The 55,670-nt window shown below is 62.3% G+C and carries 55 protein-coding genes (2 of these 55 only partly in view); 26 read left to right on the top strand and 29 right to left on the bottom strand.

From position 1 onward, the window contains the following. Positions 1-88: the 5' end (the start) of a sarcosine oxidase subunit beta family protein gene (locus FHX11_RS21330; RefSeq protein ID WP_184360333.1), read on the bottom strand. 1,166 nt of this gene lie to the left of the window's left edge; only the first 88 of its 1,254 coding nucleotides appear in the window; its start codon is at positions 86-88; its stop codon lies beyond the left edge, outside the window. Between the two features lie 327 nt (positions 89-415). Here FHX11_RS21330 and cysQ point away from each other — a divergent pair, with 327 nt between their 5' ends. From cysQ to FHX11_RS21310, 4 genes are all read left to right on the top strand, one after another. Then, positions 416-1,210 carry a 3'(2'),5'-bisphosphate nucleotidase CysQ gene (cysQ, locus tag FHX11_RS21325; protein WP_184360329.1) on the top strand — a complete coding sequence of 265 codons (795 nt, stop codon included), beginning with the start codon at positions 416-418 and terminating at the stop codon, positions 1,208-1,210. A 333-nt stretch (positions 1,211-1,543) separates the two neighbouring features. Next, on the top strand, positions 1,544-1,819 hold the full coding sequence (locus tag FHX11_RS21320) for a DUF1153 domain-containing protein (RefSeq protein WP_004107124.1): 276 nt from the start codon (positions 1,544-1,546) through the stop codon (positions 1,817-1,819). A 70-nt stretch (positions 1,820-1,889) separates the two neighbouring features. Further along, a complete protein-coding gene (locus tag FHX11_RS21315) occupies positions 1,890-2,126 on the top strand; it encodes a hypothetical protein (RefSeq protein WP_184360326.1) in 237 nt (78 codons plus the stop codon). Positions 2,127-2,141: 15 nt separating this feature from the next. Beyond that, a complete protein-coding gene (locus FHX11_RS21310) occupies positions 2,142-2,423 on the top strand; it encodes a GNAT family N-acetyltransferase (RefSeq protein ID WP_184360323.1) in 282 nt (93 codons plus the stop codon). A 167-nt stretch (positions 2,424-2,590) separates the two neighbouring features. Here FHX11_RS21310 and FHX11_RS21305 read toward each other — a convergent pair whose 3' ends face one another. Beyond that, on the bottom strand, positions 2,591-2,947 hold the full coding sequence (locus FHX11_RS21305; RefSeq protein WP_184360320.1) for a flagellar export protein FliJ: 357 nt from the start codon (positions 2,945-2,947) through the stop codon (positions 2,591-2,593). A 440-nt stretch (positions 2,948-3,387) separates the two neighbouring features. On the opposite strand from FHX11_RS21305, the gene ctrA reads away from it, so the two are divergent. Further along, positions 3,388-4,089, top strand: a complete 702-nt coding sequence (ctrA, locus tag FHX11_RS21300; RefSeq protein ID WP_069611718.1) for a cell cycle two-component system response regulator CtrA — start codon at positions 3,388-3,390, stop codon at positions 4,087-4,089. Positions 4,090-4,227: 138 nt separating this feature from the next. On the opposite strand, the gene FHX11_RS21295 is transcribed toward ctrA, so the two are convergent. Next, positions 4,228-4,590 carry a response regulator gene (locus FHX11_RS21295; protein WP_184360317.1) on the bottom strand — a complete coding sequence of 121 codons (363 nt, stop codon included), beginning with the start codon at positions 4,588-4,590 and terminating at the stop codon, positions 4,228-4,230. A gap of 207 nt (positions 4,591-4,797) precedes the next feature. Next, on the bottom strand, positions 4,798-5,445 hold the full coding sequence (locus FHX11_RS21290) for a histidine phosphotransferase family protein (RefSeq protein WP_184360314.1): 648 nt from the start codon (positions 5,443-5,445) through the stop codon (positions 4,798-4,800). A gap of 305 nt (positions 5,446-5,750) precedes the next feature. On the opposite strand from FHX11_RS21290, the gene FHX11_RS21285 reads away from it, so the two are divergent. Both FHX11_RS21285 and FHX11_RS21280 read left to right on the top strand, forming a co-directional pair. After that, a complete protein-coding gene (locus FHX11_RS21285; RefSeq protein ID WP_184360311.1) occupies positions 5,751-6,365 on the top strand; it encodes an EipA family protein in 615 nt (204 codons plus the stop codon). A gap of 185 nt (positions 6,366-6,550) precedes the next feature. Then, a complete protein-coding gene (locus tag FHX11_RS21280) occupies positions 6,551-7,714 on the top strand; it encodes a hypothetical protein (RefSeq protein WP_184360308.1) in 1,164 nt (387 codons plus the stop codon). A 33-nt stretch (positions 7,715-7,747) separates the two neighbouring features. Here the strand turns inward: FHX11_RS21280 and FHX11_RS21275 are convergent, their stop codons facing one another. Together FHX11_RS21275 and FHX11_RS21270 are read right to left on the bottom strand one after the other, a co-directional pair. Next, the gene (locus FHX11_RS21275) at positions 7,748-8,581 is read right to left on the bottom strand and encodes an RNA methyltransferase (RefSeq protein ID WP_184360305.1); all 834 of its coding nucleotides are present in this window, start codon (positions 8,579-8,581) and stop codon (positions 7,748-7,750) included. Between the two features lie 10 nt (positions 8,582-8,591). Next, positions 8,592-8,969 (bottom strand): hypothetical protein, encoded by a 378-nt coding sequence (locus tag FHX11_RS21270; RefSeq protein ID WP_184360302.1) that lies wholly within the window; start codon positions 8,967-8,969, stop codon positions 8,592-8,594. 49 nt (positions 8,970-9,018) lie between these two features. On the opposite strand from FHX11_RS21270, the gene FHX11_RS21265 reads away from it, so the two are divergent. Both FHX11_RS21265 and rpoH read left to right on the top strand, forming a co-directional pair. After that, entirely contained in the window at positions 9,019-10,044 is a 1,026-nt protein-coding gene (locus tag FHX11_RS21265; RefSeq protein ID WP_184360299.1) for an RluA family pseudouridine synthase, read from the top strand. A gap of 365 nt (positions 10,045-10,409) precedes the next feature. Further along, a complete protein-coding gene (gene rpoH / locus FHX11_RS21260) occupies positions 10,410-11,318 on the top strand; it encodes an RNA polymerase sigma factor RpoH (protein WP_184360297.1) in 909 nt (302 codons plus the stop codon). Positions 11,319-11,393: 75 nt separating this feature from the next. Here the strand turns inward: rpoH and FHX11_RS21255 are convergent, their stop codons facing one another. The 4 genes from FHX11_RS21255 to FHX11_RS21240 form a co-directional block, all read right to left on the bottom strand. Next, a complete protein-coding gene (locus tag FHX11_RS21255; protein WP_184360294.1) occupies positions 11,394-13,682 on the bottom strand; it encodes a hypothetical protein in 2,289 nt (762 codons plus the stop codon). Between the two features lie 61 nt (positions 13,683-13,743). Further along, complete coding sequence (locus tag FHX11_RS21250) at positions 13,744-15,039, bottom strand: adenylosuccinate synthase (RefSeq protein WP_184360291.1); 1,296 nt, start codon at positions 15,037-15,039, stop codon at positions 13,744-13,746. A 215-nt stretch (positions 15,040-15,254) separates the two neighbouring features. Continuing rightward, positions 15,255-16,106, bottom strand: coding sequence for a GNAT family N-acetyltransferase (locus FHX11_RS21245; RefSeq protein ID WP_184360288.1), 852 nt, complete (start codon positions 16,104-16,106; stop codon positions 15,255-15,257). A 219-nt stretch (positions 16,107-16,325) separates the two neighbouring features. Next, positions 16,326-17,624 carry an amidohydrolase family protein gene (locus FHX11_RS21240; protein WP_184360285.1) on the bottom strand — a complete coding sequence of 433 codons (1,299 nt, stop codon included), beginning with the start codon at positions 17,622-17,624 and terminating at the stop codon, positions 16,326-16,328. 254 nt (positions 17,625-17,878) lie between these two features. On the opposite strand from FHX11_RS21240, the gene FHX11_RS21235 reads away from it, so the two are divergent. Both FHX11_RS21235 and FHX11_RS21230 read left to right on the top strand, forming a co-directional pair. Further along, a complete protein-coding gene (locus tag FHX11_RS21235) occupies positions 17,879-19,201 on the top strand; it encodes a UDP-glucose/GDP-mannose dehydrogenase family protein (RefSeq protein ID WP_184360283.1) in 1,323 nt (440 codons plus the stop codon). Positions 19,202-19,215: 14 nt separating this feature from the next. Next, on the top strand, positions 19,216-20,220 hold the full coding sequence (locus FHX11_RS21230) for an NAD-dependent epimerase (RefSeq protein WP_184360280.1): 1,005 nt from the start codon (positions 19,216-19,218) through the stop codon (positions 20,218-20,220). A 15-nt stretch (positions 20,221-20,235) separates the two neighbouring features. Here the strand turns inward: FHX11_RS21230 and FHX11_RS21225 are convergent, their stop codons facing one another. Next, positions 20,236-20,694: an Lrp/AsnC family transcriptional regulator gene (locus FHX11_RS21225; protein ID WP_184360277.1), complete on the bottom strand. Its 459-nt coding sequence runs from the start codon at positions 20,692-20,694 to the stop codon at positions 20,236-20,238. A gap of 252 nt (positions 20,695-20,946) precedes the next feature. Here FHX11_RS21225 and FHX11_RS21220 point away from each other — a divergent pair, with 252 nt between their 5' ends. The 3 genes from FHX11_RS21220 to FHX11_RS21210 are packed head-to-tail and all read left to right on the top strand — an operon-like array spanning position 20,947 to position 22,676. Then, positions 20,947-21,585, top strand: a complete 639-nt coding sequence (locus FHX11_RS21220) for an AzlC family ABC transporter permease (protein WP_184360698.1) — start codon at positions 20,947-20,949, stop codon at positions 21,583-21,585. Further along, a complete protein-coding gene (locus FHX11_RS21215) occupies positions 21,578-21,877 on the top strand; it encodes an AzlD family protein (protein ID WP_184360274.1) in 300 nt (99 codons plus the stop codon). The genes FHX11_RS21220 and FHX11_RS21215 overlap by 8 nt, the downstream gene beginning before the upstream one ends. A 25-nt stretch (positions 21,878-21,902) precedes the next feature. Further along, a complete protein-coding gene (locus tag FHX11_RS21210) occupies positions 21,903-22,676 on the top strand; it encodes an alpha/beta hydrolase (protein WP_184360271.1) in 774 nt (257 codons plus the stop codon). Positions 22,677-22,725: 49 nt separating this feature from the next. On the opposite strand, the gene FHX11_RS21205 is transcribed toward FHX11_RS21210, so the two are convergent. Next, positions 22,726-23,346 (bottom strand): flavin reductase, encoded by a 621-nt coding sequence (locus FHX11_RS21205; protein WP_348649726.1) that lies wholly within the window; start codon positions 23,344-23,346, stop codon positions 22,726-22,728. A gap of 256 nt (positions 23,347-23,602) precedes the next feature. Between FHX11_RS21205 and FHX11_RS21200 the strand changes: the two genes are divergently transcribed. Next, positions 23,603-24,400, top strand: a complete 798-nt coding sequence (locus FHX11_RS21200) for a creatininase family protein (RefSeq protein ID WP_184360268.1) — start codon at positions 23,603-23,605, stop codon at positions 24,398-24,400. Here the strand turns inward: FHX11_RS21200 and FHX11_RS21195 are convergent. Continuing rightward, entirely contained in the window at positions 24,388-25,356 is a 969-nt protein-coding gene (locus FHX11_RS21195; RefSeq protein WP_184360265.1) for a LysR substrate-binding domain-containing protein, read from the bottom strand. The two genes, FHX11_RS21200 and FHX11_RS21195, sit on opposite strands and share 13 nt — an antisense overlap. A gap of 184 nt (positions 25,357-25,540) precedes the next feature. Between FHX11_RS21195 and FHX11_RS21190 the strand changes: the two genes are divergently transcribed. The 6 genes from FHX11_RS21190 to FHX11_RS21165 all read left to right on the top strand — a co-directional run bounded on the left by FHX11_RS21190 (position 25,541) and on the right by FHX11_RS21165 (position 31,696). Then, positions 25,541-26,557: an ABC transporter substrate-binding protein gene (locus tag FHX11_RS21190; RefSeq protein ID WP_184360262.1), complete on the top strand. Its 1,017-nt coding sequence runs from the start codon at positions 25,541-25,543 to the stop codon at positions 26,555-26,557. Between the two features lie 146 nt (positions 26,558-26,703). Further along, on the top strand, positions 26,704-27,528 hold the full coding sequence (locus tag FHX11_RS21185) for an ABC transporter ATP-binding protein (RefSeq protein WP_184360259.1): 825 nt from the start codon (positions 26,704-26,706) through the stop codon (positions 27,526-27,528). A gap of 50 nt (positions 27,529-27,578) precedes the next feature. After that, positions 27,579-28,394, top strand: coding sequence for an ABC transporter permease (locus FHX11_RS21180; protein WP_184360692.1), 816 nt, complete (start codon positions 27,579-27,581; stop codon positions 28,392-28,394). Then, positions 28,394-29,707, top strand: coding sequence for a cytosine deaminase (locus tag FHX11_RS21175; protein ID WP_184360256.1), 1,314 nt, complete (start codon positions 28,394-28,396; stop codon positions 29,705-29,707). The genes FHX11_RS21180 and FHX11_RS21175 overlap by 1 nt, the downstream gene beginning before the upstream one ends. A 1-nt stretch (position 29,708) precedes the next feature. Further along, the gene (locus FHX11_RS21170; protein ID WP_184360253.1) at positions 29,709-31,118 is read left to right on the top strand and encodes an FAD-binding oxidoreductase; all 1,410 of its coding nucleotides are present in this window, start codon (positions 29,709-29,711) and stop codon (positions 31,116-31,118) included. Continuing rightward, a complete protein-coding gene (locus tag FHX11_RS21165; protein ID WP_184360249.1) occupies positions 31,115-31,696 on the top strand; it encodes an NAD(P)H-dependent oxidoreductase in 582 nt (193 codons plus the stop codon). The genes FHX11_RS21170 and FHX11_RS21165 overlap by 4 nt, the downstream gene beginning before the upstream one ends. Before the next feature lie 46 nt (positions 31,697-31,742). Here FHX11_RS21165 and FHX11_RS21160 read toward each other — a convergent pair whose 3' ends face one another. The 3 genes from FHX11_RS21160 to FHX11_RS21150 all read right to left on the bottom strand — a co-directional run bounded on the left by FHX11_RS21160 (position 31,743) and on the right by FHX11_RS21150 (position 33,611). Next, on the bottom strand, positions 31,743-32,225 hold the full coding sequence (locus tag FHX11_RS21160; RefSeq protein ID WP_184360246.1) for a VOC family protein: 483 nt from the start codon (positions 32,223-32,225) through the stop codon (positions 31,743-31,745). Between the two features lie 20 nt (positions 32,226-32,245). Beyond that, positions 32,246-32,635 (bottom strand): RidA family protein, encoded by a 390-nt coding sequence (locus FHX11_RS21155; protein ID WP_184360243.1) that lies wholly within the window; start codon positions 32,633-32,635, stop codon positions 32,246-32,248. 61 nt (positions 32,636-32,696) lie between these two features. After that, positions 32,697-33,611, bottom strand: coding sequence for a DMT family transporter (locus FHX11_RS21150; RefSeq protein ID WP_210292535.1), 915 nt, complete (start codon positions 33,609-33,611; stop codon positions 32,697-32,699). Between FHX11_RS21150 and FHX11_RS21145 the strand changes: the two genes are divergently transcribed. After that, positions 33,610-34,236, top strand: a complete 627-nt coding sequence (locus FHX11_RS21145; RefSeq protein WP_246781098.1) for a hypothetical protein — start codon at positions 33,610-33,612, stop codon at positions 34,234-34,236. The genes FHX11_RS21150 and FHX11_RS21145 overlap by 2 nt on opposite strands. Positions 34,237-34,286: 50 nt before the next feature. On the opposite strand, the gene FHX11_RS21140 is transcribed toward FHX11_RS21145, so the two are convergent. The 3 genes from FHX11_RS21140 to ung all read right to left on the bottom strand — a co-directional run bounded on the left by FHX11_RS21140 (position 34,287) and on the right by ung (position 36,690). After that, positions 34,287-34,898 carry an alpha/beta hydrolase gene (locus FHX11_RS21140; protein WP_184360686.1) on the bottom strand — a complete coding sequence of 204 codons (612 nt, stop codon included), beginning with the start codon at positions 34,896-34,898 and terminating at the stop codon, positions 34,287-34,289. A gap of 14 nt (positions 34,899-34,912) precedes the next feature. Next, a complete protein-coding gene (locus FHX11_RS21135) occupies positions 34,913-35,845 on the bottom strand; it encodes a VOC family protein (protein WP_184360240.1) in 933 nt (310 codons plus the stop codon). Between the two features lie 143 nt (positions 35,846-35,988). Continuing rightward, on the bottom strand, positions 35,989-36,690 hold the full coding sequence (gene ung / locus FHX11_RS21130; RefSeq protein ID WP_184360238.1) for a uracil-DNA glycosylase: 702 nt from the start codon (positions 36,688-36,690) through the stop codon (positions 35,989-35,991). Positions 36,691-36,983: 293 nt separating this feature from the next. Between ung and FHX11_RS21125 the strand changes: the two genes are divergently transcribed. After that, entirely contained in the window at positions 36,984-37,412 is a 429-nt protein-coding gene (locus tag FHX11_RS21125) for a hypothetical protein (RefSeq protein WP_184360235.1), read from the top strand. Positions 37,413-37,525: 113 nt separating this feature from the next. On the opposite strand, the gene FHX11_RS21120 is transcribed toward FHX11_RS21125, so the two are convergent. Next, positions 37,526-39,976, bottom strand: coding sequence for an FAD-dependent oxidoreductase (locus FHX11_RS21120; protein WP_184360232.1), 2,451 nt, complete (start codon positions 39,974-39,976; stop codon positions 37,526-37,528). Positions 39,977-39,982: 6 nt separating this feature from the next. Then, complete coding sequence (locus FHX11_RS21115; protein ID WP_184360229.1) at positions 39,983-40,861, bottom strand: choline/ethanolamine kinase family protein; 879 nt, start codon at positions 40,859-40,861, stop codon at positions 39,983-39,985. 267 nt (positions 40,862-41,128) lie between these two features. On the opposite strand from FHX11_RS21115, the gene FHX11_RS21110 reads away from it, so the two are divergent. Continuing rightward, complete coding sequence (locus tag FHX11_RS21110; protein WP_184360226.1) at positions 41,129-41,938, top strand: DeoR/GlpR family DNA-binding transcription regulator; 810 nt, start codon at positions 41,129-41,131, stop codon at positions 41,936-41,938. 103 nt (positions 41,939-42,041) lie between these two features. Here the strand turns inward: FHX11_RS21110 and FHX11_RS21105 are convergent, their stop codons facing one another. Then, positions 42,042-42,923, bottom strand: a complete 882-nt coding sequence (locus FHX11_RS21105) for a LysR substrate-binding domain-containing protein (protein WP_184360223.1) — start codon at positions 42,921-42,923, stop codon at positions 42,042-42,044. A 116-nt stretch (positions 42,924-43,039) separates the two neighbouring features. On the opposite strand from FHX11_RS21105, the gene FHX11_RS21100 reads away from it, so the two are divergent. Beyond that, on the top strand, positions 43,040-44,050 hold the full coding sequence (locus FHX11_RS21100) for a YeiH family protein (protein WP_184360221.1): 1,011 nt from the start codon (positions 43,040-43,042) through the stop codon (positions 44,048-44,050). Here the strand turns inward: FHX11_RS21100 and FHX11_RS21095 are convergent. From FHX11_RS21095 to FHX11_RS21065, 7 genes are all read right to left on the bottom strand, one after another. Continuing rightward, the gene (locus FHX11_RS21095) at positions 44,013-45,851 is read right to left on the bottom strand and encodes a GGDEF domain-containing phosphodiesterase (protein WP_184360218.1); all 1,839 of its coding nucleotides are present in this window, start codon (positions 45,849-45,851) and stop codon (positions 44,013-44,015) included. The genes FHX11_RS21100 and FHX11_RS21095 overlap by 38 nt on opposite strands. A gap of 140 nt (positions 45,852-45,991) precedes the next feature. Further along, a complete protein-coding gene (locus FHX11_RS21090; protein ID WP_184360215.1) occupies positions 45,992-47,776 on the bottom strand; it encodes an IlvD/Edd family dehydratase in 1,785 nt (594 codons plus the stop codon). A 7-nt stretch (positions 47,777-47,783) separates the two neighbouring features. Further along, complete coding sequence (locus tag FHX11_RS21085; RefSeq protein ID WP_184360212.1) at positions 47,784-48,668, bottom strand: NAD(P)-dependent oxidoreductase; 885 nt, start codon at positions 48,666-48,668, stop codon at positions 47,784-47,786. Next, positions 48,665-49,651, bottom strand: coding sequence for a D-erythronate dehydrogenase (gene denD / locus FHX11_RS21080; RefSeq protein ID WP_184360209.1), 987 nt, complete (start codon positions 49,649-49,651; stop codon positions 48,665-48,667). The genes FHX11_RS21085 and denD overlap by 4 nt, the downstream gene beginning before the upstream one ends. A gap of 248 nt (positions 49,652-49,899) precedes the next feature. Continuing rightward, the gene (locus tag FHX11_RS21075) at positions 49,900-53,097 is read right to left on the bottom strand and encodes an efflux RND transporter permease subunit (RefSeq protein WP_184360206.1); all 3,198 of its coding nucleotides are present in this window, start codon (positions 53,095-53,097) and stop codon (positions 49,900-49,902) included. Between the two features lie 129 nt (positions 53,098-53,226). After that, entirely contained in the window at positions 53,227-54,417 is a 1,191-nt protein-coding gene (locus FHX11_RS21070) for an efflux RND transporter periplasmic adaptor subunit (protein ID WP_184360203.1), read from the bottom strand. A 171-nt stretch (positions 54,418-54,588) separates the two neighbouring features. Then, positions 54,589-55,401 carry an alpha/beta hydrolase gene (locus FHX11_RS21065; protein WP_184360200.1) on the bottom strand — a complete coding sequence of 271 codons (813 nt, stop codon included), beginning with the start codon at positions 55,399-55,401 and terminating at the stop codon, positions 54,589-54,591. A gap of 233 nt (positions 55,402-55,634) precedes the next feature. Here FHX11_RS21065 and FHX11_RS21060 point away from each other — a divergent pair, with 233 nt between their 5' ends. Then, positions 55,635-55,670, top strand: partial view of a LysR family transcriptional regulator gene (locus tag FHX11_RS21060; protein WP_184360198.1) — the 5' end (the start) only. The gene runs 876 nt beyond the window's last position; only the first 36 of its 912 coding nucleotides appear in the window; it begins with the start codon at positions 55,635-55,637; its stop codon lies beyond the right edge, outside the window.

The raw sequence follows: 55,670 nt of genomic DNA, 5'->3' as shown, positions 1-55,670 counted from the left end.
GCTTCGGCTCAGGGGTCCGCCATACAGGTTGCCAATGACGGTTTCCTGAAAGCGCCTGCTTCAGAACCTGATAAGCCGAATAACGCATCTATTGATCCCGATCTCTACCCGGCCGCACATTCGCACATGCAATAAAAACGACAAGTCCCGAAAGGATGGAAAATCCGCCGCAAGGGACCAACGTCTTCCCGAACGCCCGTGACGGCGGGCTCGGCTGTATCCAAAAGAACACGCATCCGCCCGGACATGGCCGCGGCCGGCATCCGAACGCAACAGGCCGTTGCGAAGTCACGATACAATAGCTAGGCGATGAAAACGTGATCGGCATGGCGTCTACACTTCATGGTGAAGGCGTCCTAGATATTGTATTCCTAGAATTGAAACGCAGACGAGCTGCGGAAAGACGAAGAGGCAGATGCTCGCGACATTCGAAAAAGCGGCCCTCGAGGCAGGTAAGGCCATATTGGAGGTCTACCGTGCGGGCTGCGCTGTCGCCTTGAAGCAGGACAAAAGCCCTGTCACCGTCGCCGATGAACGCGCCGAACATATCATCCTCGAGCATCTGGCCCACGACTTTCCAGATATTCCCGCCGTCGCCGAGGAATCCGTGGCGGCTGGCCGGATCCCGGACATTCGCGGCCGCGCCTTCTTCCTCGTCGATCCCCTTGACGGCACGCGGGAATTCATCGACCACCGCGACGAATTCACCGTCAACATCGCCTACATCAAGAACGGCACCCCGGTCGCCGGCATCGTTTTCGCTCCCGCGCTCGGCATCGCCTTCACCGGCGAGGCCGGCAAGGCATGGAAGCTCACCATCTCCGAGACCTTCGCCGTCACCAAGCGCACGGCCATTGCCGTACGGGCGCGGCCGGACAGGCTGCTGGCGCTCGCCAGCCGCTGCAACAGCAGCCCGCGCACGGACAGCTTCCTGGCGGAAAACGCCGTTTCCGCCTGCACCTCGATCGGCTCTTCCCTGAAATTCTGCCTGCTCGCCGAAGGCAAGGCCGACGTCTATCCGCGCTTTACCCGCACGATGGAGTGGGACACGGCGGCCGGCGATGCCGTCCTGCGCGCCGCCGGCGGCTCGACCGTCACCCTCGACGGCCGCCCCCTCGCCTATGGCAAGACCGACCAGAGCGACGATTGCGATTTCGCCAACCCCAATTTCATCTGCTGGGGCGGCAAGGAAAATCTGGTCGACGCCTGAAACAGCTCCAGGAAAAATGCGAAGCGGTTTTCCGCCCGGAATCGCGCAAAAACAAAAGGTTAGAGCGTTTCAGCGCCTCCACGAAGCACAGGAACGCTCTGGTTTTCGATCCGTAATCGTAAGTTTTTACTGACGAAAAATAGTGGGGCGCCTGCTTTCCCCCGTAAAATACAGGGGGATTGCTTGAGCTTTGGCGGCATTAAGTCGTGTGTAAATCAGCCCTTAGCGGCTTTTCTTAAAATTCTTAGCAAAGTGTTACTATGCGCTTAGGCAATTTTTAAATGTGGCAGGCTAGAGTGCCTCCCGTGGTCTTGAGTATGTGTAGAGAGTCCAATGACCGAAATGATACGTCCCCGAGTGAAGTATGTCATCGGCCCCGATGGCAGCCCGCTGACGATAGCAGACCTTCCGCCGCCGAACACGCGCCGCTGGGTCATCCGTCGTAAGGCCGAGGTTGTCGCCGCTGTCCGTGGCGGCCTGCTGAGCTTGGAAGAAGCCTGCGAACGTTATACGCTCACTGTCGAAGAATTCCTCTCCTGGCAGTCGTCCATCAACACCCATGGCCTCGCCGGCCTGCGGACGACCCGCATACAGCAGTACCGTCACTGACGGCTGCAACAGACGCAATAACCATTTGATCTTCTTTTCGGGCCGTTCTCCTTCTCGCTAGGACAGGGAAATGGCCCGAAATCATGGTAAGACCGGTGTGGAAAATACCATGGCGGCTCCGCCGATCGAGGCAATGCCTGTCGATCAGGACGGCAGCGCTCCTTGCTCCGGGCTTCAAACCGTCCAGATGGACTTTTTAAATCTTCATCCGGCATCGAGCACCTATATCCGAAAACAAGACAATGCGTTGCCGATTCCGACGGTTGGCAGTCCGCCGGGCGCATGCCAATCTCCCCGCACGCAATGATTGGGGAAAATGACCATGGAAATCCGCAACGAAGACAAGGTATCGGGCGGCCGCTACGTCGCCACGCTCGAGGGCCATGAGGCCGAGATGACCTTTTCGCGCACCTCCGCCAAACTCATCATCATCGACCATACCGGCGTTCCGGATGCGCTTCGCGGCAAGGGCGTCGGCCAGGCACTCGCCCTCCATGCCGTCGAAGAAGCCCGGCGCGGCGGCTGGAAAATCATCCCGCTCTGCCCCTTCTTCAAGGCGCAGGCGCTGCGTCATCCGGACTGGAACGATGTCGTGAATTCATAAAGGCGGATCGCGAAACGGCCGGCGCGGCACAAACACAAAAAACCGTGCATGGCCGGCCCGATTTTGGCCAGTCATGCACGGCTTTCGTACCCTTCCGCCGCTTCCCCGCCTCCGGATCGTTCCTGGTTCGGAACGCAGTCTGAAAAGCAACGGGCGGAACGGTTAAGTCAGGCGCGTGCCCTTACAGGACCAGCGCCATCACGCTCTTCCAAGGCTGCCGCCTTGGCATATTCGGCCTGCATTTCCTCAAGCGACGTTTCCAACGTCTCTTCCTGCACCTGCAATTCCCGGATCGACACCTGCAGGTTGTCCGCACGCTGACGCGCGGCCTTCGCAAAGGTCGGGTAGGCGAAATGGTTAGGGTCGGAAATGCCGGACTTTTTCTCTTCCAGCACGATCTGGCTTTCCAGATCCTTTGTCATGCGGTCGAATTCCGCCATCATCATCTGCAACTGCTGCAATTGACGGCGTTTTTCGTTCACCTGAAACTCCTTCAGGCGCGTTAGGCTCTCACGTGACTTCATACGCATTACTCCCGTGATGCGAGACCCCGGCTCTCGATATTATGCCCCTCCGCACCGCTTTGAGACGGTTTGGTTAAAAAAATTTCCAGCGATCTTAACAAAAACCTACCGCTGGTAACCTTTCGTTTACGGGCATCGTTAATGATAGGGGCAATGATTTAAGGGTCAGTAAATGCCGGCAGTGGAATTCGATATGTCGGCATTGATGAGTCAGATGAATCACTTGGAGCAGTTTCTTAATGCAATACTTTAGAGGTCGCTTTTCCTGATTGTTGTTGGAAAACAGTGCAATGGAAAAATTATTTAATAAATTCGATACGACTTGCCAGAGTGAATCAGAATTTGTTAACCATTCCATGGCAGCTTCCAAATCAGGCAGTGATTTGTTCGGTATCGCGTAGGGGGCTGACGACCTTTCGGCGGCGGTAAAGGGGATAATTATGCGGGTTCTACTCATTGAAGACGACAGCGCGACAGCGCAGAGCATCGAGCTGATGCTCAAATCCGAAAGTTTCAACGTCTACACCACCGATCTCGGTGAAGAAGGCGTCGATCTCGGAAAGCTCTACGACTACGACATCATTCTGCTCGATCTTAACCTTCCCGACATGTCCGGCTACGAAGTGCTTCGCACGCTGCGCCTGTCGAAGGTCAAGACGCCGATCCTCATCCTCTCCGGCATGGCCGGCATTGAAGACAAGGTTCGCGGCCTCGGCTTCGGCGCTGACGACTATATGACCAAACCCTTTCATAAGGATGAATTGGTAGCCCGCATTCACGCCATCGTCCGCCGTTCCAAGGGTCATGCCCAGTCGGTGATCATGACCGGCGAGCTGATCGTCAATCTCGACGCCAAGACCGTCGAAGTCGGTGGCCAGCGCGTGCACCTGACCGGCAAGGAATACCAGATGCTGGAGCTGCTTTCGCTCCGCAAGGGCACCACGCTCACCAAGGAAATGTTCCTGAACCACCTTTATGGCGGCATGGACGAACCGGAACTGAAGATTATCGACGTCTTCATCTGCAAGCTGCGCAAGAAGCTCGCCAATGCCGCCGGCGGCGCCAACTATATCGAAACCGTCTGGGGCCGCGGCTATGTGCTGCGCGAGCCCGACAGCAGCGATTTCGCCGAAAGCGCCTGAGCCGCCTACCCCGCACCGCCGCACCAATCGAAATCCCGCCTTCTCAGGCGGGATTTTTCGTTTGCAGGGCCGATGAACGACAAAAGCCGCCCGAAAAGGGCGACTGCCGATCAGGTCTTTATATATAGACCGGCGCGATCAGGCGGCGATGGCGCGGTTGCCGAAAACGGCGGTCAGGATCTTGCGGTCGAAAGGCTTCAGCAGGAAATCGGTGGCGCCGGCCCGCTTTCCGGCCATCAGCTTGCGCAGATCCGCCTCGATGACGCAGTAGTAGATCTTCACGTCCTTGCCGTTCGGCATGGCGCGGATGCTGGAGATCAGATCGAGAGCGCCTTCCATGCCGGCATCGACGATCAGATAATCGGGAAGTTCGGCCTGGCAGCGTGCCAGGGCCTCGCGGGCATCGCCTGCTTCGCTCACGAGAAAATCCAGCTCGGACAGAATGCGCTTGCCGACCTTGCGTACGACATCCGACGTATCCGTAATCATGAACCGCTGCATTATCCGCTCCTTCGCGCCCGGTCGCCATCGATCGGACACCCACTTCAAATTGGGACGATAGGCGCGCGAGGCTAAGGATTCGTTACCGTTCTGTCTTCAATTGCGCGGGACAACCGAAAGATTTCTATTTTTCGATGACACACGCAAAGATAACCCCGCCGCCGGAAATCCGGCCGCGGGGTTCGCAGCATCGATCGGGCGGACCGCTTACTCGCCGCGCATGGCGGCGACGAAGGTCAGTTCTTCCGGGGTGGCGTTGTAGGAAAGTTCCATGCCGCTCTCGTCGGCCAACAGCACGGTGTAATAGGGCTGGATCGAATGGGCATCGACCGCCTCCTCCAGCGTGCCGGAGCAGATTTCCGCAAATTTCGGCGGCACACGCATCAGCCGGCCCTTGGCCGTGATGGTGAACTTTGCCTCGAGATCGGGATTTTCCAGCGTCACCTCGATATTGCCGCCGCGCGGGATCGAGCCATAGGCGACGAGGAAGAGATTGAGCAGCAGCTTCACGCGGTTCTTGGCGATGATGGCGCGTGGGCCGATCCAGCTCACCGCGGTCTTCTTCTCAGCCTCGGCGAAATCCTTGGCGGCACGCTCGGCTTCGCCCGTGTCGATCGAGGCGCCGACCGAACCCGAGGCGCCGAAGGCGAGACGGGCAAACTTGAGGCGGACGGAAGCATTGAGCGCGCTCGTGCGGATCAGATCCATCGCATCCGCATCGGCGCCGCCCTCGTCGAGCAGTTCCAGACCATTGTTGATGGCACCGACCGGCGAGATCACATCATGGCAAACGCGGCTGCACAGCAGCGCGGCCAGATCCGGTCCGGTCAAGGTGAGGTTCGGATTCTTCGACATTCATTGTCTCCTGAATGCTGACAAAGGCGGAACGCCGTATAATGTCTTACGTGCCACGGCAAGATTGCCCGAGGATTGCCGCAGGCGGCGTACCACACGCCATAAAGACACCATATTTGGTAAACCGATTGTTAAGATGATCGACGCAAAATGCGTTCATCACCACCAGACTTTTTCGCGCGCGAATCGCCATGCGGAAATCGGGCGGACACAGTCTGGATGGGAGCAGGGCCTTCGCGCATTCATTGGAATGCGTCCTGTCCATGCTCCCGATTCGCACCGACCATGATGAACGGATGACTGACATGCGCTATGAACTCCTGAAGAGAATGCCCTGCCCCGGCACGAGAACGGTCGGCCTCGGTCTGCTCTTGGCCATCGTTGCGTTCGTAAGTTACGCGCTGCCGGTTCGTCAGGCCGCCGCCGCGCCCACCAACAACAATTATTCGATGCAGGAAATCGTCGATGCCGGCCATTCCTTCTTCGGCTCCACCAGCGGCGGCCTCGCCAAGGTGGTCGAGCGCGCCTTTCAGCAATATGGCCTGCCGAACGGATATATCCTCGGCCAGGAAGGCTCCGGCGCCTTCATCGCCGGCCTGACCTATGGCGAGGGCCAGCTCAACACCAAGAATGCCGGCGAACACCCGCTCTATTGGCAGGGACCGTCCCTCGGCTTCGATTATGGCGGCCAGGGCGCCCGCGTGATGATGCTGGTGTATGACCTGCCGAGCATCAACAGCGTCTATACCCGTTTCGGCGGCGTCAGTGGCCAGGCCTTCGTCGTCGCCGGCTTCGGCATGACCGTGCTGAAAAACAACAATATCGTGCTCGTGCCGATCCGCACCGGCCTCGGCGCCCGCCTCGGCGTCAATCTCGGCTACCTCAAGGTAACGCCGAGCGCGACATGGAACCCCTTCTGAGCTGTCGAACGACATCCCTCCCAAGCGTTCGACCACCTGGCCCGCGCCTCTCGCGGGCCTTTTCTTGCCATGGGACGGCCGCGCGCCAGTAAACCATATCCGATTTAAACCCTTGCCCGTCGGCCTGCCCGCATGCTTAATCAGTTCATCGATATCGAATTTAACTCCTGGATGCAGGCTGCGTCGTGATTCAATTTGCTCTGCTGTTTGGATTGGGCTTTCTGACCGCCGCCTTCCTGGGCTTCCTCATCGCACCGGCCGTTCATCGCCGCATCGTCTGGTTCACCGAAAAGCGGCTGAAGGCGACAATGCCACTGAGCCCGCAGGAAGTGCGGGCGCAGAAGGACATGGCCCGCGCCCTTTTCGCGGCTGAAAACGCCAGGACCGAGCAGGCGCTGACACAGGAGCGCGACAAGGGCGTCGCATTGCTGATTCAGAACGGCAAGTTTCAGCAGGAAGCAAGCCGCTTCGCCGCGGAAAATGGCGCCTTGCAGACGCAGATCGACGATCTGGAGACCGAGGCCGGCGAATTGCGCTCCCGTCTGCGCCGTGAGGAAAGCTATATCAGCCAGCTCAAATCCGGCATGCACGCGGCCGAACAGGCAAGCGCCGAAAAGGATGCCGACATCGACGGCCTGCGCAAGCGCATGACCAAGATGGCGGCCGACACCGACAACCTGAAGATCGACCTGGCGGCTCGCGAGACGGAAATCGAGAGCTTGAAATTGCGCATCAACACACTGCGTGACGAACGTGATACGCTGCGCAAGGACCTGAACCAGGCAAGCCAGCGCGCCAAGGATGCCGAATTGCGGCTTGGCCAGGAAAGCGACAAGGCGCAAAAGCTCGAGGAACGGCTGGACCGCGAGATTGCCGGCAATGCCGACCGCGAAACCGCGATCGAGCGCCACGCACAGGATGTCGCGCGACTGAAGGAAAAGCTGGAGGCCCTCAATGGCGGCGGGGCGAAACCGGCCGGCAAGCGCGCGAATGGAACAAAACCGCCAGCCGGACCGAAGATCGTGAAGACAGCGGCGGAAAAGAACGACGACCCGTCGCAACCGGAGTACAGCGTGGAAGACGACATCGCTCACCTGACGGAAGATGTGCGCAATCGCGCCGCCGCCCTTTCGGACCGCCTGTCCAAGGCGCGAGCACCTTCGCACGACCAAGCCATACGCGAAGAGATCGCCACGATTGCCGCCAACATGGTGGCACTGACCGCCCGCAAGGAAGGTGACGCGTCACCGATCTTCGATCTCCTGCCGAAGGACGCCGAAATAACCGGCCAGGACGGACGTATCAGCCTCGCCCATCGCGCCGCAGAGCTGCTGCGGAAGCAGCCGTAAGGTTCGGCGACAAGCTCCTAGAGAGACAGGATTTCAGACCCGACCGAGCAGGGACGCCATCTCGAAAAGGGCAATGCCGCTCGCCGTTGCGACATTCAGGCTATCCAGGCCGGGCGCCTGCGGTATCCGCACGCTGCCGAAGCGCGAAAGGATCGCCTGCGGCAGCCCCTCTCCTTCTGTGCCGACGACGAGCGCCATGCGCTCGGCAGGCGGCACCGAGCGAATGTCGGTCTCCCCGCGCGGCGACAAGCTCCAGATGGCAAAGCCGCGTGACGCGAGCGCCGCCAATAGATCGACATCGCTCAGTTGCCGGCGATAGGGCACGGTGAGCACCGAGCCCACGGAAACACGCAGCGCCTTGCGATAGAGCGGATCGCAGCAGGTGTCGTCCAGCAGCAGCGCATCGGCGCCGAAGGCCGCGGCATTGCGGAACATCGAGCCGACATTGTCATGGTTGGAGATGCCGCATCCGACGAGAACCAGCGCACGCTCGGGCAAGCGATCGAGAAACGCGTCCATATCGTCGCTCGCGGCCCTGCGCCGGCCGAGCGCCAACACGCCGCGATGCAGGTGGAACCCCACGATGCCGTCCAGTATCGGGCCATCGGCGACATAAACAGGCACATCCGTCGGGAAAGCCGCGAGAACCGCCTCCAGGCCGTCAACGCGATTGCGCAGCAGCAGCACTTTTTCGGCGACGAAATCCCCCTCCGTCGCATGCGCCTCGGCAAGCAGCCGCAGCACCACCGTTCCCTCGGCGATGAAGCGGCTCTCGCGGCCGGTCAGATCACGCTCGCGAATATCGCGGAATTCGGCGATGCGCGGATCGTCGGGATGCGTAATCTCGATCAGCCGGTCGCCGCTCATGGCAAAGCCGTCAATTGGAGAGCGATATGGTCGCGACGATACGGCCGACGGCGTAATCGAAGACGACAGCCTGGCGCTGGCCGCTGGCCAGAGTGCCATAGAACAGCACCTGACTGCCGGACAGCGCCGTGGACTGTACGGTGAAGCCCTGCGGCAAGGCGGCGCTGACGGCAACCGGGGCATCCGAGGGAACATTCGACGTCGCCGAAGCCACAGGCTTGGCCGGGATGCGCATCGTCTTGTAGACAACGGCGCCGAACACCGCCATAAGGCTCACCACCATGATGGCCACCGAGACGATCTGCAGGCGGACCATCTTGCGTCGGACATTCTCCAGGGCCGGATCGAGGGGCTTTTCCTCTTGATCGTCTGGCTCGAGATTCGTCATCGATGCGTCCTTATTTCCTGAAGAGCGCCCGTGGCGCCGGAGAATGCGTTTGAGCGACCCCTTTAAAGAAGCCGCGGGCAATAGAAAAGTCCTAACCGCCGATGAATCCGCCGAAGGCCGCCTCGATGCCTGGTTGACGGCGCAAATCGGTGAGGATTTCTCCCGTAGCCGCATCCAGGCGCTGATCAAGGCCAATGCGGTCCTGCTCAAGGGCACGCCCGTCACCGACGCCAAGCGCAAGGTGCGCCCCGGCGACATCTACGAGATCAGCCTGCCCGAGCCCGAAGACCCGACGCCCCAGGGCGAGGACATTCCGCTCGACGTCCTCTATGAGGATGACGATGTCATCGTCATCTCCAAGCCGGCTGGTCTCGTCGTTCATCCCGCCGCCGGCAACTGGACCGGCACGCTGGTCAACGCGCTGATCCATCATTGCGGCGACAGCCTTTCCGGCATCGGCGGCGTGCGCCGGCCGGGCATCGTTCACCGTCTGGACAAGGACACGACCGGCGTCATGGTCGTCGCCAAGAACGACCTCGCCCACCGGCATCTGTCGCTGCAATTTGCCGACCACGGCCGCACGACTTCGCTGGAGCGCGCCTATCAGGCGATCGTCTGGGGCCGCCCCCGCCAACTCATCGGTACGATCGATGCTCCGCTCGGACGCTCCACCGCCGACCGGACGCGGCGTGCGGTCAAACGCCCGGGCAATCCGGATGCGGACGAGGCGATTACGCATTACGAAGTGCTGGAGCGCTTTCACGAGTCCCCCGACGCCACGGCACTCGCCTCGCTGATCGACTGCCGGCTGGAGACGGGCCGCACCCACCAGATCCGCGTCCATATGGCGCATATCGGTCACCCCTTGCTCGGCGATGTCGTCTATGGCGGCGGCTTCAAGACCAAGGCCAACCTGCTGCCGGATGCGGCGAAGGAGGCCGTCAACCGCTTCCCGCGCCAGGCGCTGCACGCCTATCTCCTGCAATTCGAACATCCGCGCACCGGCGAGGTGATGCATTTCGAAGCGCCGCTGCCTGACGACATGGAAGAGCTGGTCTCAGCACTCAGGGAATAGATAGCGGCAGCGAACAGGCAGCTGGACGCTTGCCTTTCCTGGGCCTATAATAATGGTGGAACCGAACTCCGGCGCACCCTTCGGTTGATCGAAAACGCAATCGCATTTTCGAAGGGCTGGGATGGCTGCATCTGGCAGCGCCGGAACATTCGGGATAACGACCCCAAGGGCAAGAGCACGGCGGACCTGGCTGTCACGCCGAGGTAACACCTGCGTGACCGCATTCTTGAATCACTGTTTCGCCGTACTTATCTACATATTGGTTTAGTGCGGGGTCTTCAGACCTGCACGGCTTGGTCTGCTTCGCAAAAGGCGCGCAATACGCTTCCAGAAGAGGCCAGATCTCGAATAGGAGGGTGCAATTCATGGCCCGGAATACCTTACCGACCATCGCTGCCGGCGAAGCCGGCCTCAACCGTTATCTCGACGAAATCCGCAAGTTCCCCATGCTGGAGCCGCAGGAAGAGTACATGCTCGCCAAGCGCTATGCGGAACATGCCGACCGTCAGGCCGCGCATAAGCTCGTCACCAGCCATCTGCGCCTCGTGGCGAAGATTGCCATGGGCTATCGCGGTTACGGCCTGCCGATCGGCGAAGTGGTGTCGGAAGGCAATGTCGGCCTCATGCAGGCCGTCAAGAAGTTCGACCCGGAACGCGGCTTCCGCCTGGCGACCTATGCCATGTGGTGGATCAAGGCCTCGATCCAGGAATATATCCTGCGCTCGTGGTCGCTGGTGAAGATGGGCACGACCGCCAACCAGAAGCGGCTGTTCTTCAACCTGCGCCGCCTGAAGGGCCGTATTCAGGCCATCGACGACGGTGACCTGAAGCCGGAGCATGTCTCCGAGATCGCCACCAAGCTGAACGTCTCCGAGGAAGAGGTCATTTCGATGAACCGCCGCCTCTCGGGCGACGCTTCGCTGAATGCGCCGATCAAGGCTTCGGAAGGCGATTCCGGCCAGTGGCAGGACTGGCTGGTGGATGACCACGACAGCCAGGAAGACGTCTTGATCGAACAGGACGAACTCGACACGCGCCGCCACATGCTGGCGCGCGCCATGGGTGTCCTGAACGACCGCGAACGCCGCATCTTCGAGGCTCGCCGCTTGGCCGAAGAACCGGTGACGCTGGAGGATCTCTCGTCCGAATTCGACATCAGCCGCGAGCGCGTCCGCCAGATCGAAGTCCGTGCTTTCGAAAAGGTCCAGGAGGCCGTGCAGAAGGATGCGCTGGAGCGCGCCAAGGCTTTGCGCGTGGTCGACGCGACCGCCTGAAGTCCCTCTCGCACGATCAACAAAAAGGCGGACCGCAAGGCCCGCCTTTTTTAATGTCTGCTTGTGCGATGCGGGTTACTGACCGCTCGAGGCCATGCCGCCCAGCGCCTGCCATTCGGCGATCGCCTTGTTGAAGGCGTCGGTGCCGGTTGGGCCCTTTTCCATGGTCAGCAGGGCGCGGCGGCCATTGCGGTAGACCACCGGAATGTCGATCCAGTTACGGCTCTTCAGGAGATCGAGATTGGTCTTGCGGGCATCCGGGAAGTCGTTGAGCGCGACCATGTAGACATCGTCGGTCACCTTCGCCGGCACGGCGATCAGCGCATCGCCGCGGTCCTGCTCGGTCGACTTGAGCGCGATGCGCTGTACGTTGTCGATCGCGCCACCCTCGAAGTTCGGCGGCACCTGGAAGGCGAGTTCCACCAGATGGCTTGCCGGCAGCGAGGAGTCGGAATTGCGCGACACGGTGATCGTGGCCGTCAGCCCACGCTCGGGCACGCTGATAAGGCCCTGGACAGAGGGCTCCGGCCGCCCATCGGCTCCCTTGCCTTCCTGCAGCGACCAGGTCACGGTTCCCTGGAAGGCCGTGGGCGAGGTCTGGCCGAGGCGTTCCTCATAGAGAAATACCTTCTGGCCATCGGCTGCCGGCGCGGTCTGCTGGGTACCGGCCGCTGCCTGCTGATCGGCAGCCGGCGGTGTGGCCGCCGGTGGCGCCGCCGCGGGTGCCTGCGCCTGCGCCTGGCCGGCATCCGCGCCGTTGGCGGCGGGAGCCGCCGGCGCGCTGGCCGCGGGTGCGGCGGAAGCGACATTCTGCTCGGCGACGGACTTGCCCTCGGCCACGCCCGACGGTCCGCCCGCAGCCGGACCTGCATCCTCTTCGCTGCCATTTGCCAGCAGGCGCTGGGTAAACTTGGTATTGACCGTATTCGGATCGTTGTCGAGCGCGGCAACATTGGTGTTGCCAGCCGCCGGCTGCTGTCCGGCGGCATTGTTGCTCTGCGCGGGCGCCGTTGCCGGCGGCGGCGAAGCACTGGGCGCGGAGCCGTTGCTGGCCGTCTCGGACGTCGACGGCGCCCCCGTGGCAGTGGTCTGCGGCGCGGAGCTGATAAGGTCCGTCACCATCTTGTTGAGCGCTTCGCGGTTCAGCCATGCGGCATAGCCGCCGCCGGCAACCGCCGCAAGGCCGATCAGCGTCACGACGATGCCGACGACACTGACGCGCCGGCGCTTTGGCTCCATGCGGAAGCTTTTGCCCTGCAGCCGCGCCGTCATGCCCTGATCGAGATCGGGCGGAACCGAGGAGCCGCGCTCCCCTTCCGCTGCGAGCTTGTCGAAGCCGGCAAGCTCCTTCAGCTCGCGCCAGCCATCGCTGTCGGCCTCATCCTTCGGCGCCGCTTTCGGTGCGGCATGCACATCGGCAAAAAGATCGACATCGTCAAAGGCATTGTCGGGCATCTGCCGCGCCGGCTGCACCGGCTTGGCGGCCTGCGACGGCTGCAGTTCTTCGAAAACATCCGCATCCCAGACAAAGCCCTTGTCCGCCTCGCGTCCCTTCTGGGCAGCCGGCTCTTCGACGGGATGCCCGAAGGGCGCCGGCGTGAAGGCTGCGGCCGGCATGGCCGGCTCGGCGTCGACACGCTTCGACGGCGCGTCGACTTCGGCCCAGATTTCCTCGACCTGGCTGATGACGTCATCCGCCGGGGAATGAGCCACATGAGACCGTTGCGCGACATGTTCGGGCTCAGACGCCGCTACCGGCGACAGCTCTTCCGCAGGATACTGCGGCTCGTCCTGATGACTCTCTTCATGAGCGGGCTCTTCATGAAGAGGCTCCTCGTGCACGGGCTCAACATAAGCCTCGGCGTGATGCGCCGCCACGGGCTCCTGCTCTTGCGGTGCTTCGTGCCATTCCTGCGTGGGCTCGTGATGATCCACCGCCTCGTGATGAACAGGGGCAGCCTCTTCGTAGGCAGGCTCTTCGTGTTTGGAAGCGTAAGCCGCGACTTCCTCTTCCGCATGGGTCTCGGCAGCAACCGGCTCGGGCTCTTCTACCGGATGCTCTTCGACGACATGCGGCTCTTCAGGGGGCGCTGCTTGCGGTTCCTCCTGGACGACAGGCACTTCGGCAACAGGCTCTTCACCCGCCGGCAAGGCTTCGGCATGTTCCGCCTCGACCTCGACGATCGCGGCCTCGAGCTTGTCAAGCTGGCGGCGTAGCATGTCTTCCGGCGGGCGCGGCTTCATGCTCTCGAGCTGCCGCGTAACGGCACCACGAGCTCGCTCGTAAACCTTGACCCGCATCTCGGGAGTGTTTTCGGTGAGGCCGTCCACGGCCCGCCGAATGACTGCTACAAAATCCGCCATCAGTACTTTCTCATGATGCCCGGCATGTGGCCGGACCGGGATTCGTCATTGATCCGCGACATTAGCCCTCAAACGGATCGGTCACAAGTATGGTGTCTTCGCGCTCCGGGCTGGTCGAAAGCATCGCCACCGGCGCGCCGATCAGCTCTTCCACCTGGCGGACATATTTGATCGCCTGCGCCGGCAGATCGGCCCATTTGCGGGCGCCGACGGTCGATTCCTTCCAGCCTTCGAGCGTGATGTAGATCGGCTCGACGCGGGCCTGCGCTGCCTGGCTCGCCGGCAGGTAGTCAATCTCCTTGCCGTCCAGTCTGTAACCGACGCAGATCTTCAATTCGTCGAGGCCGTCCAGAACGTCGAGCTTGGTAAGCGCGATGCCGGTGATGCCGGAGGTCTTCACCGTCTGGCGGACCAGCACGGCATCGAACCAGCCGCAACGGCGCGGACGGCCGGTGTTGACCCCGACTTCGCGGCCGACCGTGGACAGGTGTTTGCCGATCTCGTCATGCAGCTCGCAGGGGAACGGCCCTTCGCCGACGCGCGTCGTATAGGCCTTGGTGATGCCGAGAACATAGCCGAGCGCCGTCGGGCCCATGCCGGAACCGGCGGCTGCCTGTCCCGCGACCGTGTTGGACGAGGTCACGAACGGATAGGTGCCGTGATCGTTATCGAGCAGGGCGCCCTGCGCGCCTTCGAACAGGATGCGCGCGCCTGCCTTGCGCTGCTCGTCGAGCAGCCGCCAGACCTGATCGATATAGGGGAGAATGTGGTCGGCGACGGAGGTCAGTTCCTCATGCAGCGCATTGAAGGAAATCTCGCTGAGACCCATGCCGCGACGCAGCGCATTGTGGTGCGTCAGCAGCCGGTCGATCTTGGCGGGCAGCGTATCCGGCTCGGTCAGATCGACGACGCGGATGGCGCGGCGGCCGACCTTGTCCTCATAGGCAGGGCCGATGCCGCGGCGGGTGGTGCCGATCTTCGTGCCGCTGTTGGAGGCGGCATCCTCGCGAAGCGCGTCGAGGTCGCGGTGCAGCGACAGGATCAGCGGCGCGTTCTCGGCGATACGCAGCACATCGGGTGTGACCGCAATGCCCTGGGCGCGCAGCTTCTCGACTTCGGCGACGAAATGATGTGGATCGACGACGACGCCGTTTCCGATGACGCTGAGCTTGCCGCGCACAAGCCCGGAGGGCAGCAGCGCGAGCTTGTAGCTGACACCATCGACAACCAGCGTATGACCGGCATTGTGGCCACCTTGAAAGCGCACGATCACGTCAGCGCGCTCCGAAAGCCAGTCGACAATCTTGCCCTTGCCTTCGTCACCCCATTGCGAACCGATCACAACTACGTTCGTCATTGCTCCATTCCTGCTTCCTGCGCGCAAAAGCGCGCCTTGCTCAAACCCGCGCATCTATAAAGCTTTGTTTTTCGGAAAGCGACTCCGTTGTCTCAGGAGAATCGGCTTTTTACGTGACGAATCAGCGCCCCCAACAGGATTTTCCCGCCATCGGGCACGGATGGACGGCAATTGGCGGGGTCGCGGCCCGTCCCTTGCCAACGCGGAACATCGCGCTAGCCCAGTTCCAGTGTCGTAATGGCAAAGATCCGGTTGAGCGGCATTTCCGGCGCGTCACCTCGATACATCCGCGCCGTTTCGAACACCGGCGACAGCCCGTAGGCCTCGGCAAGTCCGATCGCCTCGGCATTTTCGGCCGGAACATCCAGATACACCGGCCCGCCGCTCGTCTGCGACAGAAGATTCGCGAGCAGGGCCGAGGCAACCTCGGGACTGTTGGCGAAGAGCGGACCGATCTTGTGGCCCTCGAAACAGCGCCGGATCGTGCCGTAGCCGCGAATTCGCTTGCCGCCGCCCACCATCACGGATTTCCGCAGCCGGGGTGCGCCGCACCAGGCGGAGAGAAAGGAATAACGCAGCCCCGGAAAGATGCCGGCATCGTAGCGCAGGAGCCCTTCGAGCTTGCCCTGGGTGACCGGGGCGACATCCACCCTCCCCGCCACATCGGGCATCTTGGGAATGCCGCCATATCGCAAGGTGCGATAGGCGGACTGGAAGCCGTAGCGGCGATAATTGTCCTGCTGCGCAACGACACCATCAAGACCGACGGTACGATCGCCGGCAAAGCTGATGACCTTGTCCCAGAGCGCCTTGCCATATCCCCTGCCGCGAAATTCCGGATGAACGATATAAAGGCCGAGAAAGGCGAAGCTCTCGCTATAGCGCACCAGCGAGATGCAGCCGACCGGCACCTCGCCGAGGGCAGCCACGAAGAACCCGGAAGGGTCCGCCTCCCAGAAAGCCGGAGCATCGTCGAGACCGGGATTCCATCCCTCCTGTCGGGCCCATTCGAGCGCAAGCTCCAGTTCCCCGGCCCGCATTGTACGCACGGCGAAAGTTGACTTCATGCCATCGTCCTGCATCGTCCGTTCCGCTTCGTCCCCCGCCGGAACGATAGTACCGGCCCATCTTGCTGCAACCCGGCGGCAATCACAAGCGGAACGCGTGGCATGACTGCTGCATAATTCCTTAAATCGGACTCGATTTAAGGATAAAATTATGCAGCGGATTTAAAGTGTTACAGCGTCCTTTGCGCATCACGTGTGACGCGCGGCGCTGTAGCGGCTTCAGCCTTCGGCTGCATTCGGAGCATAGGCGGCCGGGTCGACCGAAGCCGGCCTTCCCTCGAGCGACAGCCTGGCAAGACGCGCCGGCGTCTCGCTGATGACCTTGCCGCGCCGGACCACGAAGAGCCGGCCGGCACGCATGCGGACCGCCTCGATCCTATCCCTCGCCTGCAGCACAACGAGATCGCCGTTGCAGCCGACCTCCAGCCCGTAGCCGTCAAGCCCCATCACCTTGGCCGGGTTGGCCGTGACGGCATCGAAGCAGAAACGCATGGCTTCGCGCGACGTCAGTTGCCCCACATGCAGGCCCATATGGGCGACATCCAGCATGTCGGCGCCGCCGAGCGAATACCAGGGATCCATGCAGCAATCCTGGCCGAAGGCGATGTTGATGCCGAATTCGCGCATTTCCTTGACGCGGGTCAGCCCGCGCCGCTTCGGATAGGTGTCGTGCCGGCCCTGCAGCACGATGTTGATCAACGGATTGGGGATCGCATGCACGCCCGCCTCGGCGATCAGCGGCAGCAGCTTCGACACATAATAGTTGTCCATCGAATGCATCGAGGTCAGATGCGAGCCGGCCACCCTGCCCCGGAGGCCGAGCCGCGTGGTTTCGGCGGCCAATGTCTCGATGTGGCGCGACAGCGGATCGTCGGTCTCGTCGCAATGCATGTCGACCATCAAGCCGCGCTTTTCCGCGATCTCGCAGAGCGCCCGCACCGAACGCGCGCCATCCTCCATCGTCCGCTCGAAATGCGGAATGCCGCCGACGATATCGACGCCGAGATCAAGCGCCCGCTCCAGATTCTCCGCCGCCGTCGGCGACCGGTAATAGCCGTCCTGCGGGAAGGCGACGAGCTGCAGGTCGAGATAGGGCGCCACCTTCTTCTTGACGTCCAGCAGAGCCTCGACGGCAAGCAGCCGGTCGTCGCAGATATCGACATGGGTGCGCACGGCGAGCAGTCCCTGCGACACCGCCAGATCGCAATAGCGCAAGGCCCGCTCGGCCACCGCCTCATGCGTCAAAAGCGGCTTCAGCTCTCCCCAGAGCGCAATGCCTTCCAGCAGCGTTCCTGACGTATTGAGCCGCGGCAGGCCGAGTGACAGGGTCGCGTCCATGTGAAAATGGCAATCGACGAAGGGCGGCGACACGAGATGACCACCGGCATCGATTTCACGCCCGGCCTGTGCCTCTATGCCCGGCTCAACCGCGGCGATCCTGCCACCGGCAATGGCGATATCCTGCTGTTTGCGGCCGTCTGGCAGGGTAGCGTTGCGGACAATGAGATCGAATGTCATCGGGGAACTTTCAGATTTGTGGGCGGGACGCTGCTGCAAATGTCTACCATGCCGCCGAGGGCTGGCAAGCCGCCATGCTCATGCGTGCAAAGGAAACCGATGCCGTCTTTATGACACTTCTGTCGCAACCGACTGAATAAACACTGCAATGTATAGGCGTCACCGGCGATCCTGTGTATAAGCGCAGACGACCGCCCATGAAGGGATCGGACGACGGCGCCGGCCCCCCACGCAAGCAAGAGGATTGAGATATCATGCGCATCACAATGATCGGTTCGGGTTATGTGGGTCTGGTGTCCGGCGTCTGCTTCGCGGATTTCGGCCATGATGTGATCTGCGTCGACAAGGATGTCGGCAAGATCGAGGCGCTGCGCCGTGGGGAAATCCCGATTTTCGAACCCGGCCTGGAACAGCTCGTCGCCGACAACGTCCGCGCCGGCCGCCTGTCCTTCTCGACGGATGTGGACACCAGCGTCGCCTCCAGCGACGTCGTCTTCATCGCCGTCGGCACGCCGTCACGACGCGGCGACGGCCATGCCGATCTCTCCTATGTCTATGCCGCCGCCCGCGAGATCGCCGAGCACGTCAAGGGCTTCACCGTCATCGTCACCAAGTCGACCGTGCCGGTCGGCACCGGCGACGAGGTCGAGCGCATCGTGCGTGAGACCAATCCCGACGCCGACGTCGCCATCGTTTCCAATCCCGAGTTTCTGCGCGAGGGCGCTGCCATCGAGGATTTCAAGCGGCCCGACCGCATCGTCATCGGCCTCAACGACGACCGCGCCCGCGGCGTCATGACCGAAGTCTACCGGCCGCTTTATCTCAACCAGGCGCCGCTGCTCTTCACTGCGCGCCGCACTTCCGAGCTGATCAAATACGCCGCCAATGCCTTCCTTGCCATGAAGATCACCTTCATCAACGAGATGGCCGATCTCTGCGAGAAGGTCGGCGCCAATGTGCAGGAAGTGTCGCGCGGCATCGGCCTCGATGGCCGCATCGGTTCGAAGTTCCTGCATGCCGGCCCCGGCTATGGCGGCTCCTGCTTCCCCAAGGACACGCTGGCGCTCGCCAAGACCGCGCAGGACCATGACAGCCCCGTGCGGCTGATCGAGACGACGATCTCGATCAACGACAATCGCAAGCGCGCCATGGGACGCAAGGTGGTTGCTGCCATGGGCGGCGATGTCCGGGGCAAGAGCATCGCCGTGCTCGGCCTGACCTTCAAGCCGAACACCGACGACATGCGCGACAGCCCGGCGATCTCGATCATCCAGGCTCTGCAGGATGCCGGCGCCTCGGTGACCGGCTACGATCCGGAAGGCATGGACAATGCCCGCCAGGTGATCGACAACATCACCTATGCCGACGACGCCTATGGCGCGGCACGGAGCGCCGACGCGCTGGTGATCGTCACCGAATGGAACCAGTTCCGTGCGCTGGATTTCGCCCGGCTGAAATCCGTGATGACCACACCGGTCCTGGTCGACCTCAGAAACATCTATCGCCATGACGAGGTCGCAAAGCACGGCTTTACCTATACGAGCATCGGCAGACCCTCGAGCGACGCCACACTGTAAGCAAGGGCCGATCCATGCGTTATCTCATCACCGGAACCGCCGGTTTCATCGGCTTCCATCTTGCCAAGCGCCTGCTCGACGACGGGCATTTCGTCGTCGGTTTCGACGGCATGACGCCCTATTACGACGTCAGGCTCAAGGAAAAGCGCGTCGCCATCCTCTCCCGCTCCAATGGCTTCAAGGCCATCACCGGCATGCTGGAGGACAAGGCCGCGCTCGATCATGCTGCCGAACTGGCGGAGCCCGACGTCATCATCCACCTCGCCGCACAGGCCGGCGTGCGCTACAGCCTGGAAAATCCACGTTCCTACGTGGATTCCAATCTCGTCGGCTCGTTCAACGTGCTGGAACTGGCGAGAAACATTCAGCCGAAACACCTGCTGCTCGCCTCCACCTCCTCGGTCTACGGCGCCAACGAGAAGATCCCCTTCGCGGAGAGCGATAAGGCCGACGAGCAGATGACGATCTACGCGGCCACGAAGAAGAGCATGGAACTGATGGCGCATAGCTATGCCCACCTCTTCCATATCCCGACCACCGTCTTCCGCTTCTTCACCGTCTACGGTCCCTGGGGCCGGCCGGATATGGCCCTGTTCAAATTCGTCGACGCCATCAGGAACGATCGTCCGATCGAGATCTACGGCGAAGGCAAGATGAGCCGCGATTTCACCTATATCGACGATCTCGTCGAAGGCATCGTCAAGCTGATCGGCGTCATTCCCTCGGAAGAGAACCGCGTCGTATCGGATACGATCGCCGATACGCTGTCGAAGAATGCCCCCTTCCGCATCGTCAATATCGGCGGCGGCCAGCCGGTCGGTCTGATGGCCTTCGTCGAGACCATCGAGGCGATGCTCGGCAAGAAGGCGATCCGCAAACTGCTGCCGATGCAGCCCGGCGACGTGCACAACACCTATGCCGTGCCCGACCTGCTGGTGGCGCTGACCGGCTTCAAGCCGCAGATCGAGGTCGACGAAGGCGTGCGCCGCTTCGTCGAGTGGTATCAAGAGCACTATTGAGGCCTCCGAGCGGCATCAAAGCGGAACCTGCCACGACTGCTTGATCTTCTGCATCGGAATTTCCGTCTTGATGTTCCGGACGCCCTTGATACGGCCAAGATGCTCCATCTGGAACCGCCGGTATCCCTCCAGATCCGGCGCGACAACCCGCAGCAGAAAGTCGCAGTCGCCGGCCATCAGGTGGCACTCGACCACCTGTGGCAGCATTTCGGCCGCTTCATAAAAGGCCGTTGTCGTCTCCTCGTCCTGGCTGGAAAGCCATATGCGGACGAAAACAGTAAAACCCATGTCGAGCTTTGCCGCGTCAAGGATGGCGACGTAATGCTTGATGATGCCAGCCTCCTCCAGCAACTTGACCCGCCGCAAACACGGCGATGGAGACAGCCCCACCTTTGCCGCCAGCTCGGTATTCTGGATTTTGCCATCCTGCTGCAGGACGCGGAGTATCGCGCGATCGAGAGCATCAAGCTTCATTAGATTTCTCCGCTACGGAATTCATGATCATTGGCACATCATGCCAAATTTTGAGGATTTCTCCGATAAAACGCAACCAAAATCGCGAGAAACCGAGCTATCTTGAGCCTCCAATGTCGCTGACACTGCAGGCGACGGTATTTCAAGACAGAAAGGTTTGCTTGGGTGACGGACTACGTTTCCAACGATACCGGCATCCGGCCCGAACGGGCTTCGGAGGGATGGCGCGGCTTTCAGGATTCGATACCGGTGATGCTGGGCTTCGTGCCCTTCGCGCTGGTGCTTGGGGCGCAGGCGGCGGCCAAAGGGTTCAGTGTCGCGGAAGTGCCCCTGATGACGGGGCTGAACTTCGGCGGAGGATCGGAATTCGCCGCCATCGAACTGTGGACGTCTCCGCCGCACATCCTCCTGATTGTCGCCATCACCTTCCTGGTCAACAGCCGTCACCTCCTGATGGGTGCGGCGCTCTCTCCCTTTATGCGCCACCTGTCGAAGAAGCAGGCATTCCTGGCGCTGTTCTTCATGTGCGACGAGAGCTGGGCCATGGGTCTGGCCGACGCCAGGAAATCGGGAGCGGGCTTGAGCGTTGGCTATTTCTTCGGCGTTGCCCTCGGCCTCTATTTTAGCTGGATCATCTTCACGACGATCGGCGCAGTCGTGGGACCTGTTCTCGGCGATATCTCCCGATACGGCTTCGACATGGCATTTCCCGCCGTCTTTCTCGTGATGCTCGCCGGGATGTGGAAAGGCGCGAGAGCGGCTCTGCCCTGGTTGGTCAGCCTGCTGGTCGCCGCAACCACATATCTGATCATTCCCGGAGCCTGGTATGTTCCCGCCGGAGCGCTTTCCGGTATCTTCTCCGCATTCCTCCTGGCGCGCGGCAATGCTTGATCCTCTATACGTCGCCGCTATCGCCTGCATGGCAACCGTGACCTATCTGACCCGCATCGGCGGATACGTCTTCCTGCGCAACCGGACGCTCAGCCCCCGTTTGAGAACCGTGCTGGAGAATGCTCCCGGCTGCGTGCTGATCACGGTCATCGCACCGGACTTCGTGACCGGGCGCCCGGCGGATCTCATCGCTCTTGCGCTCACCATGCTGGCGGCGACGCGATTGCCTGTGCTACCCACGGTGATCATCGCAATCGCGTCCGCCGGCGTCCTTCGGCACGTATTCGTGTGAACCCCTTTCCTCAGGCGATATGAAAATGACGGAGATCATCGAGGTAGAACACCGGATCGAGAGCGCTGCCGGACAGCTGCATGCCAAGTCCTGGACACCGCATGTCCTGAACTCCAGGCAGCCGATCATCCTGTTTCACGATTCCCTTGGCTGCGTGGCGCTCTGGAGGGATTTCCCGTGGCTGCTCGCCCATTCCCTCGGGCGGCGTGTCATCGCCTATGATCGGCTGGGCTTCGGCCGTTCCGACGCCCGCACCGACATTTTGAAGCGGGATTTCATCGCCGCGGAAGCCGAGCGTTTCGTGCCCCTTCTGTGCGAGCAATTGTCGATTGGGGAATTCATCGCCTGCGGGCATAGCGTCGGCGGCGTCATGGCGGTGGAGACCGGGGCCCGGTTTGCCGGGCGGTGCCAGGCGGTCATCACCATCGCCGCTCAGGCCTTCGTGGAGGATAAGACGCTGCAGGGCATCCGCGCCGCCCAGCAGGAATTCGCCTCGGCCGAAGCTCTTGCCCGCCTGGCCAAATATCATGGCGACAAGACGGATTGGGTGCTGCGCGCATGGATCGACACCTGGCTTGCGCCCGATTTCGCCGGATGGACCCTCGATGCCGCGCTTGAAACGCTGCATTGCCCGGTGCTCGCCATTCACGGCGACCGGGATGAATACGGCTCGCTTGCGCATCCGCGCCGGATCGCAGGAGCACGCGGATCGCTCCACATTCTGCCGGACACCGGCCATTCGCCCCACCGCGAGAGGCCCGCACTGGTCATGCAGGCGATCGAGGATTTCCTCGCCTGACGGCCAAGTCTGCAAGAGGCATATGACGGGAAAATAACCGGAGATCGGCCTATTCGGCCTGACCTGCCGTGTGATAGGCGCGGTCGAAATAGATCAGCCCCTGCCCGCCGTCGCGCTGGCGGATGGCGTCGACTTCACACATCAGGATATCGTGCGTGCCGCCATCGGCGCGGTGCACGATGCGGCAATCGAAGGACACGAGCGCATCTTCGAGCGCCGGCGAACCGGTCGACAGTTCCGACCATGCGGCGGCGGCGAAGCGTTCGGCCACCGGCGTCTTGCCGCCGAACAGGCGCGACAGCTCCTGATGTCCGTCCGACAGCACATTGACGCAGAGCACGCCGTTTGCGGTGACCGCCGGATGGACGGACGCCGTGCGGTTGAGGCAGACGAGCAGGGTCGGCGGGCTGTCGGTGACGCTGCAGACAGCGGTCGCCGCAAAGCCTGCGAGTCCCGCCGGGCCATTGGTGGTGACGATGTTCACGGCAGCGGCCATCCGCGCCATCGCATTGCGAAACTCGGTTCGCGCCGCATCGGGATCGGCGACGGGCACCGCCTTCTCGATCGCCACGGATGTCTTCATGTTCATTCCCATTGTCCCTGCAAGTCGCGCCGAAAACTGGATGCAAGCAACGTACCAACTCGAACTGCTTATCTCAAGCAACCGAATTTCACGGAATAGGCATTCGCAAGGCAATTAATTTTCTATAAAATCTATCAACAAAAGGAAAAACAAACCCGCCCGCGAAGATCCAAGGCATTTCGTCCCGCATTTGCGACGCACGGCAGCATGATCGGCAAACAGGATGCACCTCCCGCGCATGCGTACGCAAAAAGGCAGCGGCACGGCCGCAAATTGATGCTTTCCTCCGTCATGATCCTTGCCGTATCCGTTAATGGAAAGACGCACATGAGAGGATATGGCCATGGCGAAACCCTTCTACTGGAACGAGCTGACGACCTATGATTTCGCCAGCCTGTCGCCCGACACCACCATCGCCGTCCTGCCGATCGCCTCGACCGAGCAGCACGGTCCGCATCTGCCGATCGCGACCGATGTCGCCATCGCCAACGGCATGCTGGCCGAGCTGAAGGTGCAGCGTCCCGACGATCTGGATTTCCTCGTGCTGCCGACCCAGGAGATCGGCAAGGCCAACGAGCATGTCCACGGTCCCGGCACGCTCTCGCTCGGTGCCGAGCTGCTGATCCCTGTCTGGACCGCGATCGGCGCCAAGGTCGCCGAGGCCGGCATCCGCAAGATGGTCATCGTCAATTCCCACGGCGGTAATCTCGACATCATGGGCATCGTCGCGCGCGAACTGCGCGTGCGTTACCAGATGGCCGTCGTCGCCACGCAATGGATGCGCTTCGGCACGCCCGACGGCATGATCAGCGAGCATGAGCAGCGCTTCGGCATCCATGGCGGCGACGTCGAGACGTCGCTGATGCTACACTTCCGCCCCGAACTGGTGCGGATGGACAAGGCGGAGAACTTCGTCTCCAAGGCGGAGTGGATGAAGGAGCATTCGAGCTACCTGCAGCCCCTGCCGCCGCATTCCCTCGCCTGGATCGCCCACGATCTCAACCCCAACGGCGTCGTCGGCAATGCCGCCAACGGCACGGCGGAAAAGGGCGCGCTCATCTGCCGCCATCAGATCACAGGCTTCATCGAGATGCTGCGCGATCTCAGGGACTATCCGCTGGCAAACCTCTATTCGAAATAGCCGTCCGACCGGCGCCGTTCCGACGCCGCGAGGATATGCCCCTTCCCTTGCAATTCCTCCACAAGGCCGGCTAGCTCGGCGAGCAGATATTCCACGAACAGGCTGGTCGCCGCATCGAGCGGCGCCCGCGCCCGCGCAACCAGCTTCATCGGCTGATGCCGCGAATGCGGCTCGGCAATCGGCCGGAACACCAGCTCGCCGCGCCGGCATTCGGTGATGACATCGAGCGGGTTGAGCAACGTCAGCCCGGCCCCGCACTTGACCAGCTGCTTCAGCATTTCCGACGCATTGGTCTCCAGCACCGGCTCCACCTGCACCGATAGCCGCGCCAGCGTCAGGTTGATGATCTCGCGCAGGCTGGTGCCGGGCTGCGCCAGGAGCAGCCGCTCTTCCACGACATCGGCGAGATTGATCGGCCCCGGTCCGATCAGCGGATGGCCCGCCGGCAGCACGACACCGATCGGAATGTCGAAATTGCCGAGCGAACGAATGCCCGGCGTCGCGGGAATGTTGAAGCCGAGACCGATATCCGCCTCACCCGAAAGAACCGGCGCGACGGTGGTCGAGCCGGAATCGTTGCGCAAGTGGATGAAGACGCGGGGATGCTCGGAAAGGAACCGCGCGATGATCTCCGGCAATGGTCCGGCGGCGAGGCCGACGGTGGTGACGATCCTGACCTTGCCGGCCTGCTGCATCTTCAGGCTGCGGATACGCCCTTCCAGCCGCTCGTAATTCTTCAGCACCTCGCGGATATGCTCGATGCAGAGCTCGCCGGCCGCCGTGAGCCTGAGGCCACGCGGCAGCCGCTCGAATAGCGGCGCGCCCATCTCCTCCTCCAGCGCCAGGATCTGCCGGTTGATCGCCGAAGAGGCCACGTTGAGCCGCGCCGCCGCCTTGCGGATCGAGCCGCAGCGCGCGATCTCGTTGATGTAGAGAAGTCGTCTCGAATGCAGCATTCGCGTCCCCATTGCATAAATTTTGCCCAGGCCGCACAATTTAGGCACAGGTGCGGGATGAGATGCCAAAAAGGCATCAATGCGCACGAATTTTGATGCTTTTCAAAGCGCAACGCAATCGCTCAAATGCAGGAAATGGGCGTCACTGGCGGCGTCCCATGGCGAATAAGGGGAACAACCAGCCATGTTCAATGCATTGAAGTCCAAAGCATTTCTGACCGCCATGGGCCTCATGGCCGCCTTGGCCGCGGCCGAGCCCGCAAGTGCCCTCGACAAGGTGACATACGGCACCAACTGGCTCGCCCAGGCCGAGCACGGCGGTTTCTACCAGGCGGTCGCGGACGGCACCTATAAGAAATACGGCCTCGACGTCACCATCGTCCAGGGCGGCCCGAACGCCGCCAATTCGGCGCTGCTGATCTCCGGCAAGCTCGATTTCTACATGGGCGGCCCGCAGCAGGAGATCGACGCCGTCAAGCAGGGCATCCCGATCGTCGACGTCGCCGCCATCTTCCAGAAGGACCCGCAGGTGCTGATCGCCCATCCGGACGCCGGCGTCGAAAAGTTCGAGGATCTCGCCAAGCTGCCGACCCTGTTCATGAGCAAGGACGGCTACATCACCTATTTCGAATGGATGAAGGCGAACTTCCCCGGCTTCAAGGACGAGCAGTTCAAGCCCTATAACTTCAGCCCGGCGCCGTTCCTGGCCGACAAGCAATCGGCCCAGCAGGGCTATCTGACCTCCGAACCCTATGAAATCGAAAAGCAGGCCGGCTGGACGCCGAAAGTCTTCCTGATCGCCGACGCCGGCTATGCGCCCTATTCGACGATGATCACGACGCAGACCGCATTGGTTCAGAAGAATCCGGATCTGGTGCAACGCTTCGTCAACGCCTCGATCGAGGGCTGGTACAACTACCTCTACGGCGACAACAAGGCGGCCAACGATCTGATCAAGAAGGACAATCCCGACATGACGGACGGCCAGATCGCCTATTCCATCGCCAAGATGAAGGAATACGGCATCGTCGAATCCGGCGACGCCCTCGATAAGGGCATCGGCTGCATCACCGACGCGCACTACAAGAAGTTCTTCGACGAGATGGTGAAGATCAAGCTCTTCGACGCCGACACGGACTACAAGAAGGCCTTCGATGCGCAATTCGTCTGCAAGAGTGTTGGGATGACATTGAAGAAGTAAGTCCTAGCACCTCCCCTTCGAGGGGGAGGTCGCCGCGGAGCGGCGGGTGGGGGTGACACCCCGAGATTTCGAAGGATCACCCCACCCCGGAGCTTCGCTCCGACCCTCCCCTTCAAGGGGAGGGTGGATCAACAAAGAGCCGAACCATGACCTCACTCGAAGCCACCACGATCATCCAAACCGAACCGCGCAAGCGGCCGCTGGTCGTCATGGATCAGGTTTCGAAACTCTTCTCCAACGGCACGCTGGCGCTTTCCGGCATGTCGATCGCCGTCGAAAGCGGCGAATTCATCAGCCTGCTCGGCCCCTCCGGCTGCGGCAAGTCGACGGCGCTGCGCATCATCGCCGGCTTGGGCGGCGCCTCCAGTGGCCGGATCGACTGGCCAAGCTCGCGCATCAATTCCAAAGGGCTTCCGGATGGCGATATTGGTTTCGTCTTTCAGGAGCCGACGCTGCTGCCCTGGAAAACCGTTTTCGGCAATGTTCATCTGCCGCTGAAGCTGCGCGGCGTCTCCGAGACATCGGCCCGTGACCAGATCATGGCGACGCTGGCGACCGTCGGCCTGCAGGATTTCGCCGGCGCCTATCCGCGCGAACTCTCCGGCGGCATGAAGATGCGTGTCTCCATCGCCCGCGCGCTGGTCACCAGGCCGAAGCTGCTCTTGATGGACGAGCCCTTCGCGGCCCTGGACGAGATTACCCGCCAGAAGCTCAACGACGATGTGCTGCGGCTCTGGCAAACCACCGGCATCACCGTGATCTTCGTCACCCATTCCGTCTACGAATCCGCCTATCTTTCCAATCGCATCGTCGTCATGAAGGCCCGTCCCGGCCGTGTCCATACGGATTTTCCGCTGGTGACCAGCGGCGAGCGCGATCCGCTCTATCGGTCTTCCGAGGAGTATCGGCAGGTCTGTGAAAAGGTATCCCGTTCCCTGATCGAGGCCATTGGCTGGCCGGAGACCCATTGATGAGCGACAGCAGCAGCCTACCCATCCATCTGCCTCCGGATGCGGCCGACATGCCTGTCGCACCGAGTGCACGCACCAAAAGGGCCGAGCGCTCGCTGGGCATTCTGGTGCCGGTCCTAACCGTCGTCGTGCTGATCCTCCTCTGGCAGCTTCTCGTCGTCGGCGCCGACATTCCGCAATATATCCTGCCGAGCCCGCTCGCCGTTGCCAAGGCACTGGTTTCCGACTGGGGCATTCTCGCGCCGGCGCTGTGGGTAACGACCGAGATCACCTTCATCTCACTGGCGCTGGCGCTGATCGGCGGTGTCGGCTTTGCGATCTTCCTGGTGCAATCGCGCTGGATCGAACTCGCCTTCTATCCGCTCGCCGTCATCCTGCAGGTGACGCCGATCGTGGCGATCGCGCCGCTGATCCTGATCTATGCGCCGACCCGCGAATCCGCGCTGCTGATCTGCGGCTTCCTCGTCGCCTTCTTCCCGATCCTCTCCAACATGGTGCAGGGCCTGAAGAGCGTCGACCACAATCTGCTGAACCTCTTTGACCTCTACGGCGCCTCGCGCTGGCAGGCGCTGCTGCATCTGAAGCTGCCGGCGGCCCAGCCCTATTTCATGACCGGCCTTCGGATCGGCGGCGGCCTGTCGCTGATCGCCTCCGTCGTCGCCGAATTCGCCGCCGGTTCCGGCGGCCCCAATTCCGGCCTCGCCTTCCGCCTGCTGGAGGCGCAATACCGTCAGAACATGCCGCGCCTGTTCGCCGCCCTGCTGCTGCTTTCGGCCCTCGGCGTCGCCATTTTCGCCCTCACCTCGTTCATTTCATGGCTGAGCCTGCATCGCTGGCACGAAAGCAGCCTCAAGCGGGAGAACTGATGTCCTATTCCTTCATGTCCCCGCCGAATGCCGCGCGCTTCGTGCTCAGCAACGCCACCATCCCCGCCGTGACGCTCGCCGGCTTTGCCGGCCCCGCAAGCGAGGGCCTCGTCAAGGCCGACATCGTCGTCGCCGACGGTCTTATCAGGGATATCCTGCCCGCCGGCACGGCACCGGCTGAACTTGCCAAGGCGGATATGAGGGACGGTATGGTTTGGCCGACCTTCGCCGACATGCATACCCATCTCGACAAGGGGCATATCTGGGAACGCCGCGCCAATCCGGACGGCAGCTTCATGGGCGCGCTCGACGCCGTGCGCGCCGACCGCGAGGCCAACTGGTCGGCCGCCGATGTCCGCAGGCGCATGGAATTCTCGCTGCGCGCCGCCTACGCTCACGGCACCAGCCTGATCCGCACCCATCTGGATTCACTGGCTCCGCAGCATCGCATCTCCTTCGAAGTGTTTTCGCAGGTGCGCGAGGCCTGGAAGGATCGGATCGCCCTGCAGGCTGTCGCGCTCTTTCCGCTCGATGCCATGGCGGACGATGCCTATTTCTCCGATCTCCTGACGGTCATCCGCGATACGGGCGGCCTGATCGGCGGCGTCACGCAGATGAGCCCCGAGATCGACCGCCAGCTCGACAAGTTGATCCGCGCCGCCGCCGACAACGACCTCGACATCGACCTGCATGTCGACGAGACCGAAGACAAGCAGGTACTGACCCTGAAAGCGATCGCCGAGGCCGTGCTGCGCAACGGCTTCACCGGCAGGGTCACCGCCGGCCATTGCTGCTCGCTCGCCCGCCAGGACGAGGATGTCGCCCGCGCCACCATCGATCTCGTCGCCACAGCCGGGATTTCGGTCGTCTCGCTGCCGATGTGCAACATGTACCTCCAGGACCGCCATCCCGGCCGCACGCCACGCTGGCGCGGCGTCACCCTGCTGCATGAACTCGCCGCCGCCGGTGTTCCCACAGCCGTCGCCTCCGACAACACCCGCGATCCCTTCTATGCCTATGGCGATCTCGATCCCGTCGAAGTCTTCCGCGAGGCCGTGCGCATCCTGCATCTCGACCATCCCCTGGATACGGCCGCGCGTGTCGTCACCACCTCGCCCGCCGAAATCCTCGGCCGCCCGGAAATCGGCCGCATCGCCGTCGGCGGCCCCGCCGATCTCGTCCTCTTCAGCGCCCGGCGCTGGAGCGAATTCCTCTCCCGTCCGCAGTCTGATCGCGTCGTCCTTCGCAAGGGCAAGGTCATCGATCGCAGCCTGCCGGACTACCGTGAACTCGACACCACTATCGGAGCCTGACATGCCGGATTATCAGCGCATCAAGAAAGAACTCGAAGGCATCGCCGTCGAAGACAATCCGGCGCTCGTGCGCCAGAAGAGCCGCGACTTCTATTGGTATTCGCCGGTCCTGAAGCGTCAGCTCGACAACGTCACCGCCGACCTCGTCGTCACGCCGAAGACAGAGGAAGAGGTGATCCGCACGTTGAAGGTCGCCTATGCCCATGACGTGCCGGTCACGCCGCGCGGCGCCGGCACTGGCAATTACGGCCAGGCCATGCCGCTTTCCGGCGGCATCGTGCTCAATCTTGCCGCCATGAACAGGATCAAGGAAATCCATCCCGGCCGCGTCATCTGCGAACCGGGTATCGTCATCGCCGAACTCGACCGCCAGACCAAAGCCCATTCCGGCCAGGAACTGCGCTTTCACCCGTCGACCGCGCAGACGGCGACCATCGGTGGCTTCATCGCCGGCGGCTCCGGCGGCGTCGGCTCGATCACCTGGGGCGGGCTGCGCGATATCGGCAACATCCTGCGCCTGCGCGTCGTTACCATGGAAGCCGAACCGCGCGTGCTCGATCTCACCGGCTGGGATCTCACCAAGGTCAGCCACGCCTACGGCACCAACGGCATCATCACCGAGATCGAAATGCCGCTTGCGCCGGCTTACGACTGGCTCGATGTGCTGGTCGGCTATGACGACTTCATGGATGCCGTCCGCTTTTCCGACGCGCTCGCCAAATGCAACGGCATCCTCGTCAAGGAAATCGCGCCGATCGCCGCCCCCATTCCGCAGGATTATTTCGCCCGTCACAAGCCCTATATCCGCCAGGGACAGTCGATCGTGGCGCTGATGATCGCACCGCATTCGATGGAGCCCTTCGTCGCCTTCACCCTGCAGCAGAAGGGCGAGATCACCTTCCGATCCGACAAGGTGGAGAGCATGAAGGGCATCCCGCATGCCTATGAGCTCGCCTGGAACCACACGACGCTGCGCGCCATCAAGATCGACCCGACGATCACCTATCTGCAGGTGCAGTATCCCGGCCCGGATCACGTCGCCAAGGTGCAGAAGATGGTGGAGATCTTCGGCGACGAAGTGCCCGGCCATCTGGAATTCATCAAGTTCGACGGACAGATCCAGTGCTCGGGCCTGCCGCTGGTGCGCTATACCACCGAGGAGCGGCTCGAGGAGATCATCAAGATCCACCAGGATCACGGCTGCCCGATCTTCAACCCGCATCGCTACACGCTGGAGGAAGGCGGCATGAAGCAGACGGACACCGTCCAGCTCGCCTTCAAGAAGGAGACGGACCCGAAAGGCCTGCTCAATCCCGGCAAGATGATCGCCTGGGACAATCCGGATTTCGACTTCAAGTCCGGCGAGAACTATCTCTTCCCCGGACTGGCGGCGCTGATGGAGGCTTCATGAGGGTTCTCGTCCTCCATTCGCATCCCGTCGAGGAGAGTTACGGCGCCGCCCTGCACCGGCAGACGATCGAGAGCCTGGAGGCCGCCGGTCACGAGGTCGACGACTGCAACCTCTATGCCGAGGATTTCGATCCCGTACTCTCCCGGCACGATCGGATGATCTATCACGATTACCCCGAGAATACCGAGGCCGTGAAATCCCATGTCGACCGGCTGCAGCGCGCCGAAGCGCTGGTGATCGTCACGCCGGTCTGGAATTTCGGCTTCCCGGCGATCCTGAAAGGCTATTTCGACCGCGTCTGGCTACCCGGCGTCTCCTTCGAACTGGTGGACGGCAAGGTGCGCTCCAAGCTCCAGCATATCCGCAAGCTCGGCGCGGTGCTGACCTATGGCGCCGACCCGTTCCGTGCCTTCGTTGCCGGCAATCCGCCGAAGAAGATCGTCAAGCGCGTCCTGCGGGCCCAAATCAAGCCCTTCGCACCCGTGGCCTTTCTCGCCCATTATGACATGAACCGCTCGACCGACGAAACGAGGAAGCGGTTTCTGGAGAGGGTGAAGCGGGAGATGGAGCGGTTTTAAGACTCCCCCAGCAATCTCACTTCATTATGGACATCGCCTATTCCCGTCAGATCACAGACTTCGGCCGCGCCAGCCATTGCGAATAAGGCTTCACGTCAAAACCCGGATCAGCCGGTTCCTCAAGCACATGGATGAACTCGATCGAATGCCCGTCAGGATCGGAAAAATACTGCGAAACCGACGGCATCCAACCGACAACGACCGGCTCATCAAGCGGCTCGCCATGAAAGCCCTTCGGCTGGACGCCATGAGTCTTCAACGCGGCAGCGGAGCGAACCACCTCATCGAGAGAGGTCCTGAACGCGATATGAAGCCGCATGCGAAGAGGGGCACTACCCGTTTCCCAGAGGCCTAGCATGCTCGTGCGCTTGTCCCCGATCCAAAGGAAGGCGACATTCCTGTCCTCAATGACGGTTGCCAGTTCCAGCCCGACGACATCGCGATAAAACCGGATCGAACGATCAAGATCGACGACCGTCAGATGGGTCTCATACAGACCCAGGATTTGCGGCATCGGCACGTTTGCCATGTCTTCTGAAGCTCCTGTCATTACACTACCTTCGCTGCGGTCACTTCGACCTCCACCAGGAATTCCGGCCGCGTAAACCCGCCGACAATGATCAGGGTCGAGACGGGCTTCGGTTCGAGCGTATAGCGGTCGCGCACGGCCATGTAGGCCGGAAAATCCTCGCGCTTCGTGACGAAGCCGGAGATGCGGATGACGTCGGCGAAGCTCATGCCGGCCTCCTCGAGGATCGCCGTGATCGCCGCAAAGCAGAGCTCCGCCTGGCCGGTCACGTCGGATGGAATGCTGTCATCGAGGCCGATGCCGAGCTGGCCGGAGGTCACCAGCAGGCTGGCGCCCGGCGGCACCAGCAGGCCGTGATTGTAATTGCCGAACGGGCGGCGGACGGAAGGCGGATTGAATGTCTTCTTCATCGGCTGTGGGTCCTTGTGGTCGGGCCGATTTCAGCACTTCGATGCCGGGCGGGCAAGCCGTTCAAAGCACCTGGACGGGCTCCTTCACCCGGTTTCGACGCACTTCCAGCAGGATATGGCCGAAGAGCGCGGCAAGCACGATCGGCCCGCCGATCAGGGTCGCCTTCGAGGGCAGCTCCGACAGGAACAGCCAGACCCACAGGGGCGTGAGCGGCACCTCCAGCGACGTGATCAACGTGGCGTCCGCGGCCGGGATCAAGCGCGAACCGAAGGTATAGAGGCTGAGGCCCATGGCGCTCTGCACGAGGCCGAAGGCGATGATGAGCCCCAGATCATGTCCCGTCACCATGGCCGGCGACGCAAACCAGAAGGTGACGAAAGAGCAAAGCCATGCGGACAGTGCCATCGCCGGCAGCATCGGCACGTCCCGGTGCTGCCGCATGATGACGGCAAGGCCGGCAACGGCCAGGGTCATGACGACGGCAAGCCCCTTGCCGAACCAGCTGCCGTCGCCGTCGGCCTCGCCGGAAAGCATCACCAGCACGCCGATCAGGGCAACGATGCTGGCAACGAGCGTGGCCGCGCTCGGGCGCTCGCGGATAAAGACAAAGGCGACGCCGGCCGTGACGAACGGCACGGTCGCATAGATCACCATCGCATCGGCGATCGAGGTATAATAGATCGAGCCGATACCGCCGATCATCGCGGTCGTGGAGAAAACCGTCGCGGCCAGCGACGGCCAGCGCATCGAGCGAAGAATCCGCCAGGCATTGCCGCGCTCGATGTAGAAAAACAGCGCGAAGACGCCGAGACCAGCGACGATGCCGCGGCAGAACAGAATGGTCATCAGGTCGGCATGGATCGTACGCACGAACAGGCCCGACATCGACCACGCCAAGGCCGAAAGCGCCACATAGGTCACACCCAGGCGATATTGCTGCTGCTCCGCCAGCGTCACGACGAATCCTCCCGACATGCTTATGTTTTATGCCTCGACTATTAGCGAGCGCCGAAACGGCCCACAAGCCATGCTTGCGGCTTGCATGTCGCGGGCGCGAGAAGAAAATGCTGCGGTTGCAGAACCGCCACGCCCACCTCAAGCCAAATCGTTCCACCCGTCTTGCGGATATTTCGAGCGGCTTTACGGTATGGATGATTCGGCAGAGGGAGAGACAATGCAGCTATTGCTGGCAGGCCTGTTTGCATGCGGCTGCGTGAGCCTGGTCGATGCCGTGCCATGGCCTGTGGCCGAAAGCTATATCAATCCCCTCGTGGATTGCAGCCAGAGCGCCAATCCGGGAGCCTGCCGACACACGCGAGACACCTGGAAAACCGAATACGGCGATGCCATCGACGGGAAATATCAGGCACAGCGAAACGTCGCCTTCTGCCTGAGCACTGGCTGCGACAAGGCTATCCAGCCCGACAAGATGCTCGGCTGCGCCTGGCGCATCGTCATCGCGAAATCCGGGCACGCGGAGCTCGATGACACGGATGCCACGAACCTGAAGCTATTCTGTGGGCCGGACTATATTGCCCAGGCGGACAGGCGCGCGGCCGAGACCCAGGCGATAAGCATGGTGATGATGATCGGGAAGTAGTCGGGCGCAGGGCTGTCGATGACCGCCTCGCGCCCGAACTTTACATGCCTTTACGCGTACGGCGCCAAAAAGCCCCGGATCGCCTCGATCTCGTTCGGGCGGATATCGTGGCCGCCCGGATGCCATTCGAGCGTCACGTCCGCTTTCTGCCGCGCGAAATAATCCGCCAGTGCCTTGGTCACCGGCGCCGGCGAGATCGGGTCGCGTTCGCCGGCGGTGATCAAAACGCGCCGCCCTTCCAGGCCGGCATTGTCGCGCGGCTGGAACGGAATCAGCGGATGCATCAGCACGGCGGCATCGAAGAGATCGCCGTGCTCGATCAGCACATTGGCGAGGATATTCGCGCCATTCGAGAAGCCAAGGCCGAGTATCGGCCCGGCGCCGTGATCGGCTGCCAGACCTTTGACATAGGCCGCCATTTTCTGCGTGGCGCGGGCAAGGTCGGCCATGTCGTAGACGCCCTCGCCCGTGCGGCGGAAGAACCGCGCCGCACCATGTTCGGAAACATCGCCACGCGGCGAGACGATGGTCGCTTCCGGCAGCAGGCGGGCGCCGAAATCGAAGAACTGGTTCTCGTCGCCGCCGGTGCCATGAAAGGTGAACAGGATCGGCTTGCCCGGCGCACCGGATTTCACCCGGTGCGCATAGATCATATCCGTCATCATCGTCTCCCTCGTTAGCCTTCGAGCGGCTCGAGATGCTGCTCGATCAGGCCGCGCAGATGCGCATGCTGTTCCGGCAGCTTCAGCGCCTCGCCGAGATGGGCCGTATCCTCGTCGCGGTCGAAGCCGGGCTCGTTGGTGGCGACTTCGAACAGCACACCGCCCGGCGTGCGGAAATAGATCGCCCAGAAGTAATCGCGGTCGATCACCGGGGTCACCTGATAACCCGTATCCATCAGTGCCTTGCGCACCTCCAGCTGCTTGGCGCGGTTCTCGACGGCGAAGGCGACGTGGTGGACGGAGCCGGCGCCCGGAAGCGCGCGGTTGATGTTCGGCATGGTTTCGAGATCGACATAGTCGGCACCATTGCCGCCGGGAATGGCAAGCCGCTTGATGCCTTCATGCGTATCGACCACTTCATAGCCCATATATTTCAGCAGTTCGGCCGTAGCGCCCTCGTCCCTGAGCCGCATGGCGACGGAATGGAAGCCCCGGATGGCATGTTCGGCATCGACGCCGTTGTGCGTCCAAGGATCACGCTTGTCATCCTTGACCTCAACAAGCGCAAAACCGTCTCCATCGGGGCCGGCGAAATGCAGGCGCTTCTGACCGAAGGACTCATCGGCTTTCAGGCCTTCCACGCCCTGCTGGCCGAGCCGCTCCGTCCAATAGCCGAGCGCTCCTTCCGGAATGGAGAAGACGGTATTGCCGACTTCGCCGGTGCCGGGACGACCGCGCGCCATCTTCGGGAACGGGAAATAGGTCATGATCGTGCCGGGCGTGCCGACTTCGTCACCATAATAGAGGTGATAGACATCGGGCGCGTCGAAGTTGACGGTCTTCTTGACGCGGCGCAGACCGAGCGTGTTGGTGAAGAACTTATTGTTGGTGCGGGCGTCTTCCGCCATCGAGGTAACGTGGTGAAGACCCTTGATCTGATTGAGCATCTCTAACCCCTTGTCTCGCCCGCAACGGCAGGCGTTTCTCATGGGCAGAAGATGGTCCTGCGAGCCTCGTTTCGATAGCCCTCAAGTGCCAAACGGATTGTCTCCAATTATTGAACGATGAAAGATGATCGTTCAATCTCATTTCAGCTATTACCCGGATTGGCCGGCAAAGCCCATTCGATCGGCTCGCGGCCATGGTCTTCCAGATAGGCGTTGGCCTTGGAGAAATGCCGGCAGCCGAAGAAGCCGTTATGGGCCGACAGCGGCGATGGGTGCACTGATTTCAGCACCAGATGGCGCTCGGTATCGACGAAAGCGGCCTTCTTTTGCGCATAGGAGCCCCAGAGCATGAAGACGACGCCGTCGCATTCGTCGTTGACCCTGCGGATGACGGCATCGGTGAAACGCTCCCAGCCCTTGCCCTGATGCGAGGCGGCCTGCGATTCCTCGACGGTCAGCACGCTGTTCAGCAGTAGCACGCCCTGCTTCGCCCAGCTTTCGAGAAAGCCGTGACGGGCCGGCGGAATACCGAGATCGGTCTCCAGCTCCTTGTAGATATTGACCAGCGACGGCGGAATGCGCACGCCGGGACGGACGCTGAAACACAGCCCATGCGCCTGGCCGAAGCCGTGATAAGGGTCCTGGCCCAGGATCACCACCTGCACCTCGTCGAGCGGCGTCAGGTCCAGCGCCCGGAAATATTCGCTGCCGCGCGGGAAGATCACCTTGCCGCGCTGCTTCTCCTCGACGAGAAAGGATTTGAGCTGCTGCATATAGGGGCTGGCGAATTCCTGAGACAGCGCCTCTTTCCAGCTTTCCTCCAGCTTGATGCTCGCTTCCGCCATCGCCTCCGGCCTCCGTCTGTTGTCAGCATGTCGATTGAGGAGGAAAGCGGCGGCGTGTCAAGGAAATGGCAAGGGATGGGATCGGCAGATCACAGGTTTTGGAAGGGGAAGTGGCTTATCCCGATCCGATAGAGCAAATTGCCATCAGCGGTGACCTTTAGCTCAGAACCGCCACCACGTCTATTGCTGACTTTTTCATACCAAAATTACAACTTAAGGGCGGAAAATTACAGTTTCTTCACGGTTTTAACGTGAGGTTCTCGGATGTTCTTTGCGTGCCTCGGGGAAGCGCGATGGGTTGGAAAATAGTCGCTGTACTATCGATTATCTCATATTTAAACACGCTGCAGTACTGGTTTTCTGGAGGATACGAGGCCACAATATTGCACTATTTCTTTGTGGTTTTGCAATTGCCTGTGACAGTGGTAACCGCATGTTATGCTTTCAATTTACGTCTCGCCTCCGCTAGGTTCTGGCAGATGATCAAATGGGCATTCCTAGTCGGATTTATTGCGACTATCATTGAAGACATTGGGCCCTTGTCAAAGACACTCGCACGCGCCTCCCAATATCCACTGGCGGATTTTTTAGTCGGCCTGTCAGTAGTTCTATTGATTCAAATTCTGACGCTTGTTGGAATGGGGGTTCAGTACGCGGCTCTGTCTCGCTACATAAAGAAGCGATCACTTAATCAAGAGAAATTTGCACTAATGATTAATTGAGGCCTGTTGCTCACTGTCGGCCCAATCCAGCCAATCTCATAATCCCGGAGCGGCTGGTCGCGCTTGCTGCACCATTCTGCTTGAGCCTGCCCAAATCCACGCACCTTCCCCAATCACCCTTTGATCCGCGCCATCTGCGGATCATAAAGCGGCCTCAACGACACCTGGCACGGCACACGCCGCTGCGCCACATCAAGCTCGTAACGGCCAGAAAGCACGAAGTCCTCCGTCACCCCACTGGGATCGCGAACATAACCGTAGCCGATGGCCTTGCCGATCGTGTAGCCGTAGCCGCCGCTCGACAGCCAGCCGACGCGCTGGCCGTCGCGGTAGATGGTCTCGCGGCCGAGAAGCACGGTTTCGGGATCGTCGGGCACGAAGCAGGCGAGCATCTTCTTCACGCCGGATGCCAGTTGCCGCTCGATGGCCTCGCGGCCCCGGAAGGCGGTGCCCTTCTTGATCTTCACGGCCCAGCCGAGCCCCGCCTCGATCGGCGTGTGGTCCGGGCCGATATCGGCGCCCCAGGCGCGATAGCCCTTTTCCAGCCGGCAGCTTTCGATGGCGCGGTAGCCGGCATTGACGAGGCCATGGTCACGGCCGGCCGCCATCAGCGCGTCATAGACGGTGGTGGCATATTCGACCGGCACATGCAGCTCGTAGCCGAGCTCGCCGACATAGGTGATGCGCAGCGCCCGGACGGGGCAGCCGGCGATGCCGACGGTCTTCACCCGCCCGAAGGGGAATGCGGCGTTGGAAACATCGTCCGAGGTGACGGCTTCCAGCACTGCGCGCGCATGCGGCCCCATCAGCGACAGGACGGAATAGGCCGAGGTCACATCCACCAGCTCGGCATGCATGTCTGTCGGGATGTTCCGCGCGATCCAGTCGAAATCATGCGTGGCGAAGCCCGTGCCCGTGGTGATGTAGAATTCAGTCTCGGCGATGCGGGCAACGGTGACGTCGCATTCGATGCCGCCCCGGTCGTTCAGCATCTGGGTATAGGTCAGCGCGCCCACCGGCTTCGACACGTCGTTGGAGGCGATCCAGGAGATCGCTGCCTCGGCATCCCGCCCCTTGAGCACGAATTTGGCGAAGGAGGTCTGGTCGAAGATGACGGCCGCTTCGCGCACCGCTTTGTGCTCGCGCCCCACGGCATCGAACCAGTTCTGCCTGCCATAGGTATAGACGTCCCTCGGCTCCTCCCCGGCGAAGAGATCGGCAAACCAGTTCGGCCGCTCCCAGCCGAGCTTTTCGCCGAAGCAGGCGCCCTGTGCCTTCAGCCGGTCGTAGAGCGGCGACTTGCGGCAGGGACGGCCGCTGGAATGCTCCTCGAAGGGCCAGGCCATGGTGTAATGCTTGCCATAGGCCTCCAGCGTGCGGGTGCGCACCCAGTCGGTGTCGAAATGCGGACGGCCGAAGCGGCGGATATCCACCGGCCAGAGATCGTAGGGCGGCTCGCCCTTCACCACCCATTCGGCGAGCGCCATGCCGGCCCCGCCGGCGGAGGCGATGCCGAAGGCGTTGAAGCCGGCGCCGACGAAGAAGTTCCTGAGTTCCGGCGCCTCGCCGAGAATGAAGTTGCCGTCCGGCGTAAAGCTCTCGGGGCCGTTCAGCAGCTGCTTCACGCCGGCCGTCTCCAGCCCCGGCACGCGCGCCAGCGCCTGCTCCATGATCTGCTCGAAATGGTCGAAATTGCTGTCGAGCAGCGTGTAGTGGAAGCCCTCGGGAATGCCGTCCACGGCCCAGGGGATGGGGTTCGGCTCATAGCCGCCCATGACCAGCCCGCCGACATCCTCCTTGTAATAGGTCAGCCGGTCGGGGTCGCGCAGCGTCGGCAGGTTGGAGGGGACGCCGAAGGATTCGGTGATCAGATATTGATGCTCGACGGAGACGAGCGGCACGTTGACGCCGAAGCGCGCCGCGAAGCTCCGGGTCCACTGTCCGGCGCAGACCACGACACGCTCGCATTCGATGCGGCCCCTGTCGGTGATGACGGCCCTGATCCTGCCCTTGTCGATCTCCAGATCGAGAACCTCGGTATCCTCGAAGATCGAAACGCCGGCCATGCGGGCGCCCTTGGCGAGCGCCTGGGTAATGTCGGAGGGATTGGCCTGCCCGTCGGTCGGCAGATAGGCCGCACCGATCAGGTCGTCGGTGTTCATCAGCGGCCAGAGATCGAAAGCCTCCTTCGGCGTCAGGAGCTGCATCTCCAGTCCGAAGGATTGCGCCGTGGTCGCCTGCCGCTTCACCTCGGTCCAGCGCTCCTCGTTACAGGCAAGGCGCAACCCGCCATTCATCTTCCAGCCGGTGGCAAGCCCGGTCTCGGCCTCGAGCTTCTTGTAGAGATCGACGGAATAGCCGAGCATCTGCGTGATGTTGGCGCTGGTGCGCAACTGGCCGACAAGGCCGGCCGCATGGAAGGTGGTGCCCGAGGTCAGCTTCTTGCGCTCCAGCAGCACCGTATCCGTCAGGCCGAGCTTGGCGAGATGATAGGCCGTCGAACAGCCGATAATGCCGCCGCCGATGACGACCGCCTTGGCCGTGTTGGGCAGTTCCTTCATCACATCACCTCAAGCTTCCCGGAATGACCGATAGGCGCGCTCGAAGCGTGCCAGATTTTCGTTCGTATAGGCGGAATAATCGAAATCGATATCGGAATGGATCTCCGACACCATGCTCCACATCGTCTCGCGCAGCAGCGACGCGCATTTCATCGCCTGGTAGCGCCGAAGCAGACCGCCATCCGCCGGCGCCTCGAAATAGGCTTCCAGCATCCGGACTTCCTGCTCCTCGGAGAATTCATTGTTGGAGGCGAGACCACCGAGATCGAAGAGCGGCGTGTTGAAGCCGGCATAGTCCCAGTCGATCAGCCAGAGGCGCTTGCCGTCGTCGAGGATATTGGCGGCCAAGAGATCATTATGGCCAAAGGCGATGTCGAAGGGGCCGGCCGCTTTCTCCAAACGCTCTGCCGCATCGAGGAAGGAGGCAAGCGATGTCCGATAGCGACTGCCCTTTTCATCGAGGAAGGCGGCGTAGTCGCGTACCACATGGAAGACCCAGAAGATGGCGGCGTTCCCACGAAAATGCCGGGCGACGTCCCGATGGCAGGTGCGCACGAGCGACACGACACGCGCAAACATCGCGGCGTCGCGGATATCTGCCGCCGAAAGCGCCTTGCCGTCGATATAATCGAGCACGAGAATGCCGGGCTCGTGATGGATGACGGCGGGCGACAGCCCCGCCGCATGCGCTGCCCGGCTGGCCGCGACTTCGTTCACCCGGCTGATATGATGGACGGGAATATCCGCGCCCAGCCTGACGACGAAACGCCGGCCGCTATCCGTAACCAGATAGTTGCGGTTGGTGATGCCACCCACCAGCGGGACGATCTCGACCGGCCCGCGCCAGATACCCAGAGCCTGTATCCTGTCTTCAGGCGTTGCGGCCATCCCCCCTCCAGCGCGTCGATTGCGCGACTTTCGGATGGAAAAGTTTCTCACAAAAGCCGGGCTGTCAAGCGCCAGCCACAAAATGAAACGGCCAGGAGGCTTTTTGTTGAGTTGCCCTGAATGAGGGAGGTTCGGATCGATATTAAGCTATGGATAGCGTCAACAGAAAGCTTCATCCCTGACGCGATTTGGCTTAAAAATTCCGAACCGGGCCGATTGCAGGCGGACGCGTTGTCTTCGGATCATGCCCCAGATAGGATCGAGATCATGCCGGACATGTCGCAGACGCCGCCGCATTCGAACCATCGGGAACGCGAAATTCTCGAGGAGCTGAGGCTCGCGGGCGGAGCAAGCCGCATCCAGTTCCTCGCCGACCGGCTGTCCGTCTCGGAGGAGACCATCCGCCGCAATATCCGCAGCCTGGAAGCCAATGGCCTCGTGACCAAGGTCCATGGCGGCGTGCATATCAAGGATTCCTTCATCGAGCCGCCGCTGCATTTCCGCATGAACGAGAATGCCGAGGCCAAGCGCCTCATCGCCGCCCGCCTCGCGGCGATGATCCAGGATGGCGATACGATCTTCCTCGACATCGGCTCCACCACGGCCTTCATTGCCGTGGCATTGCAGAAGCACCAGAACCTGTTCGTCGTCACCAATGCCGTCTCGGTGGCGCATGCACTGGCCACCCGCAACGGCAATCGCGTCTTCTTCGCCGGCGGCGAGCTGCGCAGCCACGATGGCGGCGCCTTCGGCACCGAGGCGACGAATTTCCTGCGCCGCTTCAATGTTCGCCATGCCGTGCTCTCCGTCGGCGCCGTCAACGCTACCTCCGGCTTCATGCTGCACGATCTGGAGGAGGCGGAGTTTTCCCGCGAGGCGGCGCGGCACGCCGAAAACCGCATCATCGTCGCCGACAGCGCCAAATTCGGCCGCAGCGCCCCGATCATCATCGACGATCCCGCCATCTACGACATGATGGTCACCGACAACATGCCGCCGCCGGATATCCGGGCCATGCTCGAGCGCCACGACATCGAACTCGTCATCGCCGGCCAGCGCCGGACGGAGCAAGGTTGAGCGAGAACAGGCCTGCGTTTCATGGAATCGCAAATCTGTTCTCGCTCTTTGCCTCTACGCAATTCCGGACGGAAAACCGCTGCACACTTTTCCTGGAATTGCTCTAACCCCTGCACATGGCTTCCAGCGTCAGCGCCGCCTTGCTGGCATGACGCTCCTTGTGACGCAGCAGGCGAAAGCTGCGGGCGGGCAGATCGAAGGCGGCCCGCACCAGCAGGCCCTGCCCGCGATAGGCCGCCGCCGCAGCACTGGAAATGGCGGCGGCACTCTGCCCGGCGCAGACCGCCGACAGCACCGCCTCGTTCGATGGCAGCACCAGGGCCACGTTGAGATCGCGCGACGACACCCCGAGCTTGAGGATCGCATTCTCGAACTCGGACCGCGTACCCGAGCCTTCCTCGCGCATCACCCATGACGTCCCGGTGGCAAGGTCGGACGCGCAAAGCTTGGCGCCGTCCGCCCAGGGGTGATCCGGCGGTACGACGATGACGAGCGCATCCTGCGCGACGATCTTCATGGACAGGACCGGCGCATCCACCTCCCCTTCGACGAAGCCGAGCTCGGCGGAGCCTTCGATGACCGCTTCGGTGACAGTGCGGGTATTGCCGATCGTCAGGTCGAGATCGATGCCGGGATAGTCTCGGCGGAAACGCATCAGGATCGGCGGCAGCCAATAGCTGGCGATGGTCTGGCTGGCGCGCAGGCTGAGCCGGCCGCGCTGCAGGCCGCCGAGTTCGGTGAGCATCAGCTCGGCCGAGCGAACCCGCGCCAGCGTCGCCCTGGCTTCGCCGAGGAAGATGCGGCCGGTCTCGGTCAGCTCGATCCGCCGGCCGACGCGATGAAATAGCTCGACGCCATAATAGGCCTCGAGGTTCTTGATCGCCGTGCTGACCGCCGAAGGCGTCAGATGAATCGCCTCGGCGGCATGGGTCAGATGCTCCCGCTCCGCGACGGCGACGAAAATTGCGAGCTGCTCGAATGTCATGGGAAATCATTCTAATTTATCGAATGAAACATAGGATAATATTCGATGGATGTCGACATCGGGAGATGAGACTTTCCCGGCACAGCAAATTCCGAAAAGCCGAATGGCGGTGCCGCATGCCTCTTTCCCAACGGATCAACGTCCTTCTCCCCGGTCTGGCCCTTACCGGCGCGGTGGCGCTTCTGGCCTATGCCGGCGAGCATATGGAACTGAGCATTCTCGGCGGCCGGTGGATCGAAAGCCTGGTGCTCGCCATCGCTCTCGGCATCCTCGTCTGCACCGTAAGGCCCCTTGCACCCGCCACGCGCCCCGGCATCGATTTCAGTGCCAAGATCCTGCTGGAAATCGCCATCGTCCTGCTCGGAGCCTCGATCAGCTTGTCGGCGATCGATCAGGCCGGCGTCTGGCTGATCGCGGGCATTGCCCTCGTCGTCGTGCTGTCGATCGCCGCGACCTATGCGACCGGCCGGCTGCTCGGCCTGCCGCCGAAGCTGGCCACGCTGATCGCCTGCGGCAATTCCATCTGCGGCAATTCGGCCATCGTCGCGGTCGCCCCGGTGATCGAGGCCGGCTCGCAGGAGACGGCCGCCGCCCTCGCCTTCACCGCAGTCCTCGGTGTCGCCGCCGTCTTCCTGCTGCCGCTGCTTTATTTCCATGCCGGCATGAGCGCGCCGCAATATGGGATACTGGCCGGCCTGACCGTCTACGCCGTTCCGCAGGTCCTGGCAGCGACCGCACCGGTGGGCCTGCTGGCCGTGCAGACCGGCACGATCGTCAAGCTCATCCGCGTGCTGATGCTCGGACCGGTGATCTTCCTGCTTGGCATCATCACGAAGACCGAAGCTCCCACCACCGCGCATCGCCGCCCGCTCGTCCCCTGGTTCATCTGCGGCTTTCTGGGGTTGATGGCACTCCGCTCCTTTGGCCTGATCCCCGACGCACTGCTGACACCGATGGCGCTGGTTTCGAACATATTGACTGTCATCGCCATGGCGGCGCTCGGACTGTCGGTCAATATCCGCTCCGTCGCCCACGCCGGCGGCCGGGTGATCGCGGCGGCCATGCTGTCGCTGCTGATGCTCGGCGTCATCAGCTACGGGTTGATTGCTTTCTTGCAGATCCCCTAGGCTTGCGGCCACGCTCCGTGCCGGCAACAGGCCGTTTCGCACCGGATTTCCGCGCCGCCATCAGCAGTGCGGCAATCTCGCTGACGGGCGAAGGATATCCGATCGCGTAACCCTGCAGCCCATCGCAGCCGGCATGCGCCAGAAGCCGGGCATGCGCCTCGGTCTCCACGCCCTCGGCGATGACAGCGACGCTGAGGGCTTTCGCAATCTCCACGATCGAGCCGACAAGGCGCCGCTGCTCGTCGGAGTCGGTGATCGCCGTCACCAATTGCCGGTCGATCTTCAGCCGCGTCGGCTTCAGCTTCACCAGCCCGATCAGCGACGCATGGCCGGAGCCGAAATCATCGATTTCGATCTCGATGCCCATGCGCTTGATCGCATCGATATTGGCAAGCAGCCTGGCATCGGGATCATCGAGAAAGATCGTCTCGATCAGCTCGAAGACGATGGCGTGACGCGGTATGTCCAACGCCTGCAGCCGTTCGATCAATGCCGGATCGGCAAGGCGGCTGGCGGAGATATTGACGGCGATACGCGGCGGCTTCAGCCCTTGCGAGGTCCAGGTGACGCGGTCGAGCAGCGCTCGATTGAGGATGGCCGCGTCGATCTCCGCCGTCAGCCCGCATTCGTCCGCCACGCGCAGGAATGCGGCAGGCGGCAACAGCCCTCTTTCCGGATGCTGCCAGCGCGCCAGGGCTTCCAGGCCAATGATCCGACGGCTGTGTGCGTCCACTTGCAGCTGGTAGAACGGCACGATTTCGTTGCGCGTCAGGGCCAGGCGCAGTTCTTCCGCCAATTTCCGCTCGGCCTGCAGGTCGGTTTGCAGCTTCGGCGTAAAGAACTCCACGCGGTTGCGGCCGAGTTTCTTGGCCTGATAGAGAGCGATGTCGGATTCCGCCAGCAGATTGCCCGCTTCTTCGATGGGGCTCCAGGCAGCACCGATCGAGGCGCCCATCTGCAGCGTCTCGGAGCCGAAACGTATGTGGCGCCGAACTTGCAGCAGCATCTCTTCGGCAATGGTTCCGGCATCTTCCGCCGTCTCGACATCGACCAGCACCGCGACGAATTCGTCGCCACCGATGCGCGCGACCATATCGCCCGACGCAGTTGCGCCGGAGATTCGGGCCGCGATCACTTCCAGCGTCGTATCGCCGGCCGCGTGGCCCCATTTGTCGTTGATCTGCTTGAAACCATCGAGATCGATATGGAGAACAGTGAGCGTCCGCACCGCTTTATCGGCGCACAGTTCCGCCAGCCGGCGATCGAAATAACGGCGGTTGGGAAGACCTGTCAGATAGTCGTGGTCGGCGGCGTGCTCGATGCGCGCCTGGCTCTGCTCCAGCGCGACAGCACGGGCTTCGGCGACGGCCTTCTGATTGGTCAGCTCGCGATTGAGCAGGACGTCGGCGGTAACATCCCATTCCGCGCCGATGAAGGACGGTTCGCCGTCAGGCCCCTCGAAGAAGTGGGCGCGCGAACGCAGATAGCGCACCTCGCCACCCGGAAGGATGATGCGGAATTGCGAATTGTAGAGACCCTTTTCCCTGACGGCCACGTCGAACTCGACGGCGGCGCGCTCGACATCGTCGGGATGAACGGCATTCATCCAGATCGCCGACGACACTTTGCGTTCCGTGATGCCAGTCTGGTACAGCCTGTGCATCTGCTGATCCCAGAGCACCTCATCCTTGTTGAGATCGTGCTCCCAAACACCGATCTGCGACGTCTCCAGCGCCAGTTTCAGCCTCCTCAAAAGGTGCTGGAACTCCCGTTCGGATCGTCCTGATACCGCCTCTTTCACCGAGTTCGAACCCCCTCCGGACACTTGGAAAGTCTGGATTATTTTTGCCGATATCCTTGCATCACTGCCTTTCACGACAGTTAACGATCCCTTGACGGTGACGGCTAACGGGCAGCAGCCGATGTTGGATCATTTTGTGGTTAATGATTGTGACGCGGAGGATTGCTGGCAATATCGCGGAAATCGGCGGCGCCGTCGAGCACCGCGCCGTCGGAAAGCTGCGTGACCGAGCGGCGGTAGATGCGCTGCCAGGGCGTCGCGTCCGGCGGCACGGCGGGAATGCCGTCGCCCTTGCGCCGCGCGATTTCCGCCTCGTCCACCAGCATGTCGCAACGGCCGTGATTGAAATCGATGCGGATGACGTCGCCGGTCCTGACCCAGGCAAGCCCGCCGCCGGCCGCACTTTCCGGCGAGGCATTGAGGATCGAAGGACTGTCGGCGGTGCCGGACTGGCGGCCGTCGCCGATGGTCGGAAGGCTGCGGATGCCGCGCTTCAGCAGCGCGTCCGGCGGCTGCATGTTGACCACCTCGGCGGACCCCGGCCAGCCGATCGGGCCGGCGCCGCGGATAACCAGGATGGTATTCTCATCGATGCCGAGATCGGCATCGTTGATCCGCCTGTGATAATCCTCCGAGCCGTCGAAGACCACGGCCCTGCCCTCGAACACGCCTTCGCGGCCCGGCTCCTGCAGGTAGCGGCTACGGAACTCCTGCGAAACGACGCTCATCTTCATGATGGCGAAATCGAAGAGGTTGCCCTTCAGCACCAGGAAGCCCGCCCGCTCCTTGAGCGGATCGGCATAGGGGCGGATGACCTCGCGGTCGGTCGCCTCGCGCCCCTTCAGATTGTCCGCCATCGTCTTCCCCGTCACGGTCGGACAGTCGCCGTCGAGCTTGCCCGCCTGCAGCAGCTCCCACATGATGGCCGGCACGCCGCCGGCGCGATGGAAGCGCTCGCCAAGATAGGCGCCCGCCGGCTGCACATTGGCAAGCAGCGGAATATCGAAGCCGTGCACCTGCCAATCCTCGGGATGAAGCTCGACGCCGGCATGCTTGGCCATCGCGGCGATATGCGGCTGCGCATTGGTCGATCCGCCGATGGCCGAGTTGACCCGAATGGCATTGAGAAAGGCCTGGCGCGTCAGTACGTCGGACGGCTTGATGTCGGCAAGCACCAGCTCGACCGCCCGCCGCCCGGTGCGATAGGCCATCTGCCCGCGTTCGCGATAGGCGCCAGGGATGGCCGCGCAGCCGGTGAGCGACATGCCGAGCGCCTCGGCCATGGCATTCATGGTCGAGGCCGTGCCCATGGTGTTGCAATGGCCGATGGAGGGCGCCGAGGCGAGCGATGCCTCCATGAACTCCTCTTCGTCGATCTCGCCTGCCGCGAGCTTGCGGCGCGAACGCCAGATCACCGTGCCGGACCCGGCCAGCTCACCATCGTGCCAGCCGTCCAGCATCGGCCCGCCGGAGAGCACGATCGCCGGAATATTGACGGTGGAGGCCGCCATCAGCGCCGACGGCGTGGTCTTGTCGCAGCCGGTCGTCAACACGACGCCGTCGAGCGGGTAGCCGTAGAGCACTTCCACCAGGCCGAGATAGGCAAGATTGCGGTCGAGCGCCGCCGTCGGACGCTTGCAGTTCTCGAACATCGGATGGGTCGGGAATTCGATCGGAATGCCGCCGGCGTCGCGGATACCGTCGCGGACGCGCTTGGCAAGATCGAGATGATGACGGTTGCAGGGCGTCAGATCGCTGCCACTCTGGGCGATGCCGATGATCGGCTTGCCAGACCGCAGCTCCTCCGGCGTGATGCCGTAATTCATGAAGCGCTCGAGATAGAGCGCCGTCATGTCGATGTGATCGGGATTGTCGAACCAATCCTGCGAACGCAGGCGCCGCTTGCTCCCAGCTTTGTCGCTCATCTCTTCCTCAGACCTTTTCTCGGGCGTTCTTCTCTTCCAGATGCGACAGCAGGCCGCTGTGATCGACCTCGGCGCCGCCGTTCTCGACGAATTCGGCGAATTCCGCCCTGACGGCCTCGGTCAGCGGCAGATGCAGCGACAGGCTTTGCGCGACGGCAAGCACGGTGTCGAGATCCTTCAACTGGTTGCGCGAGCTGCCGCCGGGCACGAAATTGCGATCGATCATGCGCTGGCCATGCAGATCGAGGATGCGGCTTTCGGCAAAACCGCCGCGAATGGCGGCGCGAAACGCTTCGCGCGAACCGCCACCGGCCTCGACCAGCAGCATCGCCTCGGCAACGGCGCCGATGGTGACGGCGACGATCTGCTGATTGCCGAGCTTGGCGAGCTGGCCGGTGCCGCTCGGTCCGACATGGGTGACGCGCCCAAGCGGCGCCAGGACGTCGCGGATGCTGTCGATGACGCCGGCGTCGCCGCCGGCCATGATCGCCAGCGTCCCGGCAGCCGCCCCGACCACGCCGCCCGAAACCGGCGCATCGATGTGTCGAATGCCGCGCTCGGCCAATTTGGCCGCGTGCTCGCGGGCGACCGGCGGCGGGATCGAGCTGTTGTCGACCACGATGGCGCCGGGCTTCAGCACATCCGCCACCCCGCTGTTGAACAGGACTTCACCCACCGCGCCGCCATTGGTCAGCATGGTGAACAGCACCGACGCACCCTCGGCCGCTTCCGCCGCGGTCGTGGCCACCGTCGCGCCATCGGCCGCCAGTGCGTCGGCCTTGCTGCGGTCCCGGTTCCAGACGCTCACATTAAAGCCCGCGCCGAGAAGGCGCCGCGCCATCGGCGCGCCCATCAAGCCGGTTCCGAGGAACGCGATCTTCCGGTCGGTCATGGCAGCCGCCCTCCCAGCTCGTCATCGATATGCACGCGGATGATCTCGTCGAACGAGCTTTCCGCCGTAAAGCCGAGCTCCCGCGCCCGTGTCGCGGTGAAGCCCTGAGCCCAGCCGGAGACGATGCGCATGATCAGCTCGTCCGGTTCGCGGCGGATCAGCTTGACCGCCTTGTCGCCGGCGGCGCGGCGCAGTGCCTCGATCTGCTCGCCGACAGTGGCGCTGACGCCGGGCATGGACAGGCTGCGCTGGACGCCGAGCGGCGCGAGATCGATCGTCGCGCCGTGAACGAGGAAGCCAACCGCCGAGCGCGGCGAGGCATGCCAGTGACGCACCTCTTCCGGAACGGGCAATACGGCCTCCAGGCCGATCAGCGGTTCACGCAGGATGCCCGAGAAGAAGCCGGAAGCGGCACGGTTCGGCTTGCCGGGACGAATGCAGATGGTCGGCAGGCGGATGCCGATACCGTCGAGGAAGCCGCGCCGCGAATAGTCGGCCAGCAGCAACTCGCTCATCGCCTTCTGCGTGCCGTAGCTGGTGAGCGGCGTCAGGTGGAAATCGTCCGGAATGGGCGTCGGGAAAGGCGAACCGAAGACGGCGCAGGACGAGGTGAAGACGACGCGCGGTCTATATCCATCCTCGGCATTGGCAGCCCGGATGGCTTCGAACAACTGCCGCGTCCCATCGAGATTGATGCGGTAGCCCTTGTCGAAATCGAGTTCCGCCTCGCCCGAGACGATGGCGGCAAGATGGAAGATGACGTCGGGCCTCTGGGCCACGATCGTCTCCGCGGCCCCGGCCGCGGACAGATCCGCGGCATAGGCATCGACCTTACCGCCAAAGCCTTCCGGCTGCGGCGGCGCGATCACGTCGACCAGCGTCAGCCGATCGATCCCGCGCGCCCCAAGGCCACCGTCGGCCACCAGCCGAACCGTCAGTTTCCGGCCAATCATGCCGGCTGCTCCGATAATGGCGATATGCATGCATCCTCCATCGCAATGACGCTCAGCGGGGCAGCTCCTCCGGCCCGATGTACGTCAGTCAATATGCCTATGTGCTTGATAAACCCATGGCGTCAGCATGCAAACGAAATTGGCGGGCGAGCATCAAAATCTTTGAAAAACAGATCAGCCGAAACGGAAAAATTGCCCCACGAGAACGAAAGAGGGCGGGACCTTGCGGTCCCGCCCATGCCATGCCGGGCATTAGGGTACTACCCGACACGGCATCCCTATTCGGCGGCGATCGGGAGCACCTCCGCCGAATGATCGTTGTCGTTGCTGTGATGCTGCTTCAGCGGACGGTTGCCGGTTGCCCTGCGAATCAGCACGTAGAACACCGGCGTCATGAAGATGCCGAAGAAGGTGACGCCGATCATGCCGGCAAACACCGCGACACCCATGGCAGCGCGCATCTCGGCACCGGCTCCGGTCGAGGTGACCAGCGGCACGACGCCCATGATGAAGGCCATGGAGGTCATCAGGATCGGGCGCAGACGCAGGCGGCTGGCCTCGATCGCGGCCTGAACGGGCGTGCGGCCCTCGAATTCCAGCTCGCGGGCGAATTCCACGATCAGGATCGCGTTCTTCGCCGACAAGCCCACCAACACCATCAGGCCGATCTGCGTGAAGATGTTGTTGTCGCCGCCCGTCAGCCAGACGCCCGTCAAGGCGGCCAGCACGCCCATCGGCACGATCATCACGATCGCAAGCGGCAGGGTGACGCTTTCGTACTGGGCGGCCAGCACGAGGTAGACGAGCAGCAGGGCCAGCGGGAAGATTATGATGCCCGAGCTACCGGCCAGGATCTGCTGGTAGGTCAGATCCGTCCACTCGAAACCGATACCCTTCGGCAAGGTTTCGTCGGCGATGCGCTCGACGGCAGCCTGCGCCTGACCGGACGAGAAGCCCGGCGCCGGACCGCCATTGATGTCGGCGGCAAGGAAGCCGTTGTAACGCGTCGTCCGTTCCGGACCGGTACTGGCCTCGACCTTCAGAAGCGCAGACAGCGGGATCATCTGGCCGGATGCCGAACGGACCTTCAACTGGCCGATATCGCTCGCATGCGAACGGAACTTGGCGTCCGCCTGCACACGCACGCTGTAGGTACGGCCGAAGGCATTGAAGTCGTTGACATAGAGAGAGCCCAGATAGATCTGCAGCGTGTCGAAGACATCGGTCACCGAGACGCCGAGCTGCTCGGCCTTGGCGCGATCGAGATCGGCGAAGAGCTGCGGCACGTTGATCTGGTAGCTCGAGAACAGGCCGGCCAGTTCCGGCGTCTGGTAGGCCTTGGCGAGGAATGCCTTGTTGGCTTCGTCGAGCGCCTGATAGCCGAGACCGGCACGGTCCTCGATCTGCATCTTGAAGCCGCCGGTCGTGCCGAGGCCCTGAACGGGCGGTGGCGGGAACATGGCGATAAAGGCATCCTGGATCGCACCGAACTTCTGGTTCAGCTGCATGGCGATGGCGCCACCCGACAGATCCGGCGTCGTCCGCTCCTCGAATGCCTTCAGCGTCACGAAGACGATGCCGGCGTTGGAGGAGTTGGTGAAACCGTTGATCGATAGGCCCGGGAAGGCGATCGCATGTTCGACGCCCGGCTGTTCCAGCGCGATCTTGCTCATCCGCTGGATGACATCATCCGTGCGGTCGAGGGTGGCGCCGTCGGGAAGCTGCGCGAAGCCGATCAGATACTGCTTGTCCTGCTGCGGCACGAAGCCGCCCGGCACGGCCTGGAACAGATAGTAGGTCGCGCCGATGAGGGCGAGATAGATGATCATGACCAGGCTCTTTAGCGACAGGATGCCGCCGACGCCCTTGCCATAAGCGTTGGAACCGCGGTGGAACACCCTGTTGAAGCCGCGGAAGAACCAGCCGAGGGTGGCATCCATGACGCGCGTCAGCACGTCCTTCGGCGCATGATGATCCCTGAGCAGCATCGCCGCCAGCGCCGGCGACAGCGTCAGCGAGTTGAAGGCGGAGATGACGGTCGAGATCGCGATCGTCAGGGCGAACTGACGATAGAACTGACCCGACAGGCCGGAGATGAAGGCGAGCGGCACGAAGACGGCGACCAGCACCAGCGCGATCGCGATGATCGGGCCGGAGACTTCCCGCATGGCGCGGTAGGTCGCGTCGCGCGGGCTGAGCCCGTTCTCGATGTTGCGCTCGACGTTTTCCACGACCACGATGGCATCGTCGACGACGATACCGATCGCCAGCACCAGGCCGAAGAGGCTGAGCGCGTTGATCGAGAAGCCGGCGACGTACATCACCGCGAAAGTACCGATGATCGATACCGGAACGGCGATCAGGGGGATGATCGAGGCGCGCCATGTCTGCAGGAACAGGATGACGACGATGACGACGAGCGCGATGGCTTCCAGCAGCGTGTGCACGACCTTGTCGATCGACGACCGCACGAACTGCGTGGTGTCGTAGACGATCTCGTACTTCACGCCATCAGGCATGGCCGTCTGCAGCTCGTTCATGGTCTTGACGACATTGTCCGAGATGGTGATGGCGTTGGAGCCCGGTGACTGGAAGACGGGGACGGCCACGGCCGGCTTGCCGTCGAGCAGCGAGCGCAGCGAATAGTCCGCCGCGCCGAGTTCGATGCGCGCGACGTCGTGCAGACGCGTGATCTCGCCATTGCTACCGCTCTTGACGATGATGTTGCCGAATTCCTCCGGCGTCGTCAGACGGCCCTGGGCATTGACGTTGAGCTGCACGTCGATGCCGGGAACGCTTGGCGACTGGCCGATGATGCCGGCTGCTGCCTGGATGTTCTGCGCGCGAATGGCGTTGGCGATGTCGCTTGCGGCAAGACCCCGTTCGGCCGCCTTCTGCGGATCGACCCAGACGCGCATGGAATAATCGCCCGATCCGAAGACGCGGACCTGGCCGACGCCGTCGATACGGGCAAGCCGGTCCTTGATGTTCAGAGTGGCGTAGTTGCGCAGATAGGTGATGTCGTAACGGTTATCCGGCGAGATGAGGTTGACCACCATCATCAGGTCCGGCGAGCTCTTGACCGTGGTGATGCCGAGATCGCGCACGTTCTGCGGCAGGCGCGGTTCGGCCTGCGAGACGCGGTTCTGCACGAGCTGCTGCGCCTTGTCCGGATCGGTGCCGAGCTTGAAGGTGACCGTCAGCGTCATCAAACCGTCGGATGTCGCCTGGCTGCTCATGTAAAGCATGCCTTCGACGCCGTTGATCTGCTCTTCGATCGGTGTCGCCACCGTTTCGGCGATAACCTTGGGATTGGCGCCGGGATATTGCGCGGTGACGACGATCGACGGCGGCACGACTTCCGGATATTCCGAAATCGGCAGCAGCCGAAGACCGATCAGGCCGGCGACCACGATGAGGATCGACAGCACACCGGCAAACACCGGACGATCGACGAAAAATCTTGAGATGTTCATGGCAGAACCCTCTCCAGGGGTGAATTGGAGGACACGAGGTCCATGCCCGTGGGCGCGAAGCCCCACGAGCGGATCAAAAATCGGAACATTGAGACGGCGGCCGGGAGGAGCTGCCTCCCGGCAACATCGTCACTGCGCGGCCGCAACCTTCTCTTCGAGCTTGGGATCGACGACGGCCCCCGGGCGAACCCGCTGCAGGCCGTTGACGATCACCCGGTCGCCGGCGTTCAGGCCGGCCTCGACGATGCGCTGGCCTTCGGCGGTATCGCCAAGGGTGATCTGGCGGTAGACCACCTTGTTGTCGCCATCGACCACGAAGACGAACTTCTTGTCCTGATCGGTGCCGATCGCGCGCTCGCTGATGACCAGCTTGCTCTCGGCCTTCGGCTGGCCCATGCGCACGCGCACGAACTGGCCCGGGATCAGACGCCCGCCGGGATTGTCGAAGACGGCGCGCACGCTGACCGTGCCGCTGGCCGCATCCACTTCATTGTCGATCAATTGCAGCTTGCCGGTGATCGGCGTGCCGTTGTCGCTGGCGGTGCCGATCTGGACGGGGATCTGCTCGACCGGCGGCGCCGCACCATCGCTGGCCGGAAGCTGCGCCAGCGCCTCCGTCACGGTCTGCTCGTTGGCATTGAAGCTCGCATAGATCGGATCGACCGAAACCAGCGTCGTCAGGGCCGGCGAGGTGGAACCGGCGGCGACGAGGTTGCCGACGGTGACGGCGATCTTGCCGACACGGCCGGCGATCGGCGCGCGGACCTGGGTATAATCGAGGTTGAGCTGCGCCGTCTGCAGGCTGGCCTGGGCCGCCTTCAGATTGGCGTCTGCCTCGGCATAGTTGCTGGAACGCGTGTCCATGTCGCTCTGCGAAATCGTCTTATTGTCGAAGAGCTTCTGGCCACGGCCGACTTCGACCTTGGTAAGATCGAGCCGGGCCTTTGCCGCGCCGACTTGCGCCTGGGCCTGGGCGACGGCCGCCTCATAGGGTGCGGGATCGATCGTCACCAGCAGGTCGCCCTGCTTGACCAGGGCGCCTTCGCGGAAATGCACAGACTCGATGGCGCCGGCCACGCGCGGGCGGACCTCGACGCGGTCGATGGCTTCGAGACGGCCGGAAAACTCCTGCCACGTCGTAATGTCCTTCGCCTGCACGGCGGCAACCGTGACGGGGATGGCGGGTGCCGCGGCCGGGGCCGAAGCTTCCGTCGCCTGGGCACCGCGCGGCATATCCAGATAGGCGGCCGCGCCTGCGACAAGCGCAGCAATACTCAAACCGGCGCCCCACAGGGCCCAGCGCTTACCGTTGGACTTCATGTTAGTCTCTCCTATTGGCCCCGGCTTGGGACACGAGGCCGAAAATTCCTATCGTTCAATCGTCAGGCTTCGGCGCGCGGCGCATTTGCGCGGCGATCGTTCCCGCTCTTCATGTCCGGGACATCACTTCCAGATCCGCGGTCTCTTTCACGAGCGGGATGCTCGCGTCGGTCAAGCCTGCACTTCCTCGACAAAACCCTTGAAACAGCAGCAAACATCCTGCTGCCACGAAGCCTTGTCCTTCGAATGCCCGCCGTAGAGAGTGGGCCAGCCTGTCCCGGCGGGGAGGACTTGCTGGCGAACACGGACGCCGGCTGCTTTGAGACGGCTACCGTATTCCATGCTCTCGTCGCGGAGCGGGTCGTCCTCGGCCGTGAGCACCAATGCCGGCGCGAGGCCCGAAAGCCGCGAACAGTATCGAGGCGCCGCATAGGGATGGCAGACACCGCCCAGGAAACCCAGGTATCGGTTCCAGCCCTCCGTCCAGCGCTCGCGCATGCCGCTTTCCTCCGCCCGGAGGAAAGATTTCGACCCCATGAAGGGATCGAGCAAAGGCGATATCAACACCTGTCCGTCGAGCGAACCAGGCATCTGATCACGCGCCTTCAAAGCCACACCCGCTGCGATGTTGCCACCCGATTCCTCACCGGCGACAAACAGCAGCGATTTCTTCGCGCCGCCCAGCGCAAGCATGTTCCGCTTGTTGCTGAGATAGGCGAGAATTCCGTAAGCGCATTCCAGCACCTGCGGAAAGGCATTGTGGTTGCCGCTGCTGTAATCAGCGGCGACGACGATTGCACCGGCTTCCGCAAGACTCGCGGCAACCGGTCGCTCGGTTGCATGTTCGGTGTCGAAAAAGGCGCCACCATGCAGATAAAGCACGATGGGTGCCGCCTTCTTGAGACCTTCGCCGTTGTAGACCCTCGCTGCCACCGGCCCCGTGGGCACGTTTTCCAGCATCACGTCTTTCCACGGCGCGCTCATGAACTCATATCCTTGTCTATTCGATCGAACGTGATCTCTTCCTAAAGCCTTTTTCCCGGCTTGGCGATTACGTTCCCGATAATGCGACGTCCGGCGCCCCCTTGCCGCATTGCAACAATCATGAGAACAACATATTGTTATTCCGCTGCTAGAATAAGTAGCCTATATTCGATAAGACTGTTCATAAAATCAAACAATCGACCGCTTTCTTCGTGGTCTTAGGGCATCATGAAATGGACCAGCTATCAGCAATGCGGGCCTTCGCGCGC

The organism is Rhizobium sp. BK602 (assembly GCF_014195095.1).
GTDB lineage: Bacteria > Pseudomonadota > Alphaproteobacteria > Rhizobiales > Rhizobiaceae > Rhizobium.
Note: the sequence above shows the minus strand (reverse complement) of the source record. Positions and strands in the feature narration are given on the sequence as shown.

Excerpts from the sequence above, each read along its gene's own strand:
- cysQ (WP_184360329.1), top strand. The coding sequence starts at position 416 with ATGCTCGCGACATTCGAAAAAGCGGCCCTCGAGGCAGGTAAGGCCATA.
- FHX11_RS21320 (WP_004107124.1), top strand. The coding sequence starts at position 1,544 with ATGACCGAAATGATACGTCCCCGAGTGAAGTATGTCATCGGCCCCGAT.
- FHX11_RS21315 (WP_184360326.1), top strand. The coding sequence starts at position 1,890 with ATGGCCCGAAATCATGGTAAGACCGGTGTGGAAAATACCATGGCGGCT.
- FHX11_RS21310 (WP_184360323.1), top strand. The coding sequence starts at position 2,142 with ATGGAAATCCGCAACGAAGACAAGGTATCGGGCGGCCGCTACGTCGCC.
- FHX11_RS21305 (WP_184360320.1), bottom strand. The coding sequence starts at position 2,947 with ATGAAGTCACGTGAGAGCCTAACGCGCCTGAAGGAGTTTCAGGTGAAC.
- ctrA (WP_069611718.1), top strand. The coding sequence starts at position 3,388 with ATGCGGGTTCTACTCATTGAAGACGACAGCGCGACAGCGCAGAGCATC.
- FHX11_RS21295 (WP_184360317.1), bottom strand. The coding sequence starts at position 4,590 with ATGCAGCGGTTCATGATTACGGATACGTCGGATGTCGTACGCAAGGTC.
- FHX11_RS21290 (WP_184360314.1), bottom strand. The coding sequence starts at position 5,445 with ATGTCGAAGAATCCGAACCTCACCTTGACCGGACCGGATCTGGCCGCG.
- FHX11_RS21285 (WP_184360311.1), top strand. The coding sequence starts at position 5,751 with ATGCGCTATGAACTCCTGAAGAGAATGCCCTGCCCCGGCACGAGAACG.
- FHX11_RS21275 (WP_184360305.1), bottom strand. The coding sequence starts at position 8,581 with ATGAGCGGCGACCGGCTGATCGAGATTACGCATCCCGACGATCCGCGC.
- FHX11_RS21270 (WP_184360302.1), bottom strand. The coding sequence starts at position 8,969 with ATGACGAATCTCGAGCCAGACGATCAAGAGGAAAAGCCCCTCGATCCG.
- rpoH (WP_184360297.1), top strand. The coding sequence starts at position 10,410 with ATGGCCCGGAATACCTTACCGACCATCGCTGCCGGCGAAGCCGGCCTC.
- FHX11_RS21255 (WP_184360294.1), bottom strand. The coding sequence starts at position 13,682 with ATGGCGGATTTTGTAGCAGTCATTCGGCGGGCCGTGGACGGCCTCACC.
- FHX11_RS21250 (WP_184360291.1), bottom strand. The coding sequence starts at position 15,039 with ATGACGAACGTAGTTGTGATCGGTTCGCAATGGGGTGACGAAGGCAAG.
- FHX11_RS21245 (WP_184360288.1), bottom strand. The coding sequence starts at position 16,106 with ATGAAGTCAACTTTCGCCGTGCGTACAATGCGGGCCGGGGAACTGGAG.
- FHX11_RS21240 (WP_184360285.1), bottom strand. The coding sequence starts at position 17,624 with ATGACATTCGATCTCATTGTCCGCAACGCTACCCTGCCAGACGGCCGC.
- FHX11_RS21235 (WP_184360283.1), top strand. The coding sequence starts at position 17,879 with ATGCGCATCACAATGATCGGTTCGGGTTATGTGGGTCTGGTGTCCGGC.
- FHX11_RS21230 (WP_184360280.1), top strand. The coding sequence starts at position 19,216 with ATGCGTTATCTCATCACCGGAACCGCCGGTTTCATCGGCTTCCATCTT.
- FHX11_RS21225 (WP_184360277.1), bottom strand. The coding sequence starts at position 20,694 with ATGAAGCTTGATGCTCTCGATCGCGCGATACTCCGCGTCCTGCAGCAG.
- FHX11_RS21220 (WP_184360698.1), top strand. The coding sequence starts at position 20,947 with ATGCTGGGCTTCGTGCCCTTCGCGCTGGTGCTTGGGGCGCAGGCGGCG.
- FHX11_RS21215 (WP_184360274.1), top strand. The coding sequence starts at position 21,578 with ATGCTTGATCCTCTATACGTCGCCGCTATCGCCTGCATGGCAACCGTG.
- FHX11_RS21210 (WP_184360271.1), top strand. The coding sequence starts at position 21,903 with ATGACGGAGATCATCGAGGTAGAACACCGGATCGAGAGCGCTGCCGGA.
- FHX11_RS21200 (WP_184360268.1), top strand. The coding sequence starts at position 23,603 with ATGGCGAAACCCTTCTACTGGAACGAGCTGACGACCTATGATTTCGCC.
- FHX11_RS21195 (WP_184360265.1), bottom strand. The coding sequence starts at position 25,356 with ATGCTGCATTCGAGACGACTTCTCTACATCAACGAGATCGCGCGCTGC.
- FHX11_RS21190 (WP_184360262.1), top strand. The coding sequence starts at position 25,541 with ATGTTCAATGCATTGAAGTCCAAAGCATTTCTGACCGCCATGGGCCTC.
- FHX11_RS21185 (WP_184360259.1), top strand. The coding sequence starts at position 26,704 with ATGACCTCACTCGAAGCCACCACGATCATCCAAACCGAACCGCGCAAG.
- FHX11_RS21180 (WP_184360692.1), top strand. The coding sequence starts at position 27,579 with ATGCCTGTCGCACCGAGTGCACGCACCAAAAGGGCCGAGCGCTCGCTG.
- FHX11_RS21175 (WP_184360256.1), top strand. The coding sequence starts at position 28,394 with ATGTCCTATTCCTTCATGTCCCCGCCGAATGCCGCGCGCTTCGTGCTC.
- FHX11_RS21170 (WP_184360253.1), top strand. The coding sequence starts at position 29,709 with ATGCCGGATTATCAGCGCATCAAGAAAGAACTCGAAGGCATCGCCGTC.
- FHX11_RS21165 (WP_184360249.1), top strand. The coding sequence starts at position 31,115 with ATGAGGGTTCTCGTCCTCCATTCGCATCCCGTCGAGGAGAGTTACGGC.
- FHX11_RS21160 (WP_184360246.1), bottom strand. The coding sequence starts at position 32,225 with ATGGCAAACGTGCCGATGCCGCAAATCCTGGGTCTGTATGAGACCCAT.
- FHX11_RS21155 (WP_184360243.1), bottom strand. The coding sequence starts at position 32,635 with ATGAAGAAGACATTCAATCCGCCTTCCGTCCGCCGCCCGTTCGGCAAT.
- FHX11_RS21145 (WP_246781098.1), top strand. The coding sequence starts at position 33,610 with ATGCTTATGTTTTATGCCTCGACTATTAGCGAGCGCCGAAACGGCCCA.
- FHX11_RS21150 (WP_210292535.1), bottom strand. The coding sequence starts at position 33,611 with ATGTCGGGAGGATTCGTCGTGACGCTGGCGGAGCAGCAGCAATATCGC.
- FHX11_RS21140 (WP_184360686.1), bottom strand. The coding sequence starts at position 34,898 with ATGACGGATATGATCTATGCGCACCGGGTGAAATCCGGTGCGCCGGGC.
- FHX11_RS21135 (WP_184360240.1), bottom strand. The coding sequence starts at position 35,845 with ATGCTCAATCAGATCAAGGGTCTTCACCACGTTACCTCGATGGCGGAA.
- ung (WP_184360238.1), bottom strand. The coding sequence starts at position 36,690 with ATGGCGGAAGCGAGCATCAAGCTGGAGGAAAGCTGGAAAGAGGCGCTG.
- FHX11_RS21125 (WP_184360235.1), top strand. The coding sequence starts at position 36,984 with ATGGGTTGGAAAATAGTCGCTGTACTATCGATTATCTCATATTTAAAC.
- FHX11_RS21115 (WP_184360229.1), bottom strand. The coding sequence starts at position 40,861 with ATGGCCGCAACGCCTGAAGACAGGATACAGGCTCTGGGTATCTGGCGC.
- FHX11_RS21110 (WP_184360226.1), top strand. The coding sequence starts at position 41,129 with ATGCCGGACATGTCGCAGACGCCGCCGCATTCGAACCATCGGGAACGC.
- FHX11_RS21105 (WP_184360223.1), bottom strand. The coding sequence starts at position 42,923 with ATGACATTCGAGCAGCTCGCAATTTTCGTCGCCGTCGCGGAGCGGGAG.
- FHX11_RS21100 (WP_184360221.1), top strand. The coding sequence starts at position 43,040 with ATGCCTCTTTCCCAACGGATCAACGTCCTTCTCCCCGGTCTGGCCCTT.
- FHX11_RS21090 (WP_184360215.1), bottom strand. The coding sequence starts at position 47,776 with ATGAGCGACAAAGCTGGGAGCAAGCGGCGCCTGCGTTCGCAGGATTGG.
- FHX11_RS21085 (WP_184360212.1), bottom strand. The coding sequence starts at position 48,668 with ATGACCGACCGGAAGATCGCGTTCCTCGGAACCGGCTTGATGGGCGCG.
- denD (WP_184360209.1), bottom strand. The coding sequence starts at position 49,651 with ATGCATATCGCCATTATCGGAGCAGCCGGCATGATTGGCCGGAAACTG.
- FHX11_RS21075 (WP_184360206.1), bottom strand. The coding sequence starts at position 53,097 with ATGAACATCTCAAGATTTTTCGTCGATCGTCCGGTGTTTGCCGGTGTG.
- FHX11_RS21070 (WP_184360203.1), bottom strand. The coding sequence starts at position 54,417 with ATGAAGTCCAACGGTAAGCGCTGGGCCCTGTGGGGCGCCGGTTTGAGT.
- FHX11_RS21065 (WP_184360200.1), bottom strand. The coding sequence starts at position 55,401 with ATGAGCGCGCCGTGGAAAGACGTGATGCTGGAAAACGTGCCCACGGGG.